Annotated in this window: 48 protein-coding genes and 2 pseudogenes (2 of these 50 running past the window's edge); 10 read left to right on the forward strand and 40 right to left on the reverse strand. The window is 70.7% G+C overall.

Going from position 1 to position 57,671, the window contains the following annotated elements:
* On the forward strand, positions 1-1,174 hold the 3' portion of the coding sequence (locus OG975_RS06670; protein WP_406328129.1) for a GAF domain-containing protein. Its footprint begins 152 nt before the window's first position; only the last 1,174 of its 1,326 coding nucleotides appear in the window; its start codon lies off the left edge, out of view; it ends in the stop codon at positions 1,172-1,174.
* A 249-nt stretch (positions 1,175-1,423) separates the two neighbouring features.
* Entirely contained in the window at positions 1,424-2,947 is a 1,524-nt protein-coding gene (locus OG975_RS06675; protein WP_406328130.1) for an aldehyde dehydrogenase family protein, read from the forward strand.
* A gap of 163 nt (positions 2,948-3,110) precedes the next feature.
* Here the strand turns inward: OG975_RS06675 and OG975_RS06680 are convergent.
* A pseudogene (locus tag OG975_RS06680) lies at positions 3,111-3,194 on the reverse strand (IS5/IS1182 family transposase); the annotation flags it as partial.
* Between the two features lie 395 nt (positions 3,195-3,589).
* Between OG975_RS06680 and OG975_RS06685 the strand changes: the two are divergent.
* From OG975_RS06685 to OG975_RS06705, 5 genes are read left to right on the forward strand one after another with little or no spacing between them, the layout of a single operon-like run.
* Positions 3,590-3,700, forward strand: a complete 111-nt coding sequence (locus tag OG975_RS06685; protein ID WP_107407388.1) for a keywimysin-related RiPP — start codon at positions 3,590-3,592, stop codon at positions 3,698-3,700.
* A gap of 25 nt (positions 3,701-3,725) precedes the next feature.
* On the forward strand, positions 3,726-5,570 hold the full coding sequence (locus OG975_RS06690; protein WP_406328132.1) for a lasso peptide isopeptide bond-forming cyclase: 1,845 nt from the start codon (positions 3,726-3,728) through the stop codon (positions 5,568-5,570).
* Between the two features lie 35 nt (positions 5,571-5,605).
* Positions 5,606-5,860: a lasso peptide biosynthesis PqqD family chaperone gene (locus tag OG975_RS06695; RefSeq protein ID WP_369256171.1), complete on the forward strand. Its 255-nt coding sequence runs from the start codon at positions 5,606-5,608 to the stop codon at positions 5,858-5,860.
* The gene (locus OG975_RS06700; protein WP_369256173.1) at positions 5,857-6,294 is read left to right on the forward strand and encodes a lasso peptide biosynthesis B2 protein; all 438 of its coding nucleotides are present in this window, start codon (positions 5,857-5,859) and stop codon (positions 6,292-6,294) included. The genes OG975_RS06695 and OG975_RS06700 overlap by 4 nt, the downstream gene beginning before the upstream one ends.
* Complete coding sequence (locus tag OG975_RS06705; RefSeq protein ID WP_406328133.1) at positions 6,291-8,144, forward strand: ABC transporter ATP-binding protein; 1,854 nt, start codon at positions 6,291-6,293, stop codon at positions 8,142-8,144. The genes OG975_RS06700 and OG975_RS06705 overlap by 4 nt, the downstream gene beginning before the upstream one ends.
* 582 nt (positions 8,145-8,726) lie before the next feature.
* Here the strand turns inward: OG975_RS06705 and hypE are convergent.
* The 17 genes from hypE to OG975_RS06790 form a co-directional block, all read right to left on the reverse strand.
* Positions 8,727-9,806 carry a hydrogenase expression/formation protein HypE gene (hypE, locus tag OG975_RS06710; protein WP_406328134.1) on the reverse strand — a complete coding sequence of 360 codons (1,080 nt, stop codon included), beginning with the start codon at positions 9,804-9,806 and terminating at the stop codon, positions 8,727-8,729.
* Positions 9,799-10,926: a hydrogenase formation protein HypD gene (gene hypD / locus OG975_RS06715; RefSeq protein ID WP_406328135.1), complete on the reverse strand. Its 1,128-nt coding sequence runs from the start codon at positions 10,924-10,926 to the stop codon at positions 9,799-9,801. The genes hypE and hypD overlap by 8 nt, the downstream gene beginning before the upstream one ends.
* A complete protein-coding gene (locus OG975_RS06720) occupies positions 10,926-11,228 on the reverse strand; it encodes a HypC/HybG/HupF family hydrogenase formation chaperone (protein WP_406328136.1) in 303 nt (100 codons plus the stop codon). Before OG975_RS06720 ends, hypD begins: the two co-directional genes overlap by 1 nt.
* 31 nt (positions 11,229-11,259) lie before the next feature.
* Entirely contained in the window at positions 11,260-13,644 is a 2,385-nt protein-coding gene (hypF, locus tag OG975_RS06725) for a carbamoyltransferase HypF (RefSeq protein ID WP_406328137.1), read from the reverse strand.
* A complete protein-coding gene (gene hypB, locus OG975_RS06730) occupies positions 13,641-14,396 on the reverse strand; it encodes a hydrogenase nickel incorporation protein HypB (protein ID WP_406328138.1) in 756 nt (251 codons plus the stop codon). The genes hypF and hypB overlap by 4 nt, the downstream gene beginning before the upstream one ends.
* Positions 14,397-14,399: 3 nt before the next feature.
* The gene (gene hypA, locus OG975_RS06735) at positions 14,400-14,798 is read right to left on the reverse strand and encodes a hydrogenase maturation nickel metallochaperone HypA (protein WP_406328140.1); all 399 of its coding nucleotides are present in this window, start codon (positions 14,796-14,798) and stop codon (positions 14,400-14,402) included.
* 143 nt (positions 14,799-14,941) lie between these two features.
* Entirely contained in the window at positions 14,942-15,046 is a 105-nt protein-coding gene (locus OG975_RS06740; protein WP_406328141.1) for a DUF6893 family small protein, read from the reverse strand.
* A 10-nt stretch (positions 15,047-15,056) separates the two neighbouring features.
* Complete coding sequence (locus tag OG975_RS06745) at positions 15,057-15,602, reverse strand: hydrogenase maturation protease (protein ID WP_406328142.1); 546 nt, start codon at positions 15,600-15,602, stop codon at positions 15,057-15,059.
* The gene (locus OG975_RS06750; protein WP_406328143.1) at positions 15,599-17,029 is read right to left on the reverse strand and encodes a hypothetical protein; all 1,431 of its coding nucleotides are present in this window, start codon (positions 17,027-17,029) and stop codon (positions 15,599-15,601) included. The genes OG975_RS06745 and OG975_RS06750 overlap by 4 nt, the downstream gene beginning before the upstream one ends.
* Positions 17,026-17,709, reverse strand: a complete 684-nt coding sequence (locus OG975_RS06755) for a DUF6084 family protein (RefSeq protein ID WP_406328144.1) — start codon at positions 17,707-17,709, stop codon at positions 17,026-17,028. Before OG975_RS06755 ends, OG975_RS06750 begins: the two co-directional genes overlap by 4 nt.
* A complete protein-coding gene (locus tag OG975_RS06760) occupies positions 17,706-18,362 on the reverse strand; it encodes a DUF5947 family protein (protein ID WP_406328145.1) in 657 nt (218 codons plus the stop codon). Before OG975_RS06760 ends, OG975_RS06755 begins: the two co-directional genes overlap by 4 nt.
* Entirely contained in the window at positions 18,359-18,898 is a 540-nt protein-coding gene (locus OG975_RS06765) for a hypothetical protein (RefSeq protein ID WP_406328146.1), read from the reverse strand. The genes OG975_RS06760 and OG975_RS06765 overlap by 4 nt, the downstream gene beginning before the upstream one ends.
* Positions 18,895-20,679: a nickel-dependent hydrogenase large subunit gene (locus OG975_RS06770; protein WP_406328147.1), complete on the reverse strand. Its 1,785-nt coding sequence runs from the start codon at positions 20,677-20,679 to the stop codon at positions 18,895-18,897. The genes OG975_RS06765 and OG975_RS06770 overlap by 4 nt, the downstream gene beginning before the upstream one ends.
* A gap of 83 nt (positions 20,680-20,762) precedes the next feature.
* Complete coding sequence (locus OG975_RS06775) at positions 20,763-21,851, reverse strand: hydrogenase expression protein HypE (protein ID WP_406328148.1); 1,089 nt, start codon at positions 21,849-21,851, stop codon at positions 20,763-20,765.
* A gap of 63 nt (positions 21,852-21,914) precedes the next feature.
* The gene (locus tag OG975_RS06780) at positions 21,915-23,696 is read right to left on the reverse strand and encodes an enoyl-CoA hydratase-related protein (RefSeq protein ID WP_406336176.1); all 1,782 of its coding nucleotides are present in this window, start codon (positions 23,694-23,696) and stop codon (positions 21,915-21,917) included.
* A gap of 193 nt (positions 23,697-23,889) precedes the next feature.
* On the reverse strand, positions 23,890-24,147 hold the full coding sequence (locus OG975_RS06785; RefSeq protein ID WP_406328149.1) for a hypothetical protein: 258 nt from the start codon (positions 24,145-24,147) through the stop codon (positions 23,890-23,892).
* On the reverse strand, positions 24,134-24,448 hold the full coding sequence (locus OG975_RS06790; protein WP_406328150.1) for a DUF6400 family protein: 315 nt from the start codon (positions 24,446-24,448) through the stop codon (positions 24,134-24,136). The genes OG975_RS06785 and OG975_RS06790 overlap by 14 nt, the downstream gene beginning before the upstream one ends.
* 977 nt (positions 24,449-25,425) lie before the next feature.
* On the opposite strand from OG975_RS06790, the gene OG975_RS06795 reads away from it, so the two are divergent.
* Complete coding sequence (locus OG975_RS06795) at positions 25,426-26,136, forward strand: phosphatase PAP2 family protein (RefSeq protein WP_406328152.1); 711 nt, start codon at positions 25,426-25,428, stop codon at positions 26,134-26,136.
* Positions 26,137-26,148: 12 nt separating this feature from the next.
* Here the strand turns inward: OG975_RS06795 and OG975_RS06800 are convergent, their stop codons facing one another.
* The 21 genes from OG975_RS06800 to OG975_RS06900 form a co-directional block, all read right to left on the reverse strand.
* Complete coding sequence (locus tag OG975_RS06800) at positions 26,149-27,480, reverse strand: glutamate-1-semialdehyde 2,1-aminomutase (RefSeq protein ID WP_406336178.1); 1,332 nt, start codon at positions 27,478-27,480, stop codon at positions 26,149-26,151.
* Positions 27,481-27,544: 64 nt separating this feature from the next.
* Positions 27,545-28,096, reverse strand: coding sequence for a dTDP-4-dehydrorhamnose 3,5-epimerase (rfbC, locus tag OG975_RS06805; protein WP_406328153.1), 552 nt, complete (start codon positions 28,094-28,096; stop codon positions 27,545-27,547).
* A complete protein-coding gene (locus OG975_RS06810; protein WP_406328154.1) occupies positions 28,093-29,331 on the reverse strand; it encodes a polysaccharide pyruvyl transferase family protein in 1,239 nt (412 codons plus the stop codon). The genes rfbC and OG975_RS06810 overlap by 4 nt, the downstream gene beginning before the upstream one ends.
* A complete protein-coding gene (locus OG975_RS06815) occupies positions 29,328-30,275 on the reverse strand; it encodes a glycosyltransferase family 2 protein (RefSeq protein ID WP_406328155.1) in 948 nt (315 codons plus the stop codon). Before OG975_RS06815 ends, OG975_RS06810 begins: the two co-directional genes overlap by 4 nt.
* Positions 30,272-31,579, reverse strand: a complete 1,308-nt coding sequence (locus tag OG975_RS06820; protein ID WP_406328157.1) for a hypothetical protein — start codon at positions 31,577-31,579, stop codon at positions 30,272-30,274. Before OG975_RS06820 ends, OG975_RS06815 begins: the two co-directional genes overlap by 4 nt.
* Complete coding sequence (locus OG975_RS06825; protein WP_406328158.1) at positions 31,576-32,850, reverse strand: DUF4910 domain-containing protein; 1,275 nt, start codon at positions 32,848-32,850, stop codon at positions 31,576-31,578. Before OG975_RS06825 ends, OG975_RS06820 begins: the two co-directional genes overlap by 4 nt.
* Positions 32,847-33,872: an NAD-dependent epimerase/dehydratase family protein gene (locus OG975_RS06830; RefSeq protein WP_406328159.1), complete on the reverse strand. Its 1,026-nt coding sequence runs from the start codon at positions 33,870-33,872 to the stop codon at positions 32,847-32,849. The genes OG975_RS06825 and OG975_RS06830 overlap by 4 nt, the downstream gene beginning before the upstream one ends.
* A gap of 3 nt (positions 33,873-33,875) precedes the next feature.
* Positions 33,876-34,523, reverse strand: a complete 648-nt coding sequence (locus OG975_RS06835; protein WP_406328160.1) for a PIG-L deacetylase family protein — start codon at positions 34,521-34,523, stop codon at positions 33,876-33,878.
* Complete coding sequence (locus OG975_RS06840) at positions 34,520-35,320, reverse strand: glucose-1-phosphate cytidylyltransferase (protein WP_406328162.1); 801 nt, start codon at positions 35,318-35,320, stop codon at positions 34,520-34,522. Before OG975_RS06840 ends, OG975_RS06835 begins: the two co-directional genes overlap by 4 nt.
* The gene (locus OG975_RS06845) at positions 35,317-36,552 is read right to left on the reverse strand and encodes a class I SAM-dependent methyltransferase (RefSeq protein ID WP_406328163.1); all 1,236 of its coding nucleotides are present in this window, start codon (positions 36,550-36,552) and stop codon (positions 35,317-35,319) included. The genes OG975_RS06840 and OG975_RS06845 overlap by 4 nt, the downstream gene beginning before the upstream one ends.
* Positions 36,549-37,790: a glycosyltransferase gene (locus OG975_RS06850; protein ID WP_406336179.1), complete on the reverse strand. Its 1,242-nt coding sequence runs from the start codon at positions 37,788-37,790 to the stop codon at positions 36,549-36,551. The genes OG975_RS06845 and OG975_RS06850 overlap by 4 nt, the downstream gene beginning before the upstream one ends.
* A 7-nt stretch (positions 37,791-37,797) precedes the next feature.
* Complete coding sequence (locus OG975_RS06855) at positions 37,798-39,114, reverse strand: O-antigen ligase domain-containing protein (protein ID WP_406328165.1); 1,317 nt, start codon at positions 39,112-39,114, stop codon at positions 37,798-37,800.
* 1 nt (position 39,115) lies between these two features.
* The gene (locus OG975_RS06860) at positions 39,116-40,654 is read right to left on the reverse strand and encodes a right-handed parallel beta-helix repeat-containing protein (protein ID WP_406328166.1); all 1,539 of its coding nucleotides are present in this window, start codon (positions 40,652-40,654) and stop codon (positions 39,116-39,118) included.
* 8 nt (positions 40,655-40,662) lie between these two features.
* On the reverse strand, positions 40,663-42,639 hold the full coding sequence (locus tag OG975_RS06865) for an alginate lyase family protein (protein WP_406328167.1): 1,977 nt from the start codon (positions 42,637-42,639) through the stop codon (positions 40,663-40,665).
* Complete coding sequence (locus OG975_RS06870; RefSeq protein WP_406328168.1) at positions 42,636-44,825, reverse strand: bi-domain-containing oxidoreductase; 2,190 nt, start codon at positions 44,823-44,825, stop codon at positions 42,636-42,638. Before OG975_RS06870 ends, OG975_RS06865 begins: the two co-directional genes overlap by 4 nt.
* A 46-nt stretch (positions 44,826-44,871) precedes the next feature.
* The gene (asnB, locus tag OG975_RS06875; RefSeq protein ID WP_406328169.1) at positions 44,872-46,806 is read right to left on the reverse strand and encodes an asparagine synthase (glutamine-hydrolyzing); all 1,935 of its coding nucleotides are present in this window, start codon (positions 46,804-46,806) and stop codon (positions 44,872-44,874) included.
* A 3-nt stretch (positions 46,807-46,809) separates the two neighbouring features.
* On the reverse strand, positions 46,810-48,324 hold the full coding sequence (locus OG975_RS06880; RefSeq protein ID WP_406328171.1) for a Wzz/FepE/Etk N-terminal domain-containing protein: 1,515 nt from the start codon (positions 48,322-48,324) through the stop codon (positions 46,810-46,812).
* Positions 48,321-49,688: a Wzz/FepE/Etk N-terminal domain-containing protein gene (locus tag OG975_RS06885; RefSeq protein WP_406328172.1), complete on the reverse strand. Its 1,368-nt coding sequence runs from the start codon at positions 49,686-49,688 to the stop codon at positions 48,321-48,323. The genes OG975_RS06880 and OG975_RS06885 overlap by 4 nt, the downstream gene beginning before the upstream one ends.
* Positions 49,685-50,950, reverse strand: coding sequence for a glycosyltransferase family 4 protein (locus OG975_RS06890; protein ID WP_406328173.1), 1,266 nt, complete (start codon positions 50,948-50,950; stop codon positions 49,685-49,687). Before OG975_RS06890 ends, OG975_RS06885 begins: the two co-directional genes overlap by 4 nt.
* Entirely contained in the window at positions 50,940-52,256 is a 1,317-nt protein-coding gene (locus tag OG975_RS06895; RefSeq protein WP_406328175.1) for a nucleotide sugar dehydrogenase, read from the reverse strand. The genes OG975_RS06890 and OG975_RS06895 overlap by 11 nt, the downstream gene beginning before the upstream one ends.
* A gap of 82 nt (positions 52,257-52,338) precedes the next feature.
* Complete coding sequence (locus OG975_RS06900) at positions 52,339-53,817, reverse strand: sugar transferase (protein WP_406328176.1); 1,479 nt, start codon at positions 53,815-53,817, stop codon at positions 52,339-52,341.
* Positions 53,818-54,479: 662 nt separating this feature from the next.
* Here OG975_RS06900 and OG975_RS06905 point away from each other — a divergent pair.
* Positions 54,480-54,662 (forward strand): annotated as a pseudogene (locus OG975_RS06905) (IS701 family transposase); the annotation flags it as partial.
* A 98-nt stretch (positions 54,663-54,760) separates the two neighbouring features.
* Positions 54,761-56,485, forward strand: a complete 1,725-nt coding sequence (locus OG975_RS06910; RefSeq protein WP_406328177.1) for a dolichyl-phosphate-mannose--protein mannosyltransferase — start codon at positions 54,761-54,763, stop codon at positions 56,483-56,485.
* Positions 56,486-56,492: 7 nt separating this feature from the next.
* On the opposite strand, the gene OG975_RS06915 is transcribed toward OG975_RS06910, so the two are convergent.
* Positions 56,493-57,671: the 3' portion of an FAD-dependent monooxygenase gene (locus OG975_RS06915; RefSeq protein ID WP_406328178.1), read on the reverse strand. Its footprint extends 414 nt past the window's final position; only the last 1,179 of its 1,593 coding nucleotides appear in the window; its start codon lies off the right edge, out of view; the stop codon is at positions 56,493-56,495.

Below are 57,671 nucleotides of genomic sequence, written 5' to 3' on the forward strand. Positions count from 1 at the left end.
GGCGGGCGTCGTGCCGGACGGCACCGCGAGCGTGGAGCTCACGGACGGGGATCTGGGCTCGTATCGGGCCGAGCATCCGCTGGCCCGGGTGATGCCGCTGTTCCGGGAACTCATGGGGACGTTCGCGGCGGACGGGGAGCACCTCCTGGCGGTGTGCGACGCGCAGGGCAGACTGCTGTGGGTCGAGGGCCATCCAGTGCCGCGGAGGCGGGCGGGGCGGATGAACTTCGTGCCGGGTGCGCGATGGTCGGAGACGGCGGTCGGTACGAACGCTCCTGGCACGGCGGTGGCCGTCGACCGGCCGGTGCAGGTGTTCGCGGCCGAGCACTTCATCCGGCGTGTCCAGCCCTGGACGTGCGCGGCGGCGCCCGTGCATGATCCGCGCACCGGGCGGGTTCTCGGCGCGGTGGACATCACCGGCGGGGACGGGCTCGCGCATCCGCACAGTCTCGGTTTCGTGCAGGCGGTGGCGCGCGCCGCGGAGTCCCAACTGGCGTTGCTCGCACCACCGAAGGCCATGGCCGACACGATCGAACTGACCGCGCTGGGCCGCGACGAGGCTCAACTGCTTGCGGGCGGGCGGAAGATGAGGCTCAGCCGCAGGCACAGCGAGATCCTAGTGCTGCTGGCCCGGCACCCGGAGGGTCTGACGGGCGACGAGTTGTTGTGCGCGCTGTACGAGGACGAGTCGGTGACGCCGGTGACGCTGCGCGCTGAACTGGCACGGCTGCGCCGGGTTCTCGGGCCGGGACTGCTGGGTTCGCGCCCCTATCGGCTCACGGCGCCGGTCGAGTCCGATGTAGCGGTCGTGGAGCGACGGCTCGGCACCGGCGCGGTCACGGCGGCCGCGGCGGTGTACGCGGGTCCGCTGTTGCCGGGTTCAGGGGCACCGGCAGTGGTGCGGCTGCGGCACCGGCTCGCCGAGGGGCTGCGTACGGCGCTCATCGCCCGCCGCGATCCCGACCTGCTGGCCGACTGGGCCCGCGCGCCGTGGGGCGAGGACGACCTCGACGTATGGCGGGCGCTGGCCGCGGTGCGCCCGACGGCGGCGGTGCGGGCGCGGCTGGCTGCGTTGGAGGCCGAGTTGTCGGCGCCACCGGGCTGGGCGCACCCCGCACCCCCCGGACGGACGCGACCGGCACACCACGGGACGGCACGCCCGACGCCACGCTGACGAACACACCGCAAGCCCAACAGCCACCGGGGCACGCGGCGCCCCTGGCACTCCGCCACCGCGCCACCGCGCCACCGCGCCACCGCGCCACCGCGCCACCGCGCCACCGCGCCACCGCGCCACCGCGCCACCGGCGTAACCCCACAGGCCGATTCCCGGGCACGCAACGTCTTCGCAACGTCGGCGTTCCTAGCCTCGCGGCGAGAGCTGCCCAACGGCGGGCAGCGCTTCTCCGGGAGGCAGAGCAGCATGACCCGTTACGCGGCGCCTGGCACCGAGGGCGCGATCGTCTCCTACCAGGCGCGTTACGACCACTTCATCGGCGGCGAGTACGTGCCGCCGGCTCGCGGGCAGTACTTCGAGGACCCGAGTCCGGTGAACGGGCAGCCGTTCACCGAGGTCGCGCGGGGCACCGCCGAGGACGTCGAGCGCGCGCTGGACGCGGCGCACGCGGCGGCGCCCGCCTGGGGCCGCACGTCCGTCACCGCGCGTGGTGACATCCTGCTCAAGATCGCCGACCGGATGGAGGCGAACCTGGAGAAGCTGGCGGTCGCCGAGAGCTGGGAGAACGGCAAGCCGGTGCGCGAGACCCTGGCGGCCGACATCCCGCTCGCGATCGACCACTTCCGCTACTTCGCGGGGGCGATCCGCGCGCAGGAGGGTTCGCTCGGCGAGGTCGACGACGACACCGTCGCGTACCACTTCCACGAGCCGCTCGGCGTCGTCGCGCAGATCATTCCGTGGAACTTCCCCATCCTGATGGCGGTCTGGAAGCTCGCCCCGGCCCTGGCGGCCGGCAACGCGGTCGTCATCAAGCCCGCCGAGCAGACCCCGGCGTCCATCCACTACTGGATGAGCCTGATCGCGGACCTGCTGCCGCCGGGCGTCGTGAACATCGTCAACGGCTTCGGCGTGGAGGCGGGAAAGCCGCTCGCGTCCAGCCCGCGGGTGGCGAAGGTCGCGTTCACGGGTGAGACCACGACGGGGCGGCTGATCATGCAGTACGCCTCGGAGAACATCAAGCCGGTCACGCTGGAGCTCGGCGGCAAATCTCCGAACATCTTCTTCGACGACGTGTCGGCGGCGAACGACGATTTCCTCGACAAGGCCCTCGAGGGCTTCACGATGTTCGCGCTCAACCAGGGCGAGGTGTGCACCTGTCCGTCCCGCGCGCTGGTCCAGCGCGGCCACTACGGGGAGTTCCTTCAGGCGGCGGTCGCCCGCACCGAACTCATCAAGCCCGGCCATCCGCTGGACACCGACACGATGATCGGCGCCCAGGCCTCCAACGACCAGCTGGAGAAGATTCTCTCCTACCTCGGCATCGGCCGACAGGAGGGCGCCAAGGTCCTCACGGGTGGTGAACGCATCGAGTACGACGGGGAGTTGAAGGGCGGCTACTACGTCCAGCCGACGATCTTCGAGGGCGACAACCGGATGCGGATCTTCCAGGAGGAGATCTTCGGCCCGGTCGTCTCGGTCGCGTCCTTCGACGGCTTCGACGACGCCATCAAGATCGCCAACGACACCCTGTACGGGCTCGGGGCCGGCGTGTGGACACGGGACATCAACACCGCCTACCGGGCGGGCCGCGCGATCCAGGCGGGCCGTGTCTGGACGAACTGCTACCACGCGTACCCGGCGCACGCGGCGTTCGGCGGATACAAGCAGTCCGGCATCGGCCGGGAGAACCACAAGATGATGCTGGAGCACTACCAGCAGACCAAGAATCTGCTGGTGTCGTACTCGCCGAAGAAGCTGGGCTTCTTCTAAACGCAGAAAAGGGCGTCTGAACAGGGCAGATGCCCGTCAGGCGCCCTTGTCGGCGCAAGCTGAGCAGCGAGTCCCAATACGGCCTTACGCCCGACAGATCCCACCCGTACGAACGATCTTTGGCACGAACCTGCTTGTGCTGGCGGTTGTGTTCCCTCTGTCAGTCGGTGACTTCGCCGCCTGGCGGGCTACGGTGCGGGACCACCAAGCCGGGGCCCCGGTAGCCTCCGTCGGCGATCGTGGTGGTCCCTCAAGAGGAGCATGTCCAGGGGGCGTGGCGCGCGCCCCGGCGGCGCCCGCCCGTGGCCGCCGTCATGCGTGTCCGGCAAGTGCGACGAGCAGCTGCCAGGATGCAGGTCGAAACGTTCAATCAAACATGCGCGCGTCCGGGTCACAAACAATGCTGCGCCAACAACAGCCAAAACGAGAGGGGCGCACAACCCAAGCAATTCGGCTTTTGCATATTATCCGAGCTTCGCAAACACTCTTGCCTTGGTCTCACGCTCTGCAGCTAGCTATGTGCTGCGCCCACTTCCTGGCCCGGGTTCCCGATGAACCCTGGACCGACCGGCGGCACATCGGCCAGTCCTCTGGCCCGTCGGTCAGGGAGGTGGTCGGGAAAGCTTCATGTGAGGAGTAGTCATGAAGAAGGCCTATGAGGCGCCGACGCTCGTCCGGCTCGGTACGTTCCGGAAGGAGACGGGGCTGCTGCAGCGCCACGGCAACGACCGACTGATCCTGAGCAAGAACTGACGACCGACGGTCGCTGACCGACGTCATGACTGAACTGCACGAAAGTGCGGGGACGGGCCCCGGCGACGCGCACTTCGCGGTCTTCACGGACCGTGCGGACGCGGCCGCCGTGGCCCGCTCCTTCGCCCGCCCCGGAAGCCGGACCCTCGCGCATGCGTCGGGCCGGCCCTGGCTGGTCGGCCACTGGCACGAGGACGAGGTCCTCACGGCCAACGCCGGCGGTGCCTCCGTCGCCGTCGTCGGCTGCTGCCCGATCCAAGCCGACGACCTGCGGCGCCGGGTCGCACGGCTGCGTGATCTCGCGGAGCTCGACGCACTGGCCCATTCCCTCCCCGGCAGCTTCCACCTCGTCGCCGCCCTCGACGGACAGATCAGAGTGCAGGGCACCGCCTCCGGACTGCGCCTCGTCTTCCACGCGGAGATCGACGGCGTGCGGGTGGCCGCTACCCGAGCCGACACGCTCGCCGCCGTCCTGGGCCTCGACCCCGACGTGGAGGAACTGGCCGTAAGGCTGCTGTGGCCCGCTCCGTATCCGCTCTCCGAGACGTCCCTGTGGCGTGCGATCACCGCCGTTCCTCCGCAAGACGCTGTGGTCGTCGCCGCGGAAGGCCGCGGCGTACGGCACACCCGGTGGTGGACGCCGCCGGAGCCGGTCCGGCCGCTTGCCGAAGCGGCGCCCCTGATCCGGAAGGCACTGGAGGAGGCCGTCGGCGCGCGTACCCTTCAGGGCGGTGTGGTGAGCTGCGACCTGTCCGGCGGCCTGGACTCGACCTCCGTCTGCTTCCTGGCCGACCGCTCCCCCGCCCGCGTGGTGGCCAGTACGTGGCCGGGACGCGATCCGGCGGACACCGACCTGCACTGGGCCGAGCGGGCGATGGGGTACCTCCCGGACGTCGAGCACGTGGTCTGGGACGCCGACGCCTCACCGCTGGTCTACGAGGACCTGCTCGGCATCGACGACCTCCTCGACGAGCCCACCATCGGAGTCATGGACCGCTCCCGGGTCCTGCACCATCTGCCCGGCCTCGCCGCACGCGGCAGCCGGTTGCACCTGACCGGCATCGGCGGCGACCACGTGGCATGGTGCTCCGAGGCGTACTACCACCGACTGCTGCGCACCAGTCCGCTGTTCGCCCTCCGACAGTTGCGTGGGTTCCGGGCGCTGTGGCAGTGGCCGCTCGGCGGCACAGTCCGCGCTCTCGCCGACTCCCGGCCGTACGGCAAGTGGCTCGCCGACGCCGCCGGCCACCTGCGCGACCCGTTGGCCCCGTCCGTCGCAACGGGTCTCGGCTGGGGCATGGCCCCACGCCTGTTCGACTGGGTGACTCCCGAGGCCGAACGAATGGCCCGCCGGGCACTGCTCGCTGCCGCGGCAACGGCCTCGCCACTGCATCCGGACCGTGGACTGCACGCAGACCTGGAGCAGATCCGTTCGTGCACCCGCGTCATCCGGCAGTGGGACCGGATGGCGGCCCGCGCCGGCCTGCCGATGGCCTCTCCCTTCCTCGACGACCGCGTCATCGAGGCGTGTCTCGCCGTACGCCCGAGCGAGCGCGTCACGCCCTGGCAGTACAAGCCCGTCCTGAGCGCCGCGATGCGCGGGATCGTACCTGACGCCTGCCTGCGGCGGGCCAACAAGGCCACGGCCGCCATGGATGCCTCCAACGGACTGCGCCAACACCGCGCCGACCTGCTGGCCCTGTGGGAGGACTCGCGGCTGGCGGAGTTGGGCTTGGTGGACGGCGCCGAGCTCCGCCGCCTTGCCCGGCGGCCCGCCTCCCCGGGGTTGTCCGACGCCATCCTCTACTCCACGATCGCCGCCGAGGTGTGGCTGCGGGGCCTTGCCCGCAGCCACACCCGCGTCCCATGACCCTGACCACATCCCCATGTCAGAAAGGCCCTCATATGCCCCTGCGGTTCGGCGACGACGTCTCCACGGCCGAGACCGACTACGGCACTGTGCTGCTGGACGAACGGGCCGGCGCCTACTGGGAGTTGAACCCGACTGCCACTCTCGTGGTGCGGACGCTGCTCGACGGCGGCGAGGAAGCGGACGCGGCCGCCGCCCTGGTCCAGGAGTTCGACATCGACCAGGCACAGGCCCTGCAGGACGTCGAGACGCTCGTACGGCAGCTGCGGAGCTCGGGGCTCGCCTCATGACGACGCCCAGCGCGCTGGAGCGACCTACCGGTGTGCCCCTGGCCCGACGCCTGGCCGCCCGCCTCGTCCTGCTCCCTGCCGTCGCCTTCGCCCTGCTGCCGCCCCGCCGCATCCGCACCGTACTCGGCATCCTGCGGCGCGGTGCCGCGCCCGCCACCACCGCGCAGGCCCAGAACGCGCGCGACGCCATGTGCGCCGCCAGCCTGCGCTGCGCCGGGCCGAAGGGGTGCCTGCCGCGCTCCTTGGGGGCCGCACTACTGTGCCGGCTCGGCGGAACGTGGCCGACCTGGTGCACCGGTGTACGCGTCGTCCCGCCCTTCACCGCGCACGCCTGGATCGAGGCGGAAGGCCGTCCCGTCGGCGAGGGTTTGCCGGAGGGCTACTTCGCCCGGCTGGTGGCCGTCGACCCACTGCCACGGCCGACGGACCGATGACCGGCGCGACGGTCCTGCACGGTGACCGGGCCGCGGCTGCCGAGGGTGACAAGTCCACCCGCGCGGCGGTGGCCACGATGTACCGGCTCACCACCGGGCACCGGAGCGCCATCTCCGTCGCCACCGTACTGACCCTCATGGGCTCCGCCCTGGGACTGGCCCAGCCGCTCGTCGCCAAGCACGTCGTGGACGCGAGCGGCCGCGGACAGGTCATCTGGCCGCTGCTGGGCCTGCTCGGCGCGCTGTTCGTCATCGAGGCGGCGACGGGAGCTGCGGGACGCTTCATTCTGGAACGGACGGGCGAAGGCGTCGTACGGCAGCTCCGTCACAGGCTGGTGGGACAGCTGCTCCGGCTGGAGATGAGGGAATACGACCGCCACCGGGGCGGCGACCTCATCTCCCGGGTGACGGCCGACACCACCCTCCTCCGCGAGGTCGTGTCGCAGGCCCTGGTCGATCTGGTGACGGGGAGCCTTGTCGCCGCCGGAGCGATCATCCTCATGGCGTGGCTGGACCCCCTGCTGCTGCTCCTGGTCGCTGTCACCGTGGCAGCGGCGGCCGTGGTCGTCGCGTCGCTGCTCACGGGTATCAGATGCGCGTCCGAACACATGCAGGACTCGGTCGGTGCCATCGCCGCCGATCTGGAACGCGCCCTCGGCGCCCTGCCGATGGTCCGCGTGCACCGCGCCGAGGAGCGCGAGGCGGCTGGCATCGGTGCGCGCGTCGATGCGGCCTACGGCGCGGGGGTACGCACCGCGAAGCTCGCCTCCATCATGAGCTCCGCCGTCGAACTCGCCGTCCAGGGCTCCTTCCTCATCGTCCTGGTCGTCGGCGGCCTGCGCGTCAACGGCCACGCCGGCTCCCTCGGCGACCTCGTCGCCTTCCTGCTGTACGCCTCGTATCTCGTCCTGCCGCTGTCCTCCGTCTTCCGTGCCGTGGGTCTCGTCCAACGTGGAATGGGCGCCTACCAGCGCATCGACGAGGCGCTCTGCCTGCCTGCCGAACCCACCGCGCCCCAGATCCCGAGAGATCGCACACCCACACCGCGGCCGACCAGGCCGTCCGTCACTCGCGAACAGCCCGCCCTCGCCCTGCGCGACGTCCACTTCGGCTACGACCCGGAACGGCCGGTCCTCCGCGGCGTTTCGTTCGCCGTCCAGCCCCGCCGCCACGTGGCCCTGGTGGGCCGGTCCGGAGCCGGCAAGAGCACGGTGTTCGCCCTGGTAGCGAGGTTCTACGAGCCGGACGCGGGCACCGTCCTCTTCGACGGGCGGCCCGCGACCGAACTCACCCGTGACGCATGCCGTCGACGCATCGCCGTCGTCGACCAGAACACCCACGTCGTCCACGGCAGCCTGCGCGGCAACATCACCTACGCCGTGCCCGACGCCACGGAATCGGAGATCCGGCGCGTCGTCGAACTGACCCGACTCGAAGAAGTCGTCGACCGGCTGCCCGGCGGCCTGGACGCTGTCATCGGCGAACGCGGCAGCACCCTCTCCGGCGGCGAACGCCAACGCGTCGCCCTCGCCCGCGCGTTGCTGGCCCGCCCCTCACTGCTCCTGCTGGACGAGCCCACCTCCCACCTCGACGCGATCAATGAATCGGCGCTCACCACCGTCATGAAGGACGTAGCCCAGGAGTGCGCCTTGCTGGTCATCGCCCACCGCCTCTCCACCGTGCAGCACGCCGACCACATCCTGGTGCTGCAGGACGGCCGCACCACCGCCGGCGGACGCCATGAGGAGTTGCTGGCCGGCAGCGACCTTTATCGCAAGCTGGCCGCGAGCCAGATGCTCCGGCCGGGCGGGGAGGCCGGGAGCGGCAACCGAGGATGGACGGACGATTGAAGCCGTCCGTCCTCGCGGCCCAGCCGGCCGAGATCCGGTCCGTGCACGGGCCATCGGCCCAGCGGTCGCGACCATGAAACCCGTTCCTGCTGGTCAACAGCCTTGCGGCTGCCGTACCACCATGAGACCAAGAATCTGCTGGTGAGCTACTCACCGAAGAAGTTGGGCTTCTTCTAGACGCACGAAAAAAGGCGCCTGCCCTGGGATTTCACCCGTCAGGCGCCTTTCGCTCCGCCTACTTACGGCGCAGTCAGAACCTCGATGCTCTGGCCGGCGCGGCGAGCGCATTCGGCTGGGTCCACACCGGAGCAGAGCCAGAACGAGATCCCGGCGTGCTTTGCGAGGCCGACAGACCGAACTCCTTGTCGGCGTCGGTTGAACCATGGCCCTCTGGCGGCGGCTGAGTTGCCGTATAGGAGCTGCCTCTCTCCGTGTTCAGCAATGTGTCTTTGACAGTGTGATCTGCGTCTCGTCACATCAGGTAGGCAAGTCGGCCACCGATTCAGGACTGGCTGCCCGTCGCCGTCGCCAGCGGTCCGATCGGTGCCTGGACGGCCGCCTCCTCGACGCGCGAGGCCCGTATCAGCAGATCCGCGGCAGTTGCTCCCCGATCGGCAGATCGACCACCCGCGTTCCCCCCAGGCCGGTCCGGGCCACGACCATGCCGGGATGTGCCTCGACGGCCTCACCGATGATCACGGAGTCCGCGCCCAGAGGGTGGGCTCGCATCGCCTCGAGGACGGCGTCGGCGTGCTCGCGCGGGACGAAGGCCACCAGCTTGCCCTCGTTGGCGATGTACATGGGGTCCAGTCCGAGAATGGCGCAGGCATTGGCCACGGCCGGCGGCACCGGGACGTCGCGTTCCCGGATGACCACCCCTGTGCCGGAGGCCTCCGCGATCTCGTTGAGCGCGGCCGCCAGACCGCCTCGGGTGGGATCGCGCAGCACGTGCAGATCCGGGGTGACGGCGAGCATGGCGTCGACCAGGCCGCCCAGCGCCGCGCAGTCGCTCTTGATCTCCACTCCGAATTCCAGGCCCTCGCGCACGCTCATGACCGCCACCCCGTGGACACCGATGGCGCCGCTGACGATCACAACGTCGCCGGGGACGACCCGCTGAGGACGCAGATCGACGCCCGCCGGGACGAGGCCGATGCCCGCCGTGTTGATGTAGATCCCGTCGCCGTGGCCGGCCTCCACCACCTTGGTGTCGCCGGTGGCCACCTCCACACACGCGGCGCGCGCGGCCGCACCCAGCGCCTCGGACACTCGCGTGACCACGTCCAGCTCTACGCCCTCCTCCAGGATGAATCCGCAGGAGAGGTAGGCGGCGCGGGCGCCGCTCATGGCGAGATCGTTGACGGTGCCGTTGACCGCCAGGTCGCCGATGCTGCCGCCGGGGAAGAACAGCGGCCGCACCACGTAGGAATCGGTGGAGAACGCCAGCCGGGCACCGCCCAGGGAGAGGACGGCGGCGTCACCCATCTGGGCGAGCACCTCGCCCCCGAAGGCGGGTGCGAAGATCTGCTGGACCAGTTCGGCGGAAAGGGCTCCACCGCCGCCGTGGCCCATGACGACGCGGGGCAGGTCGCGTACCGGTGCCGGGCACGTCCACGCTTCGAGGTCCAGGGCGGGGACGGGGAGATCGGTGGTGTCAGACAACGGGGCTCGCCTCCCGGGCCTCGGTGGTGGGCAGGTCCAGACGCCGGTAGAGGTAGTACGCCGCGCAGGCGCCCTCGCTGGAGACCATGGTGGCTCCCAGGGGGGTGCGAGGGGTGCACAGGGTGCCGAAGGCCTCGCACTCGTGCGGCTTGAGCAGCCCCTGCAGGACCTCTCCGCTGCGGCACTCGGCGGGTTCGGCCGTCTGGATCCCGCCGACCGAGAAGCGGTGCTCGGCGTCGTGGTCGCGGTACTTCGACGAAAGCCGCCAGCCGCTGTCGGGGATCACCCCGATGCCGCGCCAGGCACGGTCGGTGACCTCGAAGACGTCCTCCAGCATGGCCCGGGCGGCCGGGTTGCCCTCCGGGCGGACGGCACGGGCGTAGGCGTTGTCGACGGTGTGCTCACCGCGTTCCAGCTGACGGACGGCCCGGCGCACGCCTTCCAGGATGTCCAGTGGTTCGAAGCCCGTCACGACGATCGGGACGCGGAAGCGTTCCGCCAGTTCGGGGTACTCCCCCACGCCCATCACGCTGCAGACGTGCCCGGCCGCAAGGAAGCCCTGCACCCGGCACTTCGGCGACGACATGATCGCCTCGATGGCCGGCGGTACGCGGACATGGGACACCAGCATGCTGAAGTTCCCGATGCCCAGCTTCCGGGCCTGATGGACCGTCATGGCGTTGGGGGGTGCCGTCGTCTCAAAGCCGATGCCGAAGAACACCACCTCGCGGTCCGGGTTCTGCTGCGCGACCCGCAGTGCGTCGAGCGGCGAGTAGACGACGCGCACGTCACCGCCTTCCCCGCGGACCTGGAACAGGTCCCGTCCCGTACCCGGCACGCGCAGCATGTCACCGAAGGAGCAGAAGATCACCTCCGGCCGGGAGGCGATCTCCAGAGCCTTGTCGATGACCTCCAGCGGGGTCACGCACACGGGGCAGCCCGGCCCGTGGATCAGCTCGACCTCCGCCGGCAGGAGCTGGTCGATGCCGTGGCGGATGATGCTGTGCGTCTGCCCTCCGCACACCTCCATCAGGGCCCACGGCCTGGTCACCGTGGCGTGGATGTCGTCGAGGAGCCGGCGAGCCAGCTCCGGGTCCTGGAACTCGTCGATGTACTTCACTACTTGCGCACCTCTTCCACCGGGTCCACGCCCGCCTCCGTCGCCGCCGTCTCCCAGGGGTCGCCGAACTCCTCCTGCAACAGGCCGAGTTCGGCGAACAGTTCGAGCGTCTGCCGCGCCGACTCCTCGTCCAGCCGTTGCAGGGCGAACCCGACGTGGACGATGGCGTACTCGCCGACCTGGAGGTCGGGCAGGTACTCCAGGCACACCTCCTTGACCACGCCGCCGAAGTCGACGGTGGCCATCCGGGTGCCGTCCCGTTCCTCGATGTCCAGCACTCTGCCGGGTACCGCCAGGCACATGAGCCTCTCCTCGCTGTGGGTCGCGCGTTGCTCAGTCGGTGGGAGTGGCCCGGGCGGCCACCATCAGCTGGCCAAGCGCCAGGCCGCCGTCGTTGGGCGGCACCAGGTGGTGCCGCAGGACCGTGAAGCCGTCCTCGCGCAGGGTGGCGGCACAGGCCGAGGAGAGCAGCGTGTTCGCGAACACGCCTCCCGTCAGGGCGACCGTGTCCAGCCCGTGCCGCTCTCGCGCCCGCGCGCAGATCCGGTGCACCAGCCCGGTCACGCCCCGATGGAAGCGAGCCGCGACCAGGGCCGGCCCGATGTCCGCGCGCAGGTCGTCGACGATCGCCGCGAGTACGGGTGCCGGATCCGCCCGTACGACGCCACCCCCGTTCTCCTCCGACGTGTGAAGGGCGAAGGCGTACGCGGTGGTGTCCTCGGCGGGTGCGTGCAGAGCCGCCCCCTCCAACTCGACGGCGGCCTGTGCCTCGTATCCGGCCCGGTGGCACACCCCGGCGAGAGAGGACACGGCGTCGAAGAGCCGACCCATGCTGGAGGTGGGGACACAGTTCAGACTGCGCTCCAGCTGCCGTTCCAGGAGGCGGAGTTCGTCGGGCGGGCAGGCGGCCATGCAAGCGAGGTTGTCGGACCAGCCGATCCCGGCCGCCCTCAGATGGGCCAGCGCCATGCGGTACGGCCGGCGCACCGCGGCGTCGCCACCGGGCAGCGGGACGTACGCGAGGTGCCCGAACCGGGTGAAGCCGTCGTAGTCCGCGAGCAGGAACTCCCCGCCCCACACGGCGCCGTCGTCGCCGTGGCCCGTGCCGTCGAAGGCGACGCCGATCACCGCCCGGGTGCCGTCCAGCCCGTGCTCGGCCATCGCGGCGGCAACGTGCGCGTGATGGTGCTGGACGCGCACGACGGGCCGGTGCGCCGCGTTCCGGTCGGCCCACCGGACGGAGCGGTAGCCGGGATGCCGGTCTGACACCAGGGTCTCGGGCCGCACCCCCGTGATGGACTCCAACTGCGCCGCCGCGCGCTCGAACGCCCGCTGCGTACCGACGTCGTCCATGTCACCGATGTGCGCCGACAGCCAGGCGCGACGGCCCGCCCCCAGACAGAAGGCGTTCTTCAGGTCTCCGCCGACGGCGAGGGCCGGCCGCACGGGCAGCGGGAGGGAGACCGGCAACGGGGCGTAGCCACGCGAGCGGCGGATCACCAGCGGCTCCCCGTCGCAGACGCGGACCACGGAGTCGTCGCACGGGACGTGGATCGGCCGGTCGTGCGTGAGCCAGGCGTCGGCCAGGTGCGCGAGCCGCTCCAGCGCCTCGGTGTCGTCGGTGACGATCGGCTCACCGGACACGTTGCCGCTGGTCATGACGAGCAGCCGGGGGCCGTCCGCGTCGCCGGGCAGGCCGAGCAGCAGATGGTGCAGGGGCGTGTACGGCAGCATCACGCCGAGGTCGGGGCTGCCGGGCGCGACGGCCTCGGCGGGCCGCGGGTCCCCGGCGGCGTACGACGGGTGCGGACGCCGCCTCATCAGGACGACCGGCCTGGCCCGGCCTTCGAGCAGGTTCCGCTCCTCGGGGCTCAGCCGAACGAGGTGCCGGACGTCGTCCGCGGCCCTGGCCATGACGGCGAACGGCTTGTCCCCGCGCGCCTTCCGGCGTCGCAGGAGGGCGACCGCCGCCTGGTTCGTGGCATCGCAGGCCAGGTGGTAGCCGCCCAGGCCCTTCACGGCGAGGGTCGCGCCCCGCGTCAGCAGGGTGCGCGCCTCGGTGACCGGGTCCGCACCGTCGACACTCCTGAGCCCTGGCTGCTGGGCGACGAGCAGCCGCAGACGCGGCCCGCAGGCCGGGCAGGCGACCGGCTGCGCGTGGAAGCGGCGGTCGGCCGGATCCGCGTACTCCCGGGCGCATTCGGGGCACATCGCGAAGCCGGCCATGGTGGTATTGGCCCGGTCGTACGGCACGCCGGTGACGATCGTGAAGCGCGGGCCGCAGTGGGTGCAGTTGACGAACGGGTGGCGGTACCGCCGGTCGGCCGGGTCGGCCAACTCAGCGAGGCAGTCGGCGCAGGTGGCGGAGTCCGGGGAGACCAGGGTGCGGGCCGGTCCGTCGGTTCGGGAGGTGAGGATGGTGAACGCGGTGCCGCCGACGGGAGGCATCTCCCGGTGGTGGACGGACTCCACGCGGGCCAGCGGGGGTGCCTGGGCGGCGATCCGGTCGCAGAACCGGGCCACGGCCGAGGCGGTGCCCTCGACCTCCACGACGACGCCCTCCGGAGTGTTGGTCACGTGCCCGGCGAGGGCGAGTTCGGTGGCGAGGCCGTACAGGTAGGGCCGGAAGCCCACGCCCTGCACCACTCCCCGGACGGTGACCCGGCGGCGTCGCGGAGTGTCCTCGGCGATGGCGGCCGGGGCCTGCGGACCGCTCACGAGTGGGTGTGGGCCATCGTGCCGGTGGCCTCCGTGTGCGCGTGGGTGTGACCGTGGTGATGGGGCAGCTTGGCCATGACCGGCGAGTGGACGGGTGCGCCGTCCGCGGCTGCCATCGCCCTGTCGAGCAGCGCGCCGACTCCCTGCCCCCGGCGCGCCGAGGTCAGGACCACCTCGACTCCCGGGTTGACCTGCTCCACATTCGCGCGGAACGCGGCCTCGTCGAACTCGACGGCCTCCGCGATGTCGGTCTTGGTGACCACGACCAGGTGGGCGAGGCCGAAGGCGGTGGGGTACTTGAGCGGCTTGTCCTCGCCCTCCGTCACGGAGGCGAGGGTGACCCTCAGCGTCTCCCCCAGGTCGTAGGAGGCCGGGCAGACCAGGTTGCCGACGTTCTCCACGAACAGCAGCCGCGTGTCGTCGGGCAGCCACCCGTCCAGGTGCCCGGCGAGCATCCCCGCCTCCAGATGACACAGTCCGTCGGTGAGCACCTGCTTGACGGGGACGCCCGAACGCGCCAGGCGCGCCGCGTCGTTCTCGGTGGCGAGATCGGCGGTCAGCGCCGCGACGGGCACGGACCGCTCCCGTGCCCGCAGCAGTTCGCTTTCCAGCAGGGCGGTCTTGCCACTGCCCGGACTGGACAGCAGGTTGACGACCGCGGTGCCTCGGACAGCGAGGTGAGCGCGCAGTTCGTGGGCGCTCGCGTCGTTCTTCGCGAGTACGGCCTGCCGCAGGTCGACGACACGACACATGGTTCAGCGCTCCTCGGAGATCGGTTCGCGGGTGGGCGCGTGCGGGGGGCCGCCGTCCTCCCAGTGCACGTCGACGATCTGCAGTTCCCGGCCCGCGAGCAGCTCGGTACGCGTCCCGCCGCACCCGGGGCAGGTCAGCCGGGGCGGCATGCCGACGGCCCATTCGTGTGCACAGGGCGTGCAGCGGGCCCGCCCCGGCACCGCTTCGGTGACCAGTGCGGCGCCTTCCAGCAGGGTTCCGGCGCAGACCAGTTCGAAGCAGAAGGCGAGCGAATCGGGTACGACGCCGGCCAGTTCGCCCACCTGGAGCCGTACCGATCGCACCGCCGTGACGTCACCGGCCCGCGCGGCGGCCTCTGCCACCTGGTCGACGACGGCCATCGCGACGGACATCTCGTGCATGGGACTCCGTCCTTCCGCGGCCTGCCTCCGGTCGGCCTTCATTAGAGGCGCGCTCACCCGGGTCGCAGGGACCGGCACGCCGTCACCGGCCGGCAGGTACGCCGTTCGACGCAAGCGCACGGCACACCGGTGGCGCCCACAGTTCACATCCGTCGGATCCGCAGATAGCGCTTGAGGTCGGGAAGCAACTCGGCGAAGACTGCGATCATGGCGGCGAGGGCCGCTCCGCCGATGACGATCTTCTTCATCCGTCTCTCCTCACGTCGAAGCCTCAGCGGTTGAGGCCTTTGCCACGGACGGCTCCCCGTTCCGCAGCAGCTCTTCGATCAGCCGGACGGCCTCCGGTACGGCGTCGGACACCGGCGCGCTGAGCCCGATGCCCTCGTCCACCGAGGCCGGTTCGCATCCGACGACCAGGACGCGGCGTGGTGGCTCGGCGCCGGTCCCGGCGCAGAGGGTGCCCAGCAGCGCCAGGACCGTGTCGGGGGTCATCCGGTGGCCGTCCAGTGCGGGGGTGCCCGGCGAAGGGCTCCCGCCGCCTACGTCGTGTTCGATCACGTACAGCGTGCCGGGGGCTTCGCCGCGTGCCGTGGCGTCCACGAGGACGAGGGTGTCGTAGCCGTCCAGGAGCTGGTAGGCGAGGTGCACCCCGCGCACACCGATGTCCACGACCTCGATGTGTCCGGGCAGGCCGCGCTCGGCGAGCAGGCGCGCGGTCTCCACGCCGAAGCCGTCGTCTCCGAGGAAGATGTTGCCGATGCCCGCCACGAGAGTCCTTGGACCTGCCGGTGGGGGAAGGTTCATCCGTCGTCCTCCAGCGGTGTGACCTCGTCGGGCTGGAAGTACAGGAACCGTCCCTGCTCTCGGCGGATGTCGGCGCCCGGGTCACCCTCGACCGTGACCGCCAGGTGCACCCCGCCGTCGACGTCGTGCAGCACCGCCTCGACCTTCGCGGTGCGGCCCCGCAGGAAGATGTCCTGCGCGTCCGTGCGCCGCAGGCCCGGGCGCAACTCGACGCGGCTGCCCTTGCCCACGGACCGACCGTCCACGACCACCCGGTCCTGCGCCGGGTCGAAGCCCGCCTCACTCGCGGGGTCCCACCAGGGGGTGTCCGGCCGCTGCACCCCGTACTCGTCGGGGAAGCCGCCGTCCGAGGCGGCGGGACCCGGGCCGGTCACCTCGCGCAGACTCCGCACCGCCCCGTGCAGACGCTCCAGAACCTCGGCCGGCATCGAGTCCGCCAGCTCGATCACGGCGGCCGCCCGCTCGTCGGTGCCCCGGGCTTCGCGTTTCTCCTCGTCGGTGAGAGCCGCGGTGCGCAGCGCGAGGATCTCGTCGATCTCGGTGGCGTCGTAGAGCACGCCGGGGCTCTCCGGTGCGATGGCCGGATGGTCCTCCAGGATGATCGGCGAGGACAGCACGAGGTCGGCGCGGCCGGGTTCGCCGGCGAGTACGGGCCAGGTGTGCAGGTTGCGGCAGGCGGCGACCGCGCCCCTCGCCCACTCGGGGGGATCGGTCATCGACAGGAACGATCCGGCGCTGAGGGCCATGAGGAGGTGGGTGGCCACCAGGGAGTGCGGCAGCGCCGCGTCCCGGTCGGCGCCGCGGCCCTCGGGCGGTGTCCAGTCGCTGGTGTTCTCGACGACGGCGGTCAGCCGCATGGCCCGGTAGGGACCGTCGAGTTCGCGGGCGGACAGCCGGACCGTCCCGCTGATCTCCTCGCACCGCCGGACCAGTCGGCCGACGGTGCGGCCGGCCGCGTCCAGGACCGGTGCGGTGTCCTCGCGGGCGGGGCGTCGGAAGGGATGGGTGACGCCGTCGCCGAGGAGTTCGTCCACCGACGCGACCACTTCGACGCGCTCCTCGCCCCCCTCGTCCCAGGGCACCAGCACCCGGTCGTCGAGGTGGAGTTCGGCAACCGTGTCGAAGCCGCCGTCCGGGCGGGCGCGCTGCACCGTGCGCCGTCGGGCGTGCAGGAAGCGCACCTCGACCGAGAGGGTCGCGCCCGCCTTCGGTTCCATCAGGCATTCGGTGTGCTGGAAGTCGTGTTCCTCGCACTCGGTGCCCCAGCCGGGCGGCACGAGCACCCCGAACTGCCAGCGCAGCCGGTTCTTGGCTGCCGAGGCGCGGTACGGGTAGAGCACATAGCCCTCGAAGAGGACGGCGTCCGCCACCTGCCGGGCGAGGGCGAACCGCTCCTCCGTCTGAGGGGCGAACGCGGTCACGGTCACGGGTCCGTCCTTCCGGTGGTGCCGGTGAGCGCGTGCAGCGGGTCGTGCGCGGGCGGGTCGGCACTGTCCAGCAGCGCCTGGACGGTCGCCTCCCAAGAGGGCAGGGCGTGCCGGGAGCGGTAGGCGAGGAGGGCGTCCATGGTGTCGCGGGGCAGCCGGATCCAGCCGCACCCGGGGAAGTGCTGCTCGACCATCTCCCGCCAGGTGGCGACCGGCATCCGGAAGGCCGCCTCCCGGTCCCACGGCACCGGCTCGATCCGGAAACCGCCGGCTCCGGTGAACGCCGTACCGGAGAAGAGCATCAGGAGGGGGACCTCGCCGTCGGTGAGGGCGGTGAGGTAGCGGGTCGCGGCGATGTCCATGTCGTAGGTGCAGGGCACGACGAGGTCGGCTTCGGTCTCTCCGGTGAAGCTGGGGACCATGACCGAGACCTGGGCGAACTGCACCGGCTGGAGCGTGCTGCCCCAGCGTGAGCGCTCGCCGAAGAGGTCCGCCAGGCCGCCGGCCTCGGCGGACTCGTAGCCGCGGCGGGCGGGTTCGATGCGGATCTGGCAGCGCAGCGCGAGGGCGTGGACGCGGGCGTTGCCGGCGGCGGTGACGCGCAGCCGGAAGACGAGGGTCGGTCCGGCGGCGTACCGGTCGGCACGGACGCCGGTGCAGGCGAAAGAGAACTCCGTCACGGCCGCACCGCCTCGCCCACGGGCCGGGCGCGTCGCGAGACGTCCGCGAAGAACGCGTCCAGAGCTGCGCGGGCCTCGGCTCCGCCGTCGAAGCCCTGCCACAACAGGCGCATGCGGCCGACGAGTTCGTAGCAGATGTCGATCGGTACGAGGTGGCACTCGCAGCGGCCGTCGGTGCGGCGCAGCAGCAGCGCCTCCACGTCGGGTTCGAGCAGTTCGGCGAGCCGGCTGCCGCCGAGGACGTCCGTCCACGTGGCCGGTTCGAGTTCGCTCTCGGTGGCTCCGGCCGGGCTCGGGTAGAGGGCGACCAGCCGGTCGAGCGCCGCGTTGCGGAAGAGGAAGGCGACGCCGACCGGGATCTGCAACGCCTCCCACGCGCTCTCGTCGAGGCGATGCCCGGGGTCGGTGAGGTAGCGGGCCGGGACCGTGCGGAAGCGGCCCGCGGCGGCACCCGGCTGTTCCATCAGCAGCGCGCAGGCGGCGCAGGCGCAGACGAGGGCGCGTTTCTCGGTGTCGACCAGGTGGCGGTGGTCCGCTTCGGTCAAGGCCACCGCGCACAGCTCACATCGCTCGGGCCGGAGCGGACGCTCGGTGAGGAATCTCCGCAGGCCAGGGGTGCGCGCACTTCGGACGGGCGCCGGGGACGCGCTCATCGGGTCCTCGTCGGTGCCGGCCCGGTACCGATCTGGAGGAGCGCGGGCCCGGCAGGTGCGGTCTGTACGTCGACGGCCCTGACCTCCGGTGCGAAGCAGGCGAGCGCTGCCTCCGCGGCCTCCCGGGCGTCCGCACCGGAGCCGCAACCGCAGCCGCCGGCCTCCCGGGTCCGCAGCGTCAGGGTGCCGCTCTCCTCGTCGAAGTCCACGACGTCCAAGGCGTGTTCCCGGACGCTGTCGAGGGCCCGGGCGATGCGGGTGTCGCGGTCCTCGGGGTGCAGGTCGTGCAGGACGAGCAGGCTCGCGACCAGTTCGTCACCGAGCAGTCCCGCCGACGGTTCGCCGGGGGCGGAGGACAGCAGGTGGAGGATGCGGGCCAGGCCGGCACCGTAGAAGTCCATGAGCGACCGCACGAGTTCCTCTGCCGCCGCGGCGGCGGCCGGGTCGCCGCTCGCGGCCAGTCGGTCCAGCACCTCCTCGACACGGCGTCCGGTCTGCTCCGCGTTGACCGGCACTGCCGCAGTCCCCGCGCTCATCCGCCCAGTCCGCTCAGGCCGGTGGGCACGTGCATCGACTTCACCGTCTTGCCGCCCCCGACGTACATGTGGACGCCACAGGGCAGACAGGGGTCGAAGCTGCGGACGGCGCGCATGATGTCGATGCCCTTGAAGTTCTCGGGGGTGTTCTCCTCGAAGATGGGCGTGTTCTGCACGGCGTCCTCGTACGGGCCCGGCGTGCCGAAGGAGTCCCTGGTACTGGCGTTCCAGGGGGTGGGCGGATACGGGTGGTAGTTGGCGATCTTGCCGTCGCGGATCACCATGTGGTGGGAGAGGACGCCTCGGACCGCCTCGGTGAAGCCGACGCCGATGCTCTCGTCCGGGACCTCGAACTTCTCCCAGGTCTGGGTGCGTCCGGCCCGGACCTCCTCCAGGCCCTTCTCCGCGAAGTGCAGCGCGACGGCAGCGGTGTAGGCCTGGAAGTAGGTGCGCGCACGGTTGCGTTCCAGCGCGTTGCTCCACTTCGGGATCTTCCACTCGAAGCTGGTCTCGGGCTTGGTCATCGTGCGCGGCAGGTTGATGACCACGCTGTGGCCGGTGGCCTTCACATAGCCGGTGTCGACGAGTCCGGACAGGGCGGTGGACCACAGACGGGCGATGGGGCCGCCGCCGGTGTCCAGGGCCAGGTGGTCCTTGCCGTCGAACCAGCGGGGCGACATGACCCAGCTGTACTTGTCGTCGAAGTCACGCTTCTGCGGGGCGGGGATGGTGTGCTGGTTCCACGGGTGGCGCGGGTCCACCGGGTTGCCGAGCGGGTCGTGGGTGACGAACTGTTCCTGGCCCTGCCAGTCCTCGTAGTAGGAGCTGCCCAGCAGGATGCGGATGCCGAGGTTGATCTCGGTGAGGTCGTTGGTGACGAGCTTGCCGTCGACGATGATGCCGGGCGTGACGAACATGCGCCGGCCCCAGTCGGTCATGTTGGCGTAGGTGAAGTCGCAGTACTCGGGGTCGTTGAGCGCGCCCCAGCAGCCGAGCAGGACACGCCGCCGACCCACTTCCTCGTACCCGGGCAGCGCCTCGTAGAAGAAGTCGAACAGGTCGTCGTGCAGGGGCACTACGCGCTTCATGAACTCCACGTAGCGCATCAGGCGGCTGAGGTAGTCCGTGAAGAGCTGCACGGAGGCGATGGTTCCGACGCCGCCCGGGTAGAGCGTGGAGGGGTGCACATGACGGCCCTCCATCAGGCAGAACATCTCCCGCGTGTAGCGGCTCACCTGGAGGGCCTCGCGGTAGAACTCGCCTTCGAGGGGGTTCAGGGACCGCATGATGTCGGCGATCGTGCGGTAGCCGTGCTCCGCGGCGTGCGGGGCCTCGGTGCGCTCGGCGAGTTCGAGGACGCCGGGGTTGGTCTCCTTGACCATCTTCTCGCAGTAGTCGACCCCCACCAGGTTCTCCTGGAAGATGTTGTGGTCGAACATGTACTCCGCGGACTCGCCGAGGTTGATGATCCACTCGCCGAGGTGCGGGGGCTTCACGCCGTACGCCATGTTCTGCGCGTACACCGAGCAGGTGGCGTGGTTGTCCCCGCAGATCCCGCAGATGCGGCTGGTGATGAAGTGGGCGTCGCGGGGATCCTTGCCGCGCATGAAGACGCTGTAGCCACGGAAGACCGACGAGGTGCTGTAGCACTCCGCGACCCGCTTCTGCTTGAAGTCGATCTTCGTGTGGATGCCCAGGCTGCCCACGATCCGGGTGATCGGGTCCCAGGCCATCTCCACCAGGCCACTGCCGTCGCCGGCCGCCTTCGTCTTCGGTGCCATCTGTGTGCCGTGCCCTTCGTTGCGCGGGAGGTTCGTGTGGGGGGAGTGCACGAAGCAGGGAGCGGATTACTTGCGGCGGATGCTCACCACGGGGGTCGGTATCCGGTGGTGATCTTCTCTCCGGTACGGCGCCACTTGGGCTCCTTGTCCACCGTCTTGGCCGTGATCGACCTCAGCCTGCGGACCACGGCGCCGTACGCTTCGCTGGCGCCGCTCGACACCTTGGCGCCGGGCGGCTCGTCCATGAACGGCATGAACTTGTCGGGGAACCCGGGCATGGTGCAGGCGATGCAGATGCCGCCGACGTTGGGGCAGCCGCCGATCCCGTTCATCCAGCCGCGCTTGGGCACGTTGCACTTGACGACCGGGCCCCAGCAGCCGAGCTTGACCAGGCACTTCGGCGAGTCGTACGACAGGGCGAACTCACCCTGCTCGTAGTAGCCCGCGCGGTCGCAGCCCTCGTGCACGGTGGCCCCGAACAGCCAGGTCGGGCGCAGCTTGTCGTCCAGCGGAATCATCGGGGCGGCGCCGGCCGCCTGGTAGAGCAGATAGGTGAGCGTCTCGGAGAAGTTGTCGGGCTGGATCGGACAGCCGGGGACGCACACGATGGGGATGCCTGCGTGGGACTTCCAGTCCCAGCCGAGGTAGTCCGGCACGCCCATCGCGCCGGTCGGGTTGCCGGCCATGGCGTGGATGCCGCCGTAGGTCGCGCAGGTGCCGATGGCGACGACCGCCAGTGCCTTCGGGGCGAGCCGGTCGATCCACTCGCTGGTGGTGATCGGCTGGCCGGTCTCCGGGTTGTCGCCGAAGCCGCACCAATAGCCCTCGGGCTTGATCGCCTCGTTGGGGACGGAGCCCTCGACGACCAGGACGAACGGGTCGATCTCGCCCCGCTCCCCCTTGAAGAACCACTCGATGAACGTGTCCGAGCCGCCGACCGGACCGCACTCGAAGTCGATGAGCGGCCAGTGAACGGCGATCTTCGGAAGCCCCGGCAGTACGCCGAGCACGATCTCCTCGATGCTGGGCTGCATAGCCGCCGTCAACGCGACCGAGTCGCCGTCGCAGCTCAGCCCCGCGTTGATCCAGAGAATGTGGATCGTGGGTGTCTCGTCGGCGGGCGCGCCGCCTGCGTCCGCAGTGCCGACCGTGCCCGGCGTCGCCTCAGTCATGGGACCGCCTCCTGGGGAGGTAAGGGGAGAAAGACTGTATTTCGACCGTCGGCCTTCTTCGTATCAGTCGTTCGGCCGTGATGAGACGCCATCGAGGGCCGTTCCGGTGACATCGGCGGCAGAGGGGATCGGACCGGTTTGCGCAACCGTGGCGGGACCGAGGTGCGGCGGGGTGCACGGTGGCCGCTCCTTGTGGACGAAGGAACGACGCAGAGCGTGAAACGGGGCGTCCGGGTCGTCGAAGGACCGGCGCATCCGGGCCAGCTCCTGCTCACGGAAGCCGGCCAGCGGGGTCGCACTCTCCAGCCGGTCCAGCTCCGTCTTCTTCGCGGTGATCCGTGACACCGTCGCCGGAAGTGACGCCAGACGCGCCGCCAGGCCGCCGACCTCCCGCGCGAACTCATCAGGACCGCAGTCGACCACCCGGTCGACGAGCCCGAGGCGCAGTGCGCTCGCCGAGCTCACCGGCAGAGCCTTACGCATGAGCCGTTCGGCCGTCGCGGGACCCACCCTGCGCGGCAGGGTGTGCGTCCAGTACTCCGAGCCGTACAGGCCCATCAGACGGTAGTGAGGGTTCAGCACGGCGCCCGAGCGGCACCACACCTCGTCGGCCGCCAGGGCGAGCATCGCCCCGCCCGCCGCGGCGTTGCCCGCGACCGCCGCGACCACCAGCCGGTCCGTCGTCGTCAGGACCGCCTCGACCAGATCGTCGATGGCGTTGATGTTCGCCCAGGACTCGGCAGCGGGGTCGTCTGCGGCCTCGATGACGTTGAGATGGATCCCGTTGGAGAAGAAGTCCCGTTCGCCGCCCAGCACCAGCACCGACGTGGGCCGCGCGCACGCTTCCCGGTAGGCGTCCAGCAGACGCCGGCACTGCTCCGTGCTCATGGCGCCGCCGGGGAAGGAGAACGAGAGGAAGCCCACGTTCCCGTCCTCCCGGTAGCGGATGTCCGTCCAGGTGCGGTGCCGCACCTCGGGCAACAGCGGCAGGGCGTGCTCGGGCAGCGGCGGCAGCCGGTCGCCCAGTGCCTGCACGGCAGGCAGTTTGAACGTGGGCGGCTGCCCGGGCCCGCGCCGGGGCCGCAGTTCGGGGATCCATACGGCGCCGTCCTTGGTGGCCCGGCAGACCGCCCCGGCCCGGGTGGCCAGCAGCTCTCCCGGGCGGCCGCGCAACACGCTCTCGGGATGACCGCCGTGCAGATACCACTCACCGCCAAGCAGCACGTCCAGCACACCGGGCTGCGAGTCCGCCGCCCTCAGCTTGCGCAGGACGTCCTGTGTGGAGTCCTCGGCCCAGTCGATCCGCCGGACGCTCTGGTCGAGGTACGGGCGGGCGCGCAGGCGAGCATCGGCCGTGCGTGCCGCGTCCTGCTTGCGCGGTACGTGGTTTCCCCCGGCGAAGCGCTCCACCGCGAGCAGGACGGCCTTGAGCGCGGCGTCGGCGATCTCACCCCGGTACAGCTCGCTCTTGGACACCTGAGGAATCCGACACGGTACGGAGGCCCACACGTCACCGGCGTCCATCTCCCCATCGGCCTGCAGGACGGTGACGCCCCACTGGTCGACACCTTCGTGAATCGCCCAGTCCAGGGAAGCCGGTCCGCGGTCGCCCACGGGCCCCGGATGGACGACGAGGCACGTGTGCGCTGTCCACACCTCCTCGGGAATCGCCGTCTTCAGCATCGGCGCCACGATGAGCTGTGGTCCATGCTGTCGCACGGCGTCCGGCAACGAGCTGCCCGGCAGGGCGAGTTCCACCGCCACACTGTGGCCGCGGTCGCGCAGTTCGGCGTGGGCGCGCTGGGTGAGGCTGTTGAACGAGCTGGCTAGGAGCAGGATGTGCACGGCTGCCTCCGGGCGGACGAACGGCAGGCAGGGGTGGCCGCCGACCGCGATCCTCGGCCAAGGCTGCCTGCCGTCCCCGACGACAGACGGTGAGGTCATCCGAAAGCGGGCGCCGATCCGCCGTCCGGCCTCACCGGCCATGGCCCGCGGCGGCACCGACGCCCCGGCTCACCGAGTCAGCCGTTGTGGATGATCACCGTCGTCGCAGGCCGCTGGTAATGCGCTCCCACGGGGAGCGGGTGGCACCGAAATGGGTCTCGTGTGTCCAGATGTGGGTGCACGACCGGCACTGCAGGTGAAGCAGGCTGCCGACGTTGGAGAGCAGGTAGCGCCAGTGCTCGGAGCAGGTGCGCCCTTGCTCGCAGGTGGTGCACCCTCGACGGTCGTCGCAGTTCGGGCAGGCCACCCAGGCGCGACGCCCGATGTCGGCCTGCGGGTCAAGCGGCAGCATGGCCGCCCCCTCCCCGCGGAAGCACACCGGCCGAGACCAGCTCGTCGTACACACGCTGCTGCTCCGCGCTGAGGCCGGAATAGAGCAGCTCATACGCCGCTTCCTCGCCGCGCAGTGTGGCGACGGGGTCCCAGTCGGAGCCGAGAGCGGCCAGGACATGAGCGCGCCGGAGCAGCTCGTGCGAGCTCAGGTCGACGGCGAAGTCGACCGTCGGGAGCGCGCCAGGTCGGTCCGCCGCAGGCCTGCTCGCTGCAGCGGGTTCGTCCGGTTCGCCAGGAAGGGCGCGGCCATCGGGGGACATGCGACCGAACGTAGGTAACCGTTCCTCGCTCCGGCAAGAGCAGGTGGGAGAAGTCACAACAGGCCCGCGACCCCGGGGGCCCGGAGGCGGACCCCACATCGGCCGGGTGGAGCTGGGCGAATTCCTCGCACCGCACGGGTACGCCCCGGGAGAAGACCCGCCGCGGACCTCGGCGCGCCCCCAGCCGACGCACGGCAGCGGTCGGCGCCTCGTCGGACGGCACCCGCGCCTGATGGTGCCTCAAAGGTGTGGCCCGACTCGGTGAAGAAGTGCACGACCTGTCGGGCGAGGGCCGCAATGTTCTCTGTTCCGGCTGGACCGCCGGGCCTGGCAGTGGCGACGGATCGGGGCCGGGGCCGTCGGGGCGGGTGTCAGCCGAGCCCTGGGCCAGCCTGAGCGACTCCTTCCAACGAGTCTCCACCTGTGCCTGTTTCGTCACCGCGGGCCCCGGCCCGCGTCATCCGCGGCTGCCAAAAGACGGTATGACGCAATTCACTGGGGAGTTGTCTTGGCGCTGCTCGTGCGACCGGATTGTTGGTTAGGGTGACAAGTAGTGACAAGTAGAGGCTGATCAACAGGCCAGGAGCGGCTCCTCGCGGGGCAGTTATGGTTACTGGAGGGTGGATCGGACACTACGGGGGGCTCGCGTTGGATCGCCTGGCCGGAGCGGACCTGGAAGTCGGCCCAGCCCAGTTCATGCTTGACGGGTTTGTCATCTTGCTCGCAGTCGGCGACCAGCGCCCGAAACGCGATGTCCTTGGCGCGGGCCCGGGCGGTGGTGGCCGCGACGATGCCGTTTCCGACCTGCCCGCGGGAGCCGAGGTCCTGACGGGACACTTAGGCCGTGGCGTGCCCGGACTTCAGGGCACCGGAGTCGTCCGGAAACAACGCCCCGCCGTCGTAATCCCGCAACGCCCGACGCTGCGCACGGCAGACAAGAAGGTCACTACCGCAGGTCGACCCGACGCGGTGAGCGTGTGACCGGCCGGCCGGCGCCCGCGGTGCTGCCCCCGCCGCTGCGCGCGTGGCTCGGGCTGATCGCGGCGCTCGCCACGCTGGTGGTCGTCGTGCTCGGGGTCCTGTACGCCGGCCACAGCGAGCCCGGCAGGGTGGACAGGTGGATCATCCAGCCGACGGCGGACAGTGTGCGGCCGCCGTGGCGGCAAGTCGCTCTGGTCATGGACTTCCTGGGGGAGCCCGTGGGATCGGTGACGCTGGTCGTGGCCGCCGTGGCGGGCTGTCTGCTGCTTCGGAGTCCTCGCGCGGCGGTGCTCATCGTTGCCGGCGTCGGCATGAGCGTGGGGACGGCGACGCTGCTCAAGCGCCTGGTGGGACGCACCATCCACGGCGCCGGCAACCTGTCCTATCCGAGCGGGCACACCGCTTTCGCCACCGCGCTCGCCCTCATGGTGGCGCTGCTCGCGGCCGGCCGGCTCGGCCTCGGCAGGACGGCCGGCACGTCACTCGTGCTCGCCGCGGCGCTGGTTGCCGGCGCCGCCATGGGCTGGGCGCAGGTCGCCCTGGGCGCGCACTACCCGACCGACGTCCTCGGCGGCTGGTGTACCGCGCTGGTGGTGATACCGGCGACCGCGTGGTTGGTCGACCGGATCGCCGACCGGCTGGTCGACCGGATGGCCGACCCGCTGGTCGATCGGATGGCCGACGCCGGTCGGCGGGAGCGCCGCTGACGTCACGTCACGTCACGCCAAGCGGCGGAACACGGGCTTCACCGGCCGCCCGGCCAGCCAGGGGCTGGGGTCAGCGGCGTCCAGTGCCTTCCGGTACACCGCACATGCCTGGGCCACCACATCGACGGTGCGGTCGATGTCTGCGTCGTCAAGCGCGCTGCTCACCACGAACGACGGGGCCAGCACCCCGCCCGCGAGGAGCCTGCGCAGGAACAGGGTGCGGTACTGCTGCGACGGCTGCCGGTTCTCGTCGAGGGTGGCGAAGACCAGGTTGCTGGCCCGGCCCCGGACGACGATGTGGTCGGCGACGCCCATGCCGGCCGCCGCGTCGCGGACACCGGCGGCCAGCCGCTCGCCGAGGGCGTGCAGCCGCGCGGTGACGCCCTCCTCGACGTAGGTGGTCTGCACGGCCATCGCGGCTGCCAGGGAATGCGTTTCCGCACCGTGCGTGGTGGACAGCAGGAACACCCGGTCGCCGGAGTGACGCAGCCCGCCCCGCTCCATCAGTTCGCGGCGCCCGGCCAGCGCGGAGACGGCGAACCCGTTGCCCAGCGCCTTGCCGAATGTGGAGAGGTCGGGGACGACGCCGTACAGGCCCTGCGCGCCCGCCTCGGACCAGCGGAAGCCGGTGATCATCTCGTCGAAGATCAGTACGCAGCCGTGCCGGTCGGCCAGCTCGCGCAGGCCCGCGAGGTACCCGGGCGGCGGCTCGGCGTGGCCGGCGGGTTCGAGGATCAGGCAGGCGACCTCGTCCTGGTACCGGGTCAGCAGTTCCTCCGTGGCGGCCAGGTCCCCGTAGGGGAACGCCACGGTGAGCTCGGTGGTCGCCGCCGGAATGCCGGCGGACATCGGCGTGGTGCCGATGAACCAGTCGTCGACGGAGAAGAACGGATGGTCGCCGCAGATGGCCACCCGCGGGCGCCCGGTGACGGCGCGGGCGAGGCGCACCGCGGCGGTGGTGACGTCGGAGCCGTTCTTCGCGAACTTCACCATCTCCGCGGTCGGCACGGTGGCCAGGAAACGTTCCGCGGCCTCGACCTCCACGATGGACGGCCGGACGAAGTTGCTGCCGCGGTCGAGTTCCCGCCGCACCGCCTCGATCACGCGTGGGTGGGCGTGGCCGAGGCTGACCGACCGCAGGCCGGAGCCGTACTCGATGTAGCGGTTGCCGTCGATGTCCCACACGTGGGCACCGCGGCCGTGGCTGATGACCGGGGCCAGGTTCTCGGGGTACTGGTCGTCGCCCTTGGCGTAGGTGTGCGCGCCCCCCGGGATCATGGCGTGCAGCCGCTCGTTCGCCTGCCGCGACCGGGGCAGGCCGAACTCCGCGGTCTCCTCGGTCACTTCGGTGTGTTCGGTGTGTTCGGTGTGTTCGGTGTGTTCGGTGTGTTTGGTGTCCACGCGGACCTCACTTCTTGCTGTGCTTCAGGACCTCGGCGAGGCTCGGTGCCTCCTGGTCCCGCTTGGACATCGAGACGACCGGCAGCGGCCAGGGGATACCGAGCTCCGGGTCGTCGAAGGCGATCGTCACGTCCTCGGCCGGATCGTGCGGGCGGTCGATCCGGTACGAGGTGTCGGCGGTTTCGGTCAGCGCCTGGAAGCCGTGCGCGCACCCCGCCGGGATGTACAGGGTCGTCTGCGTCTCGCCGGACAGCTCGAAGGAGGCCATGTTGCGGTAGGTCGGCGAGTCCGGCCGCAGGTCCACGACGACGTCGAAGATCCGCCCGTACGAGCACCGCACCAGCTTGGCCTCGCCGGCTCCGGAGCGCAGGTGCAGGCCGCGCAGCACGCCCCGGACCGAGCGCGACACGCTGTCCTGGATGAAGGCGTGCGGGTCGAGGCCCACCGAGCGCACCACGTCGGCGTCGAAGGTGCGGCAGAAGAAGCCGCGCTCGTCGGCGTACGGCGTCGGCTCGAAGAGGTACGCGCCGGTGATCTCCGGGACTTCGGTCGCTTTCATGGAGACTCCTGCCGAGCGTGAGCGTGGGTGTGGCCGGTCGCGGGGAACACGGCCGTGGTCAAGGAGGTGAACTGGTCTTCCAGTTGCCGGGCGGCGGCCAGGTTCCGCTCGACCAGGGTCTGCCGCAGCTCCGCCGATCGCTTCTCCAGCGCCCGGAACTGCTCCAGCAGCCGGTCGGCGTCGACCTCGCGAGCCGGGTGGCAGTACGCGGCAAGGCCCATCCGGTCCATGAGCGCGTCGCTCTTCGCCGCGTAGCAGAGGGCGAGCACCGGCGTGCCGGTCTTCAGCGCGCAGATCAGGTTGTGATATCGGACCGCCACCACGGTGTCGGCGGCCGCCATCTCCTTCATCAGGTCGCCCAGTGAGGCCGGCTCGGCTGCGGTGACCAGCGGCGAGTCCACCGCGTCGAGGATCGCGGCGACCACCGACGCATCGCATTCGTCGCCGGTGAGCAGCCGGACCGGCCTGCCCTCCTCGGCCAGTACGCGGACGAACCGGATCGTCCCGTCGAGGTAGCGCCGGTATATCTCCTCGGCCCGGGCGCGGTCGTCGTTGCCGCCGTGGAAGTCCATGACACCGACGCAGACCGGGCCCGGCGAGCCCGAGGGCGCGCTCGCCCGCGGCGCCGGCAGGGAGAACGCGAGGTCCGGGTAGACCTCGTCGCGCGCGGTGTCCACGCCCATGGCCCGCATCGCGTCACGGGACTGGGCGTCCCGGTAGGACCGGTACGTGGCCAGCCGCGCCGACCAGCGCACCAGGGCCCGGGTAGGCCGGTTGCCGATCGTCGCGGCGCCGACGCTGACCAGCGCGACCCGAGTGCGCAGCAGTCGGCCGCTCGCGCAGAGCAGGAACAGCGAGTACGGGAAGCCCCACGGCCGCAGCGGCAGGGTGGCCTCCAGGACGCCCATGCCCGGCACGATCACCACGTCGTGCCGGCGCACCCAGGCGGCGGTGCGGAAGACGTCGACGAGTTTTCCCAGGCCCTTCGCCGCGATCGCGCGCGCCCGCGACGCGGTCCGGTACTCCCCGCGGTTCCAGTGCAGCCGCGTCGCGGGAATCCCGTACCGGGCCGTGACGATCTCAGGTCCGCCGCACAGCGCGTCCACGACCGCGTCCGGGTGCTCGGCGCGGAGGTACCCGAGTACGGCCTCGAGCGATCCGTCGTTGCCGAGGTTGCCGGAGCCGAGCAGGCCGAACACCCCGACGCGCACCGGAGCCTTGACCGCTGACGTCATGCCTGCCTCCCCTCACGGCCGGCGACGAGGGCATCGACGGAGACCGTGAGCAGGTCCGGGTCGACCGGCGCGCGGTCCTCGATCCGCTCGCCCGCGCCCGGCCGGACCCGGCTGGTCATCCATGAGCCCAGGTGGCGGTAGCACGCACGCCGGTCGGCCGGGGACAACGGCGCCCGCCGGATCGCCGCGACGAAGCCCCACAGATACTCGGCGAGCAGCCGGGGCGTCGGGTGCAGCGGGCCCGCCCGGCGCGGGTCCAGGTTGACGCACCGGGAGCGCTTGCTCGGGTTCGCCCGCTCGGCGCGGGTGGGGTGGTCGCGGCGGAAGTACAGCAGCTCCGGCACCTGGTGGAAGGGCCCGTGCAGGGTGATCTCGGCGACGAACGTGCGGTCCGCGTGGTGGTAGCTGTCGAGCGGCTTCACCCGGCGCAGCATGTCGGCCCGCATCACCCCGTAGAAGTCGTCGCCGCCCGGCTCGAACAGCAGACTGCGGAAGCGCTCCGGCGGGTGCGGCGAGTCGGTGGCGAGCCCGTACTCGTACGGGACCTTCACCTGGCCGTCGCCGTCGATGACCGCCTGGCCGCTGTGCGCGAGGATCACGTCGGGCCGCTCGTCCAGCGCCTCCACGCAGCGCCGTAGCAGGTCGCGGCCGTACAGGTCGTCGTGCGAGGCCCACTTGAACAGCTCGCCGCGGCATTCGTCGAAGACACGGTTGTGGTTCGGCGTGGCGCCGATGTTCCGGGGCAGCCGGAGGTACCGGATGCGCGAGTCCTTGGCTGCGTACAGGCGGCAGATGTCCTGGGTCCCGTCGGTCGAGGCGTTGTCGGAGATGACCAGCTCGAAGTCCTCGTAGGTCTGGCCGAGCAGGGCGTCGAGCGACTCGGCCAGGTACTCCTCGCCGTTGTAGACGGGCAGGCCGATGCTCAGCCTGGGTTGGGCGGTCATGAGGTCCTCACTTCGGGGATGGGGTGGTGGTGGCGCTCGCGCAGGGCGGACCGCAGTTGCAGCCACCACACGGCCGAGCCGCTGACGGTCGCGGCGGCGACGCCCCAGGCCGAGCCGACCGTGCCCGCGACTGCCGCCCCGCCGAGCCCGCCGCTGACGTAGCAGACGGAGGCGAACAGCTGGGAGCGCAGGCTGCGCCGGGCCGCGCCGAGCGCGCGCAGCCCGGCCGCCGCGCCGGTACCGAGGCCGGCGCCCGCGACGCTGAAGGTGATCGGCACGATGAGCTGCGAGGCGGAGTGCCAGACGTCGCCGAGCACGAACTCACCGAGCCGGTCCGGCATCAGCAGCAGGGACCCGCCCCAGAGCAGCGCGGCGGCGGCCTGCCCGCCGCCAAGGAGGAGGCAGAACTTCCCCAGCCGCTGCGGGGCCTGCCGCAGCACCCGTGCCGCCTCCGGGACGGTGACCAGCGAAAGACCCATCAGCACGGCGAGGAACGGGCCCATCAGGAGCTCGGCACCCCGCACCGCGCCCACCGCGCCGATCCCGACGATCGCGCCGAGCCCGTACGCCCGCAGCTGGCTCGCGCCGCTGAGGCTGACGTTCTCGACCAGATACCGGTAGCCGAGATCGCGCTGCTCACGAAGCCACCCGCGCGCCTCGGTCAGCCGGGGCCGGATGCCGGACTGGAGGTAGCCGTACCCCGCCGCCACCGTGGCGGACGCGCCCCAGGCGAGCACGAACGCGGCCACGCTGCCCACGCGGGCCGCCACGACCAGGGCCGGGACGAGCGCGACGCCCCACACGACGTCGTTGACGAACGCCTTCCGCCCGGCGCCGGCGGCGAAGAACGAGAACCGCCAGGCGTCCTGCAGTAGCAGCCCCGGCAGCATGACGCCGAGGCAGGCGAACGCGGGCCCCACTCTGCCGCCGAGACCAAGCCCGGCCACCAGACACGCCGCGCCGATCGCTGCGCCGACGCCGAGTGCGGTACCCGACGACCGGGCCACCGCCCCGCGCCAGGACGCGTCCGACACGCCGCTGAAGCGCACCACGAGCGGATCGGTGGCAAGGCCGCGGGAGACGTTGAGCACCACGCCGTAGGTCACCCAGGCGAGGCTGAACACGCCGAACGCGGTCACCCCCAGCGAGCGGGCCACGTAGATGCCCACCACGAAGTTGCTGATGCTGGAGGCCGCCTGGTCGGCCAGTCCCCAGGACAGCCGGCCTACGAGGGCCCGCTTGGCGGATCCGGCCGGTGACGCCGTTGTCTGCGGATTCTCCCCCTCGGTGGTCATCGGCGTCATGCCTTGATCAGCCCGGCGCCGTGCAGGGCGTCGGCCGCGGCGGCGACGGTGTCGAACGGCAGCCCGGACCGCTCGGCGACGTCCAGCAGGCTGTGCTCGCCGTCGGACAGGTTGAGCACCCAGAGCATGGCCATCTGGGCCTGCTTGGTGTCGCTGCGGCCGCCGAGAGCGTCGTACAACCCGCGCCGCCCCAGCTGTGGTTCGCCGTAGGGGCTGAGGTTGACGTACTGCCGGTTGCGGTCCAGGACGGCGAACGCCTCGCGGCAGACCGCAAGGGTGTCCGCCATCGCCTCCGGGGAGACGAAGTCCAGGTTGTCCGCCGAGGTGTGGTACTCGGGGTAGCCGGCGTACGGGGTCCGGCTGAGCGAGCCCACGCCGAGGTCGAACCCGGGCGAGCAGTATTGCCGCTCGTCGTAGCCGTACGGAGTGAACTCGGTGACGTGGTGCGGACGTTCGGAGGCGGCCAGCACGTGCCGCATCACCCGGTCGATCTCCGCGTCGCCGCGCCTGCTCTGCTTGTAGGTCAGTTGACCCGAGTCGCCGGCGCAGGCCAGCACGAGCCCGTGCTTGACCCGCTCCACCCGTTCCGCGTTGCGGGCCAGCCAGGTGATCGCCCCGATGGTGCCGGGCGCGTAGATGAACCGGTAGGTGTAGTACGGCGTCTGCTCCGCCAGCGTCCGGGCCAGGAACGTCGCCACCGCGATGCCGGCCAGGTTGTCGTTGGCCAGCGACGGGTGGCAGACGTGGCAGGAGACGATCACCTCGTCGGGGACCTGCCCGGGGATCACGTGCTCGGCGTAGGTGAGGTGGCCGTCGGCGAGTGTGGAGTCGATGCGCACCTCGTACTCGCCGTCCGGCAGCGCGTCCAGGGTCTCCTGGGCCAGGCAGAATCCCCATTCCGGCTTGTAGTAGCTGGTGCGGTACGGAACCCAACTCGGTTGGTCGGGAAGGGTGTGCAGGTGCGCGCGGAGCTCGGCCAGCGGCATGGTCGCCGACACCGGCACGCTGTAGCCGAGCACGTGCAGGCTGGACGCGGCGAAGTCGACGACCCGGTTGCCGGCGGTGTCGGCGATGTACGCGTCCCGGATGTTCCACTCCTGCGGCACCGTCCAGTCGAGCACCTGCGTCCCGGTCGGCACCTCGTGCACCTGCAGCGGGACGTACTCGCCGACGATCTCCAGGGTGGCGCGCACACCGTCCCCCGTGATGCTCCGGCACAGCGGGTACAGCCGCTCCACCAGCTCGTACATCTCTTCGCCGGCCTTGGTCATCGGCGCCACCGCAGGGTGTCGTCGACGGCGCCGGCGTCGGACGCCGCGCGCAGCACGGCAAGGCGGGTGAAGCGTCGCTCGAAGTCCTCCCGGGTCAGCCCGTGTTTCCGGTAGGCGTCGGCGAGTTCGAGCGCGCCCTGCTTCACCGTCCACTCGCAGTCGAAGCCGGGCAGCGCGGCGCGGAACCGGGAGAAGTCCACCCGGTACGACCGCGGATCGGCCCCGGTCTCGCCGGTGATCACCACCTTCGAGCCGTCCACCGCCTCGGCGACCTGCTCGGCGATCTCGGCGACCGTGACGTTGTTGATCTCGCTGCCGATGTTGAACGCCCGGTCGTGCACCGCTTCGCGCGGCGCGGTCAGCGCGGCCGTGAAGGCCCGTGCGATGTCGGCGGCGTGCACCAGCGGGCGCCAGGGGGTGCCGTCGGAGAGCACAAGCACCTCGCCGGACAGGAGCGCGTGGCCCACCAGGTTGTTCAGCACGATGTCGGCGCGCAGCCGGGGCGAATAGCCGAAGGCGGTGGCGTTGCGCATGAACACCGGGCTGAAGTCGCCGTCGGAGAGCGCGTGCAGGTCGTCCTCCACCCGCACCTTGGACTCCGCGTACGGCGTCACCGGGCGCAGCGGGGCGTCCTCGGTCACCAGGTCGTCGCCGCCGGCGGCGCCGTAGACGGAGCACGTCGACGCGTACAGGAAGCGCCGCACTCCGGCGTCGCGGGCCAGCCGGGCAAGGCGTACGGACGCGTGATGGTTGATGTCGTAGGTGAGCTCCGGCGCCAGCGATCCCAGCGGGTCGTTGGACAGCGCGGCCAGGTGGATCACGGCGTCCACCCCGGCCACGTGCTCGGCCGTGACGTCGCGCAGGTCCACGCGATGCCCGGACGGGTCCGCGGGCGACGGGCCGAGAACGCAGTCGGCGAACAGGCCGGCGTCAAGACCGACGACCTCGTGCCCGGCTGCCGTGAGTACCGGGGCCATCACGGTGCCCAGGTAGCCCTGGTGTCCGGTGAGCAGTACGCGCAAAGTTCAGTCCCCCAGATTGAGCGTGAGTTTGGTGACGGTGAACGCCTCGGCGTAGCGGGCGTGGCATTCGATGCCGCGGATCCGTGCGAGGCCGAGGAAGGCCTCCCGGTCGTACCAGGCCCGGTGCCGTTGCGAGGGGTAGTGCTCCTGCAGCAGCCGCACTTTTTGTTCGGCGATCTCCGGCGACAGCGGCTGGTACGCCGACGGACGGCCGAGGTCGCCGTCCCACTTGACGATCTCGTAGCGGAGCACGAGGTGGTCGCGGAACGCGGTGGTCATCAGCTTCGCCAGGCCGCGGTGATCCTGGTGCGCGTCATCGGTACGCGGAGCGAGGACCAGGTCCGGCTCGGTCCGCTCGCGCAGCTCCTCGACCGCGGCCTTGGCCTCGTCCCAGTGCACGGGCAGTCGGCCATCAGGCAACTTGAGGACGGTCAGGCGCAGTTCGGCGCCCGGGCAGAAGGCGGCGAGCGCGGCCCGCTCCTCCTCCTCCCGCTCGCTGCCACCGCCGGAGAGCACCAGCGCGTCGACGCGGATACCCGGCCGCGCGAGGCACATCGCGAGCAGCGTGCCGCCGGCGCCGATGGCGATGTCGTCGCAGTGCGCGCCCACCGCGACGATCCGGTCCAGGGGTCCGGCCCCGAGCCGGATCACGCTCTCGCTCCGGCACTCGCGCCGTCGCGTTCCCACACGGCCCACGGGCGGTCACCCTGGGTGTAGGCGGCGTCGAGCGCCGCCCGCTCCTTCACGGTGTCGGTCGGCTTCCAGAAGCCGCGGTGCTGATGCGCCACCAGCCGTCCCTGCTTGGCCAGTTGGGCACATCCGTCGGCGACCAGGTCCCCGTTCTCCGGGATGTGGTCGAAGACCTCCTGGCGGAGCACGAAGTAGCCGCCGTTCTCCCACAGCGGCATGTCGCTCACCGCCGTGATGCCCCCCACCAGGCCGTCCTCGCCCAGTTCCACGCAGTGGAACGAGGACTGCGGCGGCACCACCATCATCGACGCACCGGCGTCGCGCTGGGCGAACTTCTCGATCATTTCCGGCAGCGGGGCGTCGGTGAGCACGTCGGCGTAGTTGGCGAGGAACATCTCGTCGCCGTCCAGGTGGTGCCGCACCCGGCGCAGCCGCTCCCCGATCGGTGACTCGATGCCGGTCTGCGCGAACGTGATCGTCCAGTCGGCGATGTCGGTGGACAGCAGCTCGGTCTTCCCGCCCCGGAGCACGAAGTCGTTGGACGTCGTCTCCTCGTAGTTGAGGAAGAAGTTCTTGATGTGGTGCGCCCCGTACCCGAGGCACAGGATGAACTCCGTGTGCCCGAAGTGCGCGTAGTAGCGCATGACGTGCCAGATCAGCGGTCGCGGGCCGACCATCGCCATCGGCTTGGGAACGTCGTCTGCGGCGCCGCTCCGCATCCGCATCCCGTAACCGCCGCAGAACAGAACGACCTTCATGACTTGGCCTCGACAATGCTCAGTTCCGGGATGGGAAAGACAAGGCGGCCGCCCCAGTCGTGCACGAAGGACAGCTGCTCGACCAGCTCGGCCCGCAGGTTCCACGGGAGGATGAGGACGTAGTCCGGCTTGTCCGCGGCTATCTGCTCGGGCGGCAGGATCGGGATGCGGGTGCCCGGGGTGAACCTGCCGTGCTTGTAGGGGTTGCGGTCGACCGTGTACGCGAGCAGGTCGGGCCGGATCCCGCAGTGGTTGAGCAGGGTGTTGCCCTTGCCCGGGGCGCCGTAGCCGACGACCGTCTCGCCGCGCTCCGCCGCCTCGATGAGGAACCGCAGCAGATCCCGGCGCACCTTGGCCACCCGGGCGGAGAACTCGGTGTACCCGGACAGCTCCTGCAGCCCGGCGGCCTTCTCCCGGGCCAGCACGTCGGCCACCCGCTGCGTCGGCTCGCCGGCCACTTCGGCCGGCCGGGCCCACAGCCGGATGGAGCCGCCGTGCGTGGGCAGCAACTCGACGTCCACGAGCGCGAGTCCGCCGCTCGCAAGGGCTCGGATCGCGGACGCGACCGTGTAGTACTGGAAGTGCTCGTGGTAGATCGTGTCGTACTGGTTCTCCTCGATCAGGGTCAGCAGGTGCTGCACCTCGATGGAGACCCAGCCGTCGTCGGCGACCAGGGCGCGCAGCCCCTGGGTGAACCCGACCACGTCGGGGATGTGCGCGTACACGTTGTTGGCCACGACCAGGTCCGCCGGGCCGTGCTCGGTGCGGACGCCCGAGCCGGTGTCCGGGTCCAGGAACTCCGTGAGCGTGGGCACACCCGCGTCCCGCGCCGCGGCGCCGACGTTCACCGACGGCTCGATGCCGAGGCAGCGGATCCCCCGGTCCACCACGTGCCTCAGCAGGTACCCGTCGTTGCTCGCGACCTCGACCACGAAGGCGTCCGGGCCGAGAGCAAGACGCTCCACGGCGTCGGCGACGAACGTGCGCGCGTGCTCCACCCAGGAGGTCGAGTACGAGGAGAAGTACGCGTACTCCTTGAACGTCTCCTCCGGCGTGATCAGCGGAGGGATCTGCGCCAGCCAGCAGTCGGTGCAGACCCGCAGGTGCAGCGGGTACGCCGGCTCCGGCTGGTCCAGTTGGTCCGCGGCGAGAAAACTCTCGCAGGGTGGTGTCGCCCCGAGATCGACGACGCTCGCCAGCGTCGCCGAGCCGCAGAGTCGGCATCGTGTCATTTACTGCCCCCCATTGATTCCGTCCCTATCGGCGGCGCGCTGTCTCCGCCGCCGGACCGACCCGCGATCGCGGTTCGGTACCCCTCCACCAGGCGCTCCAGGCCGACGGCCGGGCTGAAACCCTGCTCGTAACGGCGCCGGGCCGCCTGGCCCATCTCCCGGTTGCGGGCCGGCTCGGCCGCGATCCGGCGTATGCAGGACGCGAGCGAGGCGGGCTCGCCCGGCTGGTGCAGCAGCCCGGTGACACCGTCCTCGACGAGTTCGACGAAGGCGCCGTGACCGGCGGCGACGGTCGGGACCCCGGCCGCCATCGCCTCCACGACCACCAGGCCGAACGCTTCCAGCCACGTCGACGGAGCCACCACGGCGACCGACCCCGCGATGGCCTTTCGGCACTCCGCCGGGTCCAACAGGCCGACGTAGCGCACATCGTCCCGGCCCGCCGCCCAGGCGGTCACCTCTCGTTCCAGCGGCCCCGCGCCGGCGATCACGAGCGGGACGCCCACACCGCCGCTCGCTGCGATCTCGTCCCACGCGGCCATGAGCAGCCGCACGCCCTTGGCCTCCGCGAGCCGGCCGAGATAGAGCAGATGCTCTCCCTCGCCGACTCGGCGAGTGCCCGGCTCCGGCACGAAGTTGTGCTTCACCGCCAGCCGCTCGGCCGGCATGCCGGACCGCACCAGGACGTCGCGCTGCGCCGCGGAGATGCAGAAGAACCTCTCCACGCCGGACCACCACCGCCGCCGGTTGACCGACAGGCTGACCGCGAGCGGCACCGTCGCAAGGCGCGAACTCCGGTAGCAGCCGTGCCGGACGGCGGGCAGTGGTGCGGAGCCGACGCACTCGGTGCACGGCCGGCCGTCCCGTTGCAGCGTGCCGGGTGGGCAGACCTGGGTGTAGTTGTGCAGCGTGGCGACGGCGGGCACGCCGGCGTCGGCGCAGGCGGCGAGAACCGCGGGCGACAGGAGCGGGAAGACGTTGTGGACGTGCACCACGTCCGGTCGCTCGGCGCGAAGCCGGGCGGCGAGCTCCTTGCGGACCGCCGGGTTCCACGGCACAAGGAGTGGCACCGCGGCCTTGGCAAGGAGGGACCGGGCGGCGATGTCGTCGCTGCGCCGCTCGAACACCTCGACCCGATGGCCGGCCGCGCGCAGCAGCTCCACCTCCTGGTCGACGACTTTGTTCTCCCCGCTCGGCTGCGCCGAGGCGTAGCGGTTGTGCACCACGAGGACGTGCATGCTCACGTCAGCTCCGATCCTGGGCCCAGCGAGGGACACGTCGTCGAGGGACTGCGGGCGTCGAGAGGGGCGTGGCCGTCGGCAGGGGCGTGGCCTCGGCAGGTGCCGCCAGCAGTGAGGCGGCCACGGCCAGATGCAGCAGATACGGCGAGGCGTCGCCAAGGCCGGCCTCGGTGTACGACGCGATCGCGCAGTAGCTGATCAGGAAGATCGCGCAGGCCCTCTGCAATGACGGTGGCCGCAGCAACGCGACGCCGGCGAGGACGATGATGATCGCCGCCACCAGGGTGACGCCGGTCAGACCCTGCTCCTGGTAGACGGCCAGCCAGCTGTTGTCGATCGGCAGCCCGCCGAACGACTTGTCGCCCAGGCCCATGCCGAACAGCTGCTCCGATGTCGTCCGGGGGGCTGCCAGCAGGGCGTCCCAGACCTTGGCCCGACCGGTGAGGTTGGAGAAGTTCTCCTGGCTCTGCCCGCGCAGGAACCACGCCTGCAGCGCGGAGCTGAACCCGACCGCGGCCACCGTGGCGCACAGCACCGTCCAGGTGAAGAACCGGCGGGCGGCGGCGCTGGTCAGGATGAGTGAGCAGATCGCCAACGCCAGGCCGATGAGCAGGCCGAGCGTGGCCGTCCGGGTATGGGTCAGCGCGAGCAGGACGAGTGACGGCACGATGACTACGGCCGCGCTGACCCTGTCGGTCCGGCGCCCCAGGACGAGCAGCACGGTGAGCCCTATGATCACCGCGGCGTACTGTCCGATCTGCGGCGGAGTGAGCGGCCACAACGCGCCGACGAGCCGTCCGCCGTAGAGATCGGGCAAGGCCTTGCCAGGTGCGACGACCAGGCCGAGGGCAACCGAACCGAGCACCGCGAAGTACATCCGGATGTGGTGCCGGACGAACGTCAGGCCGCCCTCCCACCAGCGGCTGAGCAGCCACAACGTGCCGATGAAGAGCGCCAGCCGGGCGCAGCGGAACAGCGCGCCGAACCCGGACCCCATGTTCACGCTCGAGATCATGCTCGGTACCAGCAGCAGGGTGAGCAGGAGCACGAAGGCGCTGGCTCGGATGCGCAGCCGGAGATTGACTGCGAGCGCCAGCGCGAACGCGGCGACCAGCGCGCCCATGGTGGCCATCTGGATGAGGGAGCGGGGCAGCGGGATGATGGTCTTCGCCCCGGCGGAGCCGAGCGTGTTGAGGACCAGCAACCCCCAGACGATCCCGACGATCTTCGGTGTGCCGGCCGGGCGCGGTTCGGCGCCGGGCTGCGTGCCGGCCGTATCCGGTCCGCCCGGCAGGCCATCGCGTGTCAGATGCCCTCCCATCTCAACCACCGGCCTGTGGCTGGAAAGTGCTGCCCGCGTCCTGCTGGTAGGGCGTGCTCTGCCACTGCCCGGAGTCGAGCACCCGGCTCGTGTCCTGGGCGACGAATTTCCATGGTCCGAGGTAGACGTTGTCGTGCCAGCGGTTGTGCTGCTTGGTGGTGATCGCGTCAGCCACCCGCTCGCCCTTGTACGGCGACCAGTCCGGATAGGTGCCGTAGTTGGCGAGGACCGCCATTCGGTCGCACTTCGCCGTGCACTTGACGACGGACTTGTCCAGCACGAAGCGGTTGTCGTGGATGTCCACCCGCTGGGTCTTCCACCGGCAGTCGGCGTAGAGCGGTGCGGTGGCGATCGCCGGCTTCGCGCAGCGGTGGGTGTCCCGCACCAGCAAAGTGCACTCACCGGACGAGGTGTTGGCCGGGCTGTTGCAGAACCGGTCGGCGTTCTCCCACAGGGTGATCCCGGACCAGTTGTTCTCCAGCACGTTCCGGTAGATCTCGATCTTGTCGGTGCGGGCTTTGATCCGTGGTTCGCCGCCGGACTCGGACACGTAGACGGTCGCGAAGGGGAAGCTGTCGCCGCGGTCGGCTGCCCTGCGGCCCTCGACCCAGTTGTTCCGCCGGATCGTGTTGTTCCGGATGACCGCGTTGTAGCTGATCTCGTAGATCAGCGCGGCACCGTCGTTGTCCTCGAGCACGTTGTTCTCGATGCGGAAGTCGTTGTTGTTGGTGTCCGCCCACAACCCGGTTCCGCGGTTGTCGTGCACCCAGTTGCCGCTTACGTCGGCGCCGTTGACGGCCCAGAACTTGATGCCTCCGGTGCAGCCGCAGCCCTCCCGCCGCCGCTCCCAGTCGCCGGTGTTGTTGCCCACGATCTCGTTGCCCTCGACCACCAGGCCGCTGATACGGCCGTTGGCCTTGTACGCGTTCATGCCGTACTGGCCGTTGTCGCGCAGGCAGTTGGCGCGGACCTGCTGGCGGGCACCGGCCATCAGCCCGGCGCCGGAGTTGTTCTGGATCGTCGCGTGCTCGATCACCCATCCGTCGGCCGAGTCGTGGTTGACCACGCCCTCGTCGGGCGGCGCCACGAAACGCTGCACGGTCAGGTAGCGGATGGTGACGTTGCGGGCGGTGCCGCCGAACGCGTACTGGTTCTTCTTCCGGCCGTCGAGCACCGCGCCCGGCGCGCCGAGGTAGCGGTCCCCCTTCTTGGGGATGACCTGGGCATAGCGGTCCGGGTCGAGCCTGTGCTTGCCCGGTCGAAGCCAGAACGTGGTGTTCGGGGGGCTGCTCTTGGTCTTCGCTGCCAGATCACCGACCTTCGCGGGGTCGACGGTCACCGCGCCCGCCGGCGCCTTCGCCGGCCCGGCCGCGGGCGTGGCGCACACCCGGGCCACGGATCGGGCCGCGGACGTGGCGGACGTGGATGGCGCGGCCTTCGACTCCGTCCCGGCGCCCGGCGTGCTGTCACAGCCGGTCGCCAGCAGGGCCAGCGCCAGCGGTGCCGCCGCCAGCGCCCAGTGCCGCCTCTTGATCCCCACTCGCCCCCCTAGCCGCGGAACCTGAGCACGGTGGTGAACTCCCCCAACAGCACAGCGCCGTCGGCGAAGCCGGTGCCGATCAGCGTGGTGGTGGGTTCCTTGCGCCCGAAGCCGGCGGAGTACCAGCCCAGCGGCGGTTCGGTCTCGCCGCGATGCGCCTGCCAGCGCAGCTGCTCGGGCAGGTCGAGCACCGCGGAGCGGTCCTCGCCGTCCCTAGTCCAGGTCAGCACGGCCCGGTTGCCCGCCAGTTCCGCGGCGATCACCGGGCCGAGGTGGAACGCCAGCTGCACGGCTCGTCGGGGGCCATGCACCTCGTCAACGACCTTCAACTCCTGGCTCGCGGCCGTCAGTTCCACCCTGCGGCGGTGCACGGACCCCTGGTAGCCGTCGTGCTCGGCAGACCAGCGGGCCGTCCCCCCGTCGGAGGCGTCGGATGTGTCCACGGCCAGCACGCGGCTGCGGGCCTGCCGGGTCCACAGGAACGGGCCGCCGGAGACGGACTGGTCACTGCCGTCCAGTTGCAGGGTGTTGTGGCCGAGGGTGGACCGGAAGTACTGCCGCCACTCGGGTTGCCCGTGGTAGCAGTACGTCCCCGGGTCGGCGAGCACGTCGACCCCGTCGTGCCGGACCTCCAGGGACAGCGCGTCCGCGTGGGCATGCGCGGCGATGGACAGGAAGCCGTGCGGACCACCGTCGCAGCGGCACCAGATCCCTGCCGGACCGCGCAGGATGGTCATGCCCGCGTCGGCGAAATGGGCCGGCCGGCTTGCCGGGCGTGTCACGGCCGGTGCGGTTCCATTCTTCGAGTACGGCCGGATGAGCGCGGCCAGCAGCGGGGTGCGCACATCGGTGCCGCTCACCGCCGGCCACCAGGCGAGCCGGCCGAACACGGCGTCCCCGGTGGCCAGCAGCGAGGCCCAGCGGTCGGTGCCCGCGCCGTCCACGATCAGACCGTGCCCGTCGTCCGCGTCCCCCTGGCGCGGCGGCCGTAGCCGGTTGTCCACGATGGCCGCGAGCGCGTCGGTCATCCGCAGCAGTACCTGTCGGATCGACGCGGGGACCGGCACGCCTGCGGCATCCGCCTCGGCCACCGCGGCCAGGCCGAGCTCCAGCACAAGTCCGTGATACTCGGTGGCCAGCTCCCGGTTGAGGCCGGAGTCGAAGGTGTTGCCGCGCAGATGCCGCTCCAGCGACCGCAGCGCGTCGGCTCGCCAACGCGCCGAGGAAGGGAACCACCCGAACGCGCAGGCCGCTGCGAACTGCCCGGCGGCCTCGGCGATGACGTGGTTGTTCGCCGAGGACCCCCGGCTGGGGAAGGCGGCCAGCCAGCGCTGGTGGTGCCAGATCTGGTTCAGCGCCACCGGATTGTCCTCGAACAGCCCGGCCGCGCCCGGCCAGCCGTCGAGCAGCCGGCGGATCCACACCCAGGACAGCAGCCGGATGCCCAGCTCGATGCCGCTGATCCAGTGCACGCCGCGCAGCGGTGGGTTGGCCGCCCACCACGACCGCAGGTGCTCGGCCACGCGCTCGGCGTACCGCTCCTCCCCGGTGATCGCGTAGGCGGCGGCGAGCACGGTGAGGTACTGATGCCGGGACAGCTCCCAGATCTGCTTGATGTCCCCGACCACGTCCTCGTTCCGGTACGGCACGTCGAAGGCGTAGCCCCACGGAGCCCGGCGTCCGGTCTTCGGGTCGCACCACCAGTCCGGGTCGTCCAGGTCGTCGCGGACCACCCCGAAATACTCGGCGTGCCCGTACATCAGCCGGTCCGCCTCGGCGATGAGACGTTTCGCGGCGTCCGGAGGTATTGCGGCGATCGTCCCGGCGGGCAGTACCGCGGTGAACCGGGCACCGGTCACGCTCGGGCAGTCCGGCCGCGCCGACCGCCACCGCCGCCTGCGCACCGCGTCGCCCACCCGGCCGCCGACCTCCCGCGGTCCCATCCGGGACAGCCGCCGCAGGTACCAGCCCGCGCTCATGGTCATCGTGCGTTCGCCAGCGTCACCGGCGCGCCGCCGGCCAGGCCGGCCTGCACGGCGAGGGTGGCCGCCGTGGTGGCGACCAGCGACTCCAGAGACACCGGCATCGGCCCTCCGGTCCGTACGGCCTTGATGAACGCGGCCAGCTCGGCGGACTGGCCCTTGTCCCGGGCCTTGGGCAACCGCGAACTGACCCACCGCTTGCGGCCGTACACCGAGGCACGGACGAAGTCGTCGAGCTTGAGCACCTTGCCGTCCGCGACCAGGTCCAGCGTCTCCTTGGGGAAGCCGGGCGCGCCGGTGGTGACGTAGCTGATGGTGGCGGTGGACCCGTCCGGGTAGCGCAGCACCACCTGCAGGTCGTCGTTACCGGACGGGGCGACGGCGTACACCGATACCGGGTCGGCGTCGAGCAGCCAGCTCGCCGTGTCGATGAAGTGTCCGCCCTCGCCTTCGAACCGCGAGCCCTCGGTGCCCTGTTGGAGGTACCAGCTGCCGTGCTGCAGCCGGCCCGCGTTGACCAGGTAGCGCAGGTTCGCCGGACCGGTCCGAGCGCCGAACCGCTGCTTGGCCTCGGTCAGCAGCGGCGCGAACCGGCGGTTGAAGCCCACCTGCAGCCGGTCGTTGCCGGACTCCTCCACCGCCGCGAGTACGCCGGCCAGCTCGTCCTCGGTGAGCGCCAACGGCTTCTCCACGAACACCGTCTTGCCGGCCAGCAGAGCCCTCCGGGTCAGTTCGGCGTGCGAGCTGTGCCGGGTGACCACGAACACCGCGTCGATGGACTTGTCGCCGAGCACGGCGTCGAGATCGGTGGTCGCCTCGGCGAATCCGAACTTCCGCTGCGCGTTGGCCGCGGACAGCGCCGTCGTGGTGACGACGGTCGACAACTCGACGCCGTCGCGCTGTGCCAGATGCGGCAGCAGCATCGACGTCGCGTAGTTTCCCGCGCCGACGAACGCAAGGCGCACCGGCGCCTTGGCGGCCCGGGCCGGGGTGGAGGCCTTGCCGCTGCGTCGCACCGCGGGCACGGACACCGCCGGGGTCGCCGCTTCCCCCTTTTCCTCCGCCTGTTCGGGGTAACGGAACAGCACAGCCACGGCCTTCAGGTCGCCGTCCTTCAGGCTCTGATACGTCTCGACGGCGTCGTCGAAGTCGGCGACGTGGGAGACCAAGGGCTCCACGTCGACGCTGCCGCGAGCGAGGAGATCGAGGAAGCACGCCAGGTTGCGGCGCTCGGTCCAGCGCACATAGCCGATCGGGTAGTCCCGCCCCTCGAGCTCGTACGACGGGTCGTAGCGCCCGGGGCCGTAACTGCGCGAGAACCGGACGTCGAGCTCTTTCTCGTAGTACGCGTTCCACGGCAGGTCCAGGCGGCACTTGCCGATGTCGATGACCCGCCCGCGGTCCCGGCAGAGCCGGGCGGCCAGCTCGACGGGCTGGTTGCTGCCGCCGCCGGCGGCCAGGTACACCTGGTCCACGCCGTGACCGCCGGTGAGTTCGGCGACTGCGGCTTCCACGGCCGCGGACTCGGGATCACCGCAGGCCGCGGCGCCCAGGCGCTCGGCGAGCTCGCAGCGCACCGGGTCGGGGTCGACGCCGACGACGCGGACTCCGGAGGCGGCGAGGAGCTGCACCACCAGCTGCCCGATCAGCCCGAGGCCGATGACCAGCGCCACCTCGCCGAGCTGCGGCTCACCTTGGCGGACGCCCTGCATCGCGATCGACCCGACGGTGCCGAAGGCCGCGTGCCGCGGCGCGAGGCCGTCCGGCACCGGGGCGTAGAGGTTCTTCGGCACCCAGTTCAGCTCGGCGTGCAGCGCGTGCTCATTGCCGGCGCAGGCCACGAGGTCGCCGACCTTCACATCGTCGATCCCGGTGCCGACCTGCTCGACCACCCCGCACAGCGAGTAGCCCAGCGGCGTGTAGGAGTCCAGCTTGCCCATCACCTTGCGGTAGGTGGCGGGCACCCCGTTGGTGGCGACGCTCTGCATGACCTTGGCCACCTGGTCCGGCCGGGAGCGGGCCTTGCCCAGCATCGACATGCCGGCCTCGGACACCTTCATGAGCTCGGTCCCGGTGGAGATCAGCGAGTAGGCGGTGCGGACCAGCACGCCGCCCGGCTTGCACCCCGGTACCGGCACGTCGAGCACCGCCAGCTCGCCGCTCTTGTAGTTCTGAACTACCTGCTTCACCCAAGTCCCCTTGTTTCTACGCCGTCTTCGCCGTCTTCGCCGTCTTCTACGCCGCCGAGCGAGTGCTCTGTCCGGACCCGGAGGTCGCGTCGCGGTACCAGTACTCGAGGGTCAGCACATGCCACAGATGCTTGGAGAAGTCCCGCTGCCCGGCGGCGTCCTCGGCGACCATGCGCGCCAACGCGTCGCGGCGCAGGATCCCGGAATTGACGAGCACGCCGTCGTTGACCACCTCGCGCACCAGCGGTGCCAGATCCCGGCTCATCCAGGCGCGCAGCGGCGCGCTGAACAGGCCCTTGGGCCGGTACACGATCTCCCGGGGCAGGATCGAGGTGGCCGCCTCCTTGAGGACGGCCTTGCCCTGTCGTCCGACGATCTTGCGATCGCCGGGCACGGCGAACGCCGCCTTGACCACCTCGACGTCCACGTACGGCACCCGCACCTCGGTCGAGGCGGCCATGCTCGACCGGTCCGTGTAGGCGAGGTTCAGGCCAGGCAGGAACATCCGGGCGTCGCCCAGGCACATGCGGTTGACGAAGTCGTCGAGGTCGTTGTCCTCGTAGATGTCCGCGTGCTCGGTCAGCACGTCGTCCACCGTCCCGGCCAAGTCCGGATCGATCAGGGCGAGCAGCTCGTCCTGGTCGTACATGGTGTAGCTGCGCCGGAACGCGGTCTCCTCCGGCAGGTCGGCGAAGGAGAGGAACCGCTTCGCGAAGCGCACCGACCGGTACCCCCGGCGGGCCGTGGCGACCGGCAGCCGGTCCACGGCCCTGGACAGGCCACGCCGCAGGGGCCGCGGGACGCGCTGGTAGCGCAGCGCGAGCAGGTTGGCCAGGTGCTTGCGGTAACCGGCGAACAGCTCGTCGGCACCCATCCCCGAGAGCATCACCTTGACCCCTGCCTCCCGGGCGGCCGAGCAGATCAGGAACGTGTTGATCGCGGCGGGGTCGCCGATCGGCTCGTCCAGGTGGTACGTCATCTGCGGCAGCAGGTCGAGCACATTCGGAGCGATCTCGATCTCGTGCAGGTCGACGCCGAACCGCTCGGCCACCTGCCGGGCATAGCGCAGGTCGTCCGGCATCGCCTCGAACTTGGCGTCCTCGGCGCGGAACCCGATCGTGTAAGCGGATATCCCGGGTCGGTCGCGGGCCGCCAGCGCGGTCAGGTAGCTGGAGTCGAGACCGCCGGAGAGGAAGGTCGCCACGGGTACGTCGGAGAGCAGGTGACGACGAGTCGACTCCTCGACGATGGCGGCCAGGTCCGGCTGCTCGCCGGCCCGGGCCCGCTCCCGGCCCTCGGCGGCGACGTCCCTCAGGTTCCAGTACTGGCCGCGCTCCACCCGGCCGTCGGGCCGGAACTTCATCCAGCTCCCCGGCGGCAGCTTCTCCGCTTCGCGGAACGCGCACCGTGAGTCCGGCACCCAGTAGTACAGCAGCGAGGCCACCAGCGCCGCATGGTCCACCTCAAGGGACCCACCGGTCGCGGCGGCGAGCGCCTTGAGCTCGGAGGCGAACACCAGACCCTCGCCGCGCCGGAGCAGGAACAGCGGCTTGATGCCGAGCTGGTCGCGGACGAGCACCAGCTCACCGGTTCGCTCATCGAAGATCCCGAACGCGAACATGCCGCGCAGCCGGGGCAGGCAGTCCGTGCCCCAGCGCCGCCAGGCCTCGAGCAGCACCTCGGTGTCGGAGGTACCGCGGAAGCGCACCCCGGCGGCTGCCAGCTCGGCACGAAGCTCCGGCGCGTTGTACAGCTCGCCGTTGTACGTCAGGACGAGGCCGTCCGAGACCATCGGCTGGGCGCCGGTCTCGGACAGGTCGATGATGGCCAGCCGGCGGTGCCCGAGGTGCACTTCGCCGTCACCGACGGGGTGGCTGTACCGGCCCGCCCCGTCCGGACCGCGGTGGGCGAGGGTATCGGTGAGCCGGTCGGCCACGACCTTCCCGTCCGGCCATCGGTACGTACCTGCGATGCCACACATGTCTTACCGCGCTTCCTGGTCGATGTCCGGGACTCGTGCCCATGACGGCCGCTCCGTCCGCGGCCGGCCCGTCACGTTCTCCCGGGCCAGCCGCTCGTTGTGGCTGCGCAGCGCGGTGTGCAGCCCGTCCCAGAGGGTGCCGTCGGTCCGGTCCCGCGGATCGGGGTCGATCAGCACCACACCGATCACCGGTATGAGCAGGTCCGCGAGCTGCCGCGACACGGTGTGCAGCCATGCGGCGCTGCCGTGCCCGGCACGCACGACGAGCACGGTCTGGGTGCCGAGGTACTGGAGGTCGGTCCACGCCGTGCCGGGCGCCACCGACCCGACGCCGATCCGGCGTTCCTGATCGGACACGGCCGCGGCACGCTCGCCGCTGACCACGGTCGGGTCACCTGGCTTCGGGCGGCGGCCTGCGAGCTGCGAGCCGGGCAGACCATCGATGATGACCAGTGGCCCCTCCGCCGCCAGTGCCTTGGCGAGGTCCAGGGCGATCACGCTCGTGCTGCGCGCACAGCCCAGTTCCAGCAGCGACACCGGTTCCGCGGAGCCGCGCACGGTGCGGGCCAGGGTCGCGGTGAGGCGATCGCGTGCCGCCCGGGTCCGTCGGCGCTGCCACAGCCTGCCCGACCGACGGGGCAGCTCCGCGATGACCGAGGCGCCCAGGTTCGCCGCGATGTCACGGCGCAGCACGGGACGGTCCGCCACCACCGTGCCGACCGCGGCAACCGCGAGCCCGAGGAAGAGCCCGAGGACGAGCCCGATCGCGGCGTTGGTGGCAGCGGCCCTGGGCAGGGAGTGCCGCACCGCGCGCGGAGCGTCCACGATCTGCGTGCCGGCGATGACCTTGGGCGTGCCGGTGCGCGCCTCCTCGGAGCGCTGATCGAAATCGGCGATCCGCGAGTCGAGCTCGGCCCGGCGGGCGAAGAGCGACTCGATGTTCGCCGACGCCTTCGGGTCGCTCTCCGGCGATCTGTCCCCGATCTCCTTGTTGACCTGGGCGAGTTCGACCTGCATGCGGTCACGCTGGTCGGCCAGGGCCTTGGACTCGGCCTTCGCGGCTTCCTGCATCCGCTTCACGTGATCCGCCACGAAGGCATCGGCCAGCGCCTTGGCCCGGGCCACCGCATCCGCGTCGCTGTCACCTGTCACATCGATCTGCAGCAGGTTGTTGGTCAAGCCCGTCCCCCGGTAGTCCCGCATGAAGTCTTCGGGTTTTTCCGGAGACTTGAGGGACTGCAGGGCGTTGCCGGCGATCCGCGTGGTCTGCAGCAGCTGTACGTCGGTGCGGATCAGCGTTCCGGTGTCGTTCGCCTGGTCCTCCTGATGCGCGACCAGCACCTTGGTCACCGCGGACGGCGGCGGCGGCCGCAGGACCGCCAGCGCCGCGCCGACCAGCAGCCCCACGAGCGCCAGGGAGCACCAGAGACGGCGGCGCCTGCGCACCGCCACCACCAGTGCCTGCAGGTCGAAGAGCGGAGTGGCGGCCGACGACTCCGACGTCGTGCTCGTCGTCACGCTGAACCTCCCGTCGCGTGGCCGCGAACCGCGAGCGCGGGAGTGGCGTTGTCCGGAGAATGGCCGGCAGACCGCGTCTCACGGGCCAGGACCGTGCCGGCGACGACGATGCCGACGACCTCGTGCCTGCCATCCGCACACGCCTCGGCGATGCCGGCGAGCTCCTCCGCGTTCCAGCTGCCCGCGCTGAGGACGACCACGGCACCGGACTCGGTGTCGCGGTCCGGCACTGTCGGCCGGTCCACCGAGACCTCCACCACCCGCAGCAGCGGATCACTCTTGGCCTCGGCGACGAGCTGTCCGGCGGCCCGGAGGGCGATCTCGTCGCCGTCGGGTACGACAACCAGCAGCCGCCGGGGGGCCGGCAGCTGGTCCCGGAGGCGAGCGCACACCCGCCGGTAGCGGATCCGCGTGCCGGCCTCGTCGCCGGATGTCTGCGGGGTCGGTATGTCCCATCGGGTGTCGACGCCGAGGAGTCGGCGGATCCGGGCTCGCGGGCCACGGCCCTCTGGCCGGTGCGAGCGCCGTTCACCAGGCACATCGACGGTGCCAAGAAGCGACGAGCCCAGCGCCGCGGCGATCTCCGGTTCGGTGCGCAGTCGGCGATTCATCCGTGCGGCGACGAGATGGCCGATGACCGCGAGCAGGAAGAACAGCAGCGCTCCGCCGACGATGAGCTGCATCCTCGTCGGCGGCGCCTCACCGGTCGGCCGGGCCGCCGGCCCCATGACGACCATCCCCGCCTTGTTGGTCGCCGGGTTGGCCTCGTCCAGCTTCGTCATGGCCTCCTCCAGCGAGGTGCGCAGCTTCTCGAGGTCGGTGCGGGCCTGCACGCTCTCCACGGACTGCCCCGGATCGGCCGCATCGGCCAGGTCGGTGATGCGGCGGTTGGTCTCCGCCACCTTCTGCCGCAGCGCCTCGGTCCCGGTAGCCGCGTCGGAGTCGGCGCTGCCGCCGACGATCCGCGCGGCGAATGTGACGAATTGCTGGGCCATCCGGTCGGAGAGCTGCTGCGCGCGCTCCGGGGTGTCGGCCGTTCCCGAGATCTTGATGATGTTCCCGTCGGCGGCCTTGGCGCTCACTTGATCCCGCAGCTCGGTGCCGCTGACTCCGCTCCAGTGGAGAGCGGCGGCCGCGCGGTCGACCACCGTCGAACTGGTCGCGACGTCCACCTGGGTCAGCAGCTCGCGCTCTTCCCACTGCCCCGGCAGCAGTACCGATGCCGACGCCGTGTAACGCGGTGGGAACAGCACCGAGGTGCCGTAGCCGACGAGCGCGCCCACCAGGGCGAGGACGGCGAGAAGCCGCCACCGTCGACGGAGAATCCGCCCGATCGTGACCAGACGGATCGTGTCCTCGTTCAACGACGCTGCCTCTTCCCTGTGCGAATCGGGGCGTCCGCCGACACCGGAGTGTGGTCATGGCACGCGGCGGCGTAGGCGGCGAGCAGCGACGCTTGCGAGTTCCGCCAGGAAAGCTGTCCGCTGATCCGCTCCTGGCCGATCTTGCCCATCTGGGCCCGCTTCTCCGGATCGTCAAGGAGCAGCGCGATCAGCTTGGCGAATTCGGCCTCGTTGTTGGCGGGCGCGTAGAGGGCGGCGTCACCGGCGGAGACGCGCGCCTCCCGGAGGTCGAACGAGACGATGGGCCGGCCCATCGCCATGTACTCCAGGACCTTGTTCATGGTCGACACGTCGTTGAGCGGATTGCGCGGGTCGGGGGAAAGGCACACGTCCGCGGTGGACAGGTAGCGCACCAGGTCGGCGTCCGGTATGCGCCCGGTGAACTGCACCTGCTCGGAGAGCCCGAGCCGCCGGGACAGCTCCACCATCGCGTCGAAGGCGTCGCCGGAGCCGACGAACACCGCATGCCAGTCGGTCCGCCCGAACTCGTCGCGCAGCTTCGCGAGGGCGCGCAAGGCGTAGTCGACGCCGTCCTGCGGGCCCATGACGCCGAGGTAACACAGCAGATGAGGCTTGCCGCGCTTCAACTCCGGCTCGGGCGGCACCGGTTGGAACCGGTCGGTCTGGGGCGCGCTGCGCACCACGAAAACGTCCGATGGCCGCCGACCGCCACGGCTCAGCGCGACGTCCCGGTAGCTCTCGTTCGTGGCGAGCACGACGTCCGCGGCCCGGTAGGTCCACCGTTCCAGCGCGCACACGGCGCGGTAGAGCAGATCCTCGCCGCGGTCGAACCGCGAAAGGTACAGCTCGGGTACCAGGTCGTGCTGGTCGAAGACGAACCGTGCCCCGCGCCGCTTCAGCCACAGCGCCGGCAGGAACAGCAGGTCCGGCGGATTGCAGGCGTGCACCACGTCGACCGGGCCGACCTTGCGGGCCAGCCGGACCGTATGCCACAACGCCGATCCGTACTCCCGCAGGTAGCCGGCCGGCCCTCCGGTGGCCGCGCGCAGCGGGTAGCGATGGATCCGCACCCCGTCGATCTCCGCCTCCGGCTCCGTGTCCCGCTTACTCCCCTGGGGACAGATGACGTGCACCGTCCAGCCCGCGTCGCGCAGCGTCGTGCACTCCTGCCACACCCGCCGGTCGAACGGCACCGACAGGTTCTCCACCAGGATCAGCGCACGCCGGTCCGACCCGTCGCCGCTTATCGCGTTACCAAGCAAGGCCCATGTACCCCGGTTCGGCCCGGCGCGCCTCGGCGTCGGGAAGGCGGATGAGGTCGATCAGCATCGGTCCTTCGCCATGGGGCAGCGCCGACAGCACGGCGGGATCCCTGGTCCCGACCAGGCAGACCTCGGCGTGCTCCAGCACCTCGCCGACGGAGTCCGCGAGCAGCTGCCCGAGGTGCGGCAGCCGGGTCTCGATGTACTCGCGGTTCGCGCCGATCAGCCGGGAGAGGCTCACATTGGCGTCGTAGATCCGCAGGTCGTAACCCTTGCCGAAGAGCCTTTCCGCCAGCTCGACGAGCGGGCTCTCACGGAGGTCGTCGGTGCCGGGTTTGAAGGACAACCCGAACAGGCCCACCCGGCGCTTGCCGGTGCGCTCGACCAGGTCCACCGCGCGCTGCAGATGGTCCGAGTTGGAGGGCAGCACGTGGGAGAGGATGGGCACCGAGACGTCGGCCCGCTGCGCCGCGTGGACCAGGCTGCGCAGGTCCTTGGGCAGGCAGGAGCCACCGAAGGCAAAGCCGGGCCGCAGATAGGCGGGGCTGATGTTCAGCTTGCGGTCGGCCAGGAACACGTCGATCACCTGGTGCGAGTCCACCCCGAGCGCCTGGCACACCGCGCCGAGCTCGTTAGCGAAGCCGATTTTGAGGCCGTGGAACGCGTTGTCCGCGTATTTGATCGCCTCGGCCGTCGGGACCGGCACCCGGAACACCTCGCCGGGCAAGCCGTCGTACAGCGCCGCCACCACGTCGCCGCTCGCCGGGTCGATCTCGCCGATGACGGTCTTGGGCGGGTCGAAGAAGTCCCGCACGCTGGTGCCCTCGCGCAGGAACTCCGGGTTGACCGCGACCCCGATGTCCACCCCGGCCGTGCCGCCGACGTACTTCTCCAGGATCGGTAGCAGCAGGTTCAGGCAGGTGCCCGGGAGCATGGTGCTGCGGAACACGACGGTGTGCCGGCCTCCCCGCTCGGCCAGCGCGGCGCCGATCTGCTCGGTGACCCGCTCCAAGTAGGTGGTGCACAGGCTGCCGTTGGGCTCCGACGGCGTGCCCACGCAGATCAGCGACACCTCGCTGCCCATGATCGCCTCGCGGACGTCGCCGGTGGCGCGTAGCGCTCCGGTCCGCACGACTTCGGCGGTGAGCTCGCCGATCCGTTCCTCGACCACCGGGGCCTTGCCGTCGTTGACCAGGTCGACCTTCACCTGGTTCACGTCCACCCCGATGACCTCGTGACCCATGCTGGCCAGGCACGCGGCCGACACACAGCCCACGTAGCCGAGCCCGAAAACGCTGACTCTCATGACCCGTTCCTCCCCCCAGGCAGGCCCTCTCGGCCTGCGGTCCGCGCGCCGGCGGGACCGTTGAGTTGCAGTTCCCCGTGCATCAGTAGGCCCCCTGCCCGTAGAGCACCGCACGCAGCGTCTTCCACAAGATCACTGTGTCCAGGGCGAGCGACCAGTCCTCCACGTACCGAAGGTCAAGGCGGACCGCCTCCTCCCACGACAGGTCGCTGCGTCCGCTGATCTGCCACAGGCCGGTGAGTCCGGGCTTGACCAGCAGCCGCCGCCGGATGTCCGGGCCGTACGCGGCGGACTCCTCCGGTAGCGGAGGCCGCGGACCGACGAGCGACATCGATCCGGTAAGTACGTTGAAAAGCTGCGGGAGTTCGTCGAGCGAGTACCGGCGCAGCACCGTTCCCAGCCGGGTCACCCGCGGGTCCCGGCGGAGCTTGAACAGCAGGCCGGCGCCCTCGTTGCGGTCGGCCAGCTCGGCACGTGCACGGTCGGCCCCGGCGACCATGGTGCGGAACTTGAGAATGGTGAACTCGCGGCCGTCCTTGCCGACCCTGCGCTGGCGGTAGAACGCCCCGCCCCGGCTGTCCAGCAGCACGAGCAGCCCGACGAGCACCATCAGCGGCGCGAACAGCATCAGCAGGATCGCCGCGCCCATCCGGTCGACGACCCCTTTGATCGCCCGGCGGCCCCCGGTGAAGGTCGGCATGCTGACCCGCAGCAGCGGGATCCCGAGCACCGCGTCGACGTGCAGTCGCGGGCCGGCCACCTCCATCAGCACGGGTGCCACGATCATCTCGGCATCGCTGCCTTCGAGGTTCCAGGCCAGCCGCTGCAGCCGGTCCGGTGACCAGTGCGGGTCCGGTGTGACCGCGACGACACGGTAGCCGTCGCGGCAGACGTGGCCCGCGACGTCCGTCAGTCGGCCGACTACCGGCACTCCGTCCAGTTGGTCACCGTCGAGCCCGAGACCGTCCGTCGTGCACACCGCATCCACTCGCCAGCCGAGGTGCGGGAACTTGCGGGTTCGTGTGATCAGGTCGCGCACCGTGGCCAGGCTCCCGGCAGCGAGCACCGGTCTCAGGCACTGTCCTTCCTTCCGCTGTTTGTGCAGCCAGAGGCGGAGCAGATACCGCTCGGTCATGGTGACGAGCGCGATCGCGGGGATCGCGACGAATATCCAGAGCTTGATGTTGCGCGAGGTGAGGGCGATCCCGCCGAGCGCCAGTACGACGGTCGCCGTGAACAGTGAGCGTCCGAGTCTTCGGAATTCCTCGGCGCCCTGGCCGAGCACGGCCGGAGCCCACGACCGGCTCACCGCAAGCGCTCCCAGCACCAGCAGCTCGGTGCCGAACGCGAGTATTCCCCACTTCTCGTGCCAGTTGGCCGCGTCCCGGGCCCCGAAGAAGTTGCCTATCCCAGCCACCACGATGGCGGTGGCCACGGTATCGCTGGTGATCACGGTACGGCGGTACCGCTGCTCCCAGTCGTTCGCCGGCTGGCTGATCGCCCCGTTCGCCAGACGCCCTCGCGCCGACGGAAAAGGGCCGACTAATCCCCCCTGCCGCACAGAACCCCCCCGGTCCCCAGTGGTTCGACGTGGTCGCCCAACACTGTCCCTCCCCCCGGGAGGCCCCCGCCTCCCGCACAGTTCCTCCCCTCGGGAGGCCCCCCGCCCCCCGCACCGCGCTGTTCCTCCCCCGGAAGGCCTTCGCCCCCCGCGCATGACATCCCGGCTATTTCAGCGCTACTTGAACAACGCACCCTGGCGGCAGCAGGCAGGCCCTGCCCGACTCTCGAGGTGCGCGGGAACCCGTAGAAACCTCGGGTGCTCCCCGCACCCAAAGCCCCCTCCCGGGCTCAAAGAATTGATCACCCCCACGTCCGACGGTGGAGACGCCGCTGCCGACTGCCCGCAACGTCCGACCCATAGAACATGATTTGTCGCCTCGTGTCCCAGCATGTGAGGCACGGTCAATCTAGACCATCGGGACCAGTCTGAAGAGAGGGATGTGTGTAATTCGTGCTCAAGATTTGAAGCTTGATCCAAGGAACGGTGACGGTCTGCGGGTGCCTTGATGACGAAGACGTGCCTTGACCTGTGACAACGGGAGTTCTCCGGGCCGCCTGCACCGGTAACCCCGAGGCATCCCGGCACTGCCGGCCGGGCCGCGCTCAGTACTGCAACGATGATTGCCGTGACCGGTGGGCAGTTCAGTCGTTGGTGTGGTTCTGAATCGGAACCTTGCTGATGGCAGGCTGTGGGCGGGCGAACTGAGGCCTGTGCACGAGCAGTTCGTGCACCGGTTCGGCCGGGAGGAACCGCGCCAGTCGGCGCCGGCGTACATACCGGGACTGATCGCTCCGCTGCAGCGGAAGAATGGCTGGATCTTGGCAGAGGAGGCCGGGCACGCCGACGCCGGTGCCGCGTGTGACGTTCTCCGGTCTGACGGCAGCCCTGTGCCGCTCGGCTCCTCCAACTGGCCATGCAGGACACGGTTTAGGGTCATCCGGTGACGAGTAGCAGCGCGACGCGTTCCGAGATCCTCGACAGCCCCCGTCCGATGACGGAGCGCAGTGCCTGGAAGGAACGGCTGCGCCTGTCCGGGTACGCCGGACGCCCCCGGACCGACATCCGTGAGCGGCTGGTTCCGCCCTTTCCGGAGCCAGGGACCCGCGTCTGGGAACTCATGGGCCTCAGCCCGTTACTGGCGCACCGCGTCGCGAAGGCGACGGGCTGGCTGGGGCCTGTACTCGTCGCCGCCGTCGCCGGAGCGATCCGCTTCTGGCACCTCAGCCGGCCACGAGAGGTCGTGTTCGACGAGACCTACTACGCCAAGGACGCCTGGTCCATGCTGCGGTTCGGCTACGAGGGCACCTGGGCGGACAGCAAGATCTCCGACCCGCAGATCCTGGCGCACCCCCAGGTGATCCCCCTGTCCGAGACCGGACACTTCGTCGCGCATCCGCCGATGGGCAAGTGGGTGATAGCCCTCGGCGAGTGGGTGTTCGACCTCAACCCGTTCGGCTGGCGGTTCATGACGGCGGTGCTGGGGACTCTGTCGGTGCTGATGCTGTGCCGAATAGGGCGCCGCCTGTTCCGTTCGACGCTGCTGGGCTGCGTGGCCGGAACGCTGATGGCGGTGGACGGTCTGCACTACGTGATGAGCCGCTCCGCTCTGCTCGACCTGGTGGTCATGTTCTTCGTACTGGCGGCGTTCGGAAGCCTGTTGGTCGACCGGGACAAGGCACGGGCCCGGCTCGCGGCAGCCCTGCCGGTGGGCGGGGACGGCTGCGCGGGCCCGGATCAGGACACCGGCGACCGTGCCGGGACGGGAGTGCGTCCATGGCGGCTCGCGGCCGGCTTCTTCCTCGGACTGGCGGCCGCCACCAAGTGGAACGGCCTGTACGTCCTGGCCTTTTTCATGATCCTGACCGTGCTGTGGGACGTCGGCGCCCGCCGCGTCGCGGGGTCGAGCCGCCCGTACCGGGCGGTGCTTCGCAAGGACCTCGGCTGGTCGGTGTTGTCCGTCGCTCCCGTTGCCGCGGTGACCTATCTGGCGACGTGGACCGGCTGGTTCCTGTCCGACAACGGTTACGGGCGGCACTGGGCGGACGGCCGCGGCGGCACATGGTCGTGGATACCGGCGCCTCTCCGCAGCCTGTGGCACTACGAGTACGGGGTCTACCAGTTCAATGTGGGTCTGCACACTCCACACCGGTACCAGTCCAACCCGTGGAGCTGGCTCGTCCTCGGTCGTCCTGTGGCGTTCTCCTATCAGTCGCCGAAACCCGGGCAGGACGGTTGCCGTGCGGCGTCCGCCTGCACGCAGGAGATCCTCGCCCTGGGCACGCCGCTGCTGTGGTGGTCGGCATGCTGCGCGCTGGTGTATCTGCTCTATCGGTGGGCGCTGCGCCGCGACTGGCGCGCGGGCGCCATCCTGTGTGCGGTGGGCGCCGGTTATCTGCCCTGGTTCCACTACCAGGACCGTACGATCTTCTCCTTCTACGCCGTCGTCTTCGTGCCGTACTTGTGCCTGGCCGTGGCGATGATGGTGGGCGCGCTACTGGGTCCTCCGGGGGCGGATGAAAGACGACGTATACGGGGTGCGGTGGCTGCGGGCGCTCTGGTGCTGCTCATCATCTGGAACTTCATCTATTTCTTTCCGATCTACACCGGGCAGACGATTCCGTATTCCGGCTGGCGCGCCAGAATGTGGCTCGACACCTGGATCTGAGCACCCATCAGGTGGGTGTCGAGCGGGTGATGGTGGTCAGGGCCTGCTGAAGGGTGGAGTCGCTGGGCGGGCGGTCGGGCCAGTGGGCGCCGATGTGGCCGTCGGGGCGGATGAGAAGTGCTCCGTGCCGGCTGAGGCCGCAGAGGTCGGTGTGCTCGTCGGGAAGGGTCTCGATGTGCAGCGGCCATGATGCGGTGCTTTGTTGCTCCCAGTGGGCGGGGTCTGCGGTGAGCAGGGTGAACCCTTCGCCGAAGGCGTCGAGCGTGGAGCGGTCGCGGGTGAGCCAGAGGTGTGGCATGCGGTGGCCTGGCTTCGCGGTGGGGAGGTAGTCCGTCCCCGTGTCGGATGACTCTGGAGGAGTGCTGTCGTCGGTGAGGACGGCGTCAGAGTGATAGGTGACGCCGAGCACGAGACCGAGTTGCGCGAAGTACTGGTCCGACCAGGGCAGTTCGATCTGGTCCGGCGCCGCTTCACCGGTTTGGAGCTGGTCGTGGCGTCGGTTCTGCGCCTGGAACATGAGTTGGGCGTTGGTCACCGCTTGACGGAGCGTCCGCTGGGCGACGGGCTGCCGTTCCGTCTCGTAGGTTTCCAACAGGCCTGGTCCGGACCAGCCGCGCAGAACGCCCGCCAGTTTCCAGCACAGGTTGTGCACATCGGCGACTCCGGCGTTCATGCCCAGACCGCCGGCGGGCGGGATCGCGTGCGCGGCATCGCCGGCCAGCAGGATCCGGCCGTGACGCAGGCGTTCGGCGACGAACGCGTTCACCACCCAGTGCTGAACCCGCAACACGTCGGCTCGTACGTCGGCGCCGGTGCCGAGGGCACGTGAGACGAGGGCGGGCCAGTCGGCGCTCGCCGCGTCTTCGGGGGTGGGAACGATCCAGGCCCAGCCCCCTTCGGGGTAGAGCGGGAGAAATGATCCGTGCGCGGTGAAGTAGACCCCGGCGGGCTGGTGGGCGCACCAGCGGCTGAGGTCGGCGTCGAACACGACCGTGGTGGCGTCCGCGATCGCTCCGGGGCCAGTGGTGTCGATTCCCAGCCGTTGCCGGACGGTGGAGTTCGCACCGTCGGCGGCGAGTAGATAGCGAGCACGGACGCGAGTCTCTTCACCGCTCCCTTCACCGTTCTCTTCACCGTGTCGATGGTCGACGAGTACGGCCAAGACACTCTCGGCCTCTTCCACCAG

The sequence above is a fragment of the Streptomyces sp. NBC_00203 genome, assembly GCF_045206325.1.
In the GTDB taxonomy this organism is placed as follows: Bacteria; Actinomycetota; Actinomycetes; order Streptomycetales; family Streptomycetaceae; genus Streptomyces; species Streptomyces lutosisoli.

What these genes read in the sequence shown, in the direction of transcription:
- OG975_RS06675 (WP_406328130.1), top strand. Translation starts at nt 1,424, where the DNA reads ATGACCCGTTACGCGGCGCCTGGCACCGAGGGCGCGATCGTCTCCTAC.
- OG975_RS06685 (WP_107407388.1), top strand. Translation starts at nt 3,590, where the DNA reads ATGAAGAAGGCCTATGAGGCGCCGACGCTCGTCCGGCTCGGTACGTTC.
- OG975_RS06690 (WP_406328132.1), top strand. Translation starts at nt 3,726, where the DNA reads ATGACTGAACTGCACGAAAGTGCGGGGACGGGCCCCGGCGACGCGCAC.
- OG975_RS06695 (WP_369256171.1), top strand. Translation starts at nt 5,606, where the DNA reads ATGCCCCTGCGGTTCGGCGACGACGTCTCCACGGCCGAGACCGACTAC.
- OG975_RS06700 (WP_369256173.1), top strand. Translation starts at nt 5,857, where the DNA reads ATGACGACGCCCAGCGCGCTGGAGCGACCTACCGGTGTGCCCCTGGCC.
- OG975_RS06705 (WP_406328133.1), top strand. Translation starts at nt 6,291, where the DNA reads ATGACCGGCGCGACGGTCCTGCACGGTGACCGGGCCGCGGCTGCCGAG.
- OG975_RS06720 (WP_406328136.1), bottom strand. Translation starts at nt 11,228, where the DNA reads ATGTGCCTGGCGGTACCCGGCAGAGTGCTGGACATCGAGGAACGGGAC.
- hypB (WP_406328138.1), bottom strand. Translation starts at nt 14,396, where the DNA reads ATGTGTCGTGTCGTCGACCTGCGGCAGGCCGTACTCGCGAAGAACGAC.
- hypA (WP_406328140.1), bottom strand. Translation starts at nt 14,798, where the DNA reads ATGCACGAGATGTCCGTCGCGATGGCCGTCGTCGACCAGGTGGCAGAG.
- OG975_RS06740 (WP_406328141.1), bottom strand. Translation starts at nt 15,046, where the DNA reads ATGAAGAAGATCGTCATCGGCGGAGCGGCCCTCGCCGCCATGATCGCA.
- OG975_RS06745 (WP_406328142.1), bottom strand. Translation starts at nt 15,602, where the DNA reads ATGAACCTTCCCCCACCGGCAGGTCCAAGGACTCTCGTGGCGGGCATC.
- OG975_RS06760 (WP_406328145.1), bottom strand. Translation starts at nt 18,362, where the DNA reads ATGAGCGCGTCCCCGGCGCCCGTCCGAAGTGCGCGCACCCCTGGCCTG.
- OG975_RS06765 (WP_406328146.1), bottom strand. Translation starts at nt 18,898, where the DNA reads ATGAGCGCGGGGACTGCGGCAGTGCCGGTCAACGCGGAGCAGACCGGA.
- OG975_RS06770 (WP_406328147.1), bottom strand. Translation starts at nt 20,679, where the DNA reads ATGGCACCGAAGACGAAGGCGGCCGGCGACGGCAGTGGCCTGGTGGAG.
- OG975_RS06775 (WP_406328148.1), bottom strand. Translation starts at nt 21,851, where the DNA reads ATGACTGAGGCGACGCCGGGCACGGTCGGCACTGCGGACGCAGGCGGC.
- OG975_RS06785 (WP_406328149.1), bottom strand. Translation starts at nt 24,147, where the DNA reads ATGCTGCCGCTTGACCCGCAGGCCGACATCGGGCGTCGCGCCTGGGTG.
- OG975_RS06790 (WP_406328150.1), bottom strand. Translation starts at nt 24,448, where the DNA reads ATGTCCCCCGATGGCCGCGCCCTTCCTGGCGAACCGGACGAACCCGCT.
- rfbC (WP_406328153.1), bottom strand. Translation starts at nt 28,096, where the DNA reads ATGAAAGCGACCGAAGTCCCGGAGATCACCGGCGCGTACCTCTTCGAG.
- OG975_RS06810 (WP_406328154.1), bottom strand. Translation starts at nt 29,331, where the DNA reads ATGACGTCAGCGGTCAAGGCTCCGGTGCGCGTCGGGGTGTTCGGCCTG.
- OG975_RS06815 (WP_406328155.1), bottom strand. Translation starts at nt 30,275, where the DNA reads ATGACCGCCCAACCCAGGCTGAGCATCGGCCTGCCCGTCTACAACGGC.
- OG975_RS06820 (WP_406328157.1), bottom strand. Translation starts at nt 31,579, where the DNA reads ATGACGCCGATGACCACCGAGGGGGAGAATCCGCAGACAACGGCGTCA.
- OG975_RS06825 (WP_406328158.1), bottom strand. Translation starts at nt 32,850, where the DNA reads ATGACCAAGGCCGGCGAAGAGATGTACGAGCTGGTGGAGCGGCTGTAC.
- OG975_RS06840 (WP_406328162.1), bottom strand. Translation starts at nt 35,320, where the DNA reads ATGAAGGTCGTTCTGTTCTGCGGCGGTTACGGGATGCGGATGCGGAGC.
- OG975_RS06845 (WP_406328163.1), bottom strand. Translation starts at nt 36,552, where the DNA reads ATGACACGATGCCGACTCTGCGGCTCGGCGACGCTGGCGAGCGTCGTC.
- OG975_RS06850 (WP_406336179.1), bottom strand. Translation starts at nt 37,790, where the DNA reads ATGCACGTCCTCGTGGTGCACAACCGCTACGCCTCGGCGCAGCCGAGC.
- OG975_RS06855 (WP_406328165.1), bottom strand. Translation starts at nt 39,114, where the DNA reads ATGGGAGGGCATCTGACACGCGATGGCCTGCCGGGCGGACCGGATACG.
- OG975_RS06865 (WP_406328167.1), bottom strand. Translation starts at nt 42,639, where the DNA reads ATGACCATGAGCGCGGGCTGGTACCTGCGGCGGCTGTCCCGGATGGGA.
- asnB (WP_406328169.1), bottom strand. Translation starts at nt 46,806, where the DNA reads ATGTGTGGCATCGCAGGTACGTACCGATGGCCGGACGGGAAGGTCGTG.
- OG975_RS06895 (WP_406328175.1), bottom strand. Translation starts at nt 52,256, where the DNA reads ATGAGAGTCAGCGTTTTCGGGCTCGGCTACGTGGGCTGTGTGTCGGCC.